At 64.1% G+C, this 57,671-nt stretch carries 48 protein-coding genes (2 of these 48 cut by a window edge); 25 read left to right on the top strand and 23 right to left on the bottom strand.

What is annotated here, in order from left to right; translation table 11 throughout:
- The 5 genes from A9995_RS08490 to A9995_RS08470 form a co-directional block, all read left to right on the top strand.
- Nucleotides 1–1,172, top strand: the 3' portion of a protein-coding gene (locus A9995_RS08490) for a glycosyl transferase family protein (protein ID WP_067611471.1). The gene continues 235 nt to the left of window position 1, outside the view; the window shows 1,172 of its 1,407 coding nt (coding positions 236–1,407); its start codon lies off the left edge, out of view; the stop codon is at nucleotides 1,170–1,172.
- Nucleotides 1,173–1,195: 23 nt separating this feature from the next.
- On the top strand, nucleotides 1,196–2,308 hold the full coding sequence (locus A9995_RS17050; protein ID WP_168157364.1) for a hypothetical protein: 1,113 nt from the start codon (nucleotides 1,196–1,198) through the stop codon (nucleotides 2,306–2,308).
- A gap of 46 nt (nucleotides 2,309–2,354) precedes the next feature.
- Nucleotides 2,355–3,263, top strand: a complete 909-nt coding sequence (locus A9995_RS08480) for a sulfite exporter TauE/SafE family protein (RefSeq protein ID WP_067611460.1) — start codon at nucleotides 2,355–2,357, stop codon at nucleotides 3,261–3,263.
- A gap of 26 nt (nucleotides 3,264–3,289) precedes the next feature.
- A complete protein-coding gene (locus A9995_RS08475; protein WP_067611820.1) occupies nucleotides 3,290–4,012 on the top strand; it encodes a TIGR02186 family protein in 723 nt (240 codons plus the stop codon).
- Between the two features lie 106 nt (nucleotides 4,013–4,118).
- Nucleotides 4,119–6,167: an ATP-binding protein gene (locus A9995_RS08470; protein ID WP_067611457.1), complete on the top strand. Its 2,049-nt coding sequence runs from the start codon at nucleotides 4,119–4,121 to the stop codon at nucleotides 6,165–6,167.
- Nucleotides 6,168–6,177: 10 nt separating this feature from the next.
- Here the strand turns inward: A9995_RS08470 and A9995_RS08465 are convergent, their stop codons facing one another.
- Nucleotides 6,178–6,912 (bottom strand): 7-carboxy-7-deazaguanine synthase QueE, encoded by a 735-nt coding sequence (locus A9995_RS08465; RefSeq protein ID WP_067611454.1) that lies wholly within the window; start codon nucleotides 6,910–6,912, stop codon nucleotides 6,178–6,180.
- A 256-nt stretch (nucleotides 6,913–7,168) separates the two neighbouring features.
- Nucleotides 7,169–10,033 (bottom strand): valine--tRNA ligase, encoded by a 2,865-nt coding sequence (locus A9995_RS08460; RefSeq protein WP_067611451.1) that lies wholly within the window; start codon nucleotides 10,031–10,033, stop codon nucleotides 7,169–7,171.
- 124 nt (nucleotides 10,034–10,157) lie between these two features.
- Between A9995_RS08460 and A9995_RS08455 the strand changes: the two genes are divergently transcribed.
- The 4 genes from A9995_RS08455 to A9995_RS08440 are packed head-to-tail and all read left to right on the top strand — an operon-like array spanning nucleotide 10,158 to nucleotide 13,718.
- Nucleotides 10,158–11,270: an ABC transporter permease gene (locus A9995_RS08455; protein ID WP_067611448.1), complete on the top strand. Its 1,113-nt coding sequence runs from the start codon at nucleotides 10,158–10,160 to the stop codon at nucleotides 11,268–11,270.
- Complete coding sequence (locus tag A9995_RS08450) at nucleotides 11,270–12,169, top strand: ABC transporter ATP-binding protein (RefSeq protein ID WP_067611445.1); 900 nt, start codon at nucleotides 11,270–11,272, stop codon at nucleotides 12,167–12,169. The genes A9995_RS08455 and A9995_RS08450 overlap by 1 nt, the downstream gene beginning before the upstream one ends.
- Before the next feature lie 8 nt (nucleotides 12,170–12,177).
- On the top strand, nucleotides 12,178–13,125 hold the full coding sequence (locus tag A9995_RS08445) for an MlaD family protein (RefSeq protein WP_067611443.1): 948 nt from the start codon (nucleotides 12,178–12,180) through the stop codon (nucleotides 13,123–13,125).
- Nucleotides 13,126–13,133: 8 nt separating this feature from the next.
- Nucleotides 13,134–13,718, top strand: a complete 585-nt coding sequence (locus A9995_RS08440; protein ID WP_168157363.1) for an ABC-type transport auxiliary lipoprotein family protein — start codon at nucleotides 13,134–13,136, stop codon at nucleotides 13,716–13,718.
- 1 nt (nucleotide 13,719) lies between these two features.
- On the opposite strand, the gene A9995_RS08435 is transcribed toward A9995_RS08440, so the two are convergent.
- Genes A9995_RS08435 through crcB form a run of 5 tightly spaced genes read right to left on the bottom strand, consistent with a single transcriptional unit; the run spans nucleotide 13,720 to nucleotide 17,062 of the window.
- The gene (locus tag A9995_RS08435) at nucleotides 13,720–14,418 is read right to left on the bottom strand and encodes an ATP12 family chaperone protein (RefSeq protein WP_067611433.1); all 699 of its coding nucleotides are present in this window, start codon (nucleotides 14,416–14,418) and stop codon (nucleotides 13,720–13,722) included.
- The gene (locus tag A9995_RS08430) at nucleotides 14,415–14,699 is read right to left on the bottom strand and encodes a hypothetical protein (protein ID WP_067611429.1); all 285 of its coding nucleotides are present in this window, start codon (nucleotides 14,697–14,699) and stop codon (nucleotides 14,415–14,417) included. Before A9995_RS08430 ends, A9995_RS08435 begins: the two co-directional genes overlap by 4 nt.
- Nucleotides 14,692–15,357 carry an HAD-IA family hydrolase gene (locus A9995_RS08425; protein WP_067611427.1) on the bottom strand — a complete coding sequence of 222 codons (666 nt, stop codon included), beginning with the start codon at nucleotides 15,355–15,357 and terminating at the stop codon, nucleotides 14,692–14,694. The genes A9995_RS08430 and A9995_RS08425 overlap by 8 nt, the downstream gene beginning before the upstream one ends.
- A complete protein-coding gene (locus A9995_RS08420) occupies nucleotides 15,354–16,658 on the bottom strand; it encodes an RluA family pseudouridine synthase (RefSeq protein ID WP_082992584.1) in 1,305 nt (434 codons plus the stop codon). Before A9995_RS08420 ends, A9995_RS08425 begins: the two co-directional genes overlap by 4 nt.
- Complete coding sequence (gene crcB, locus A9995_RS08415) at nucleotides 16,655–17,062, bottom strand: fluoride efflux transporter CrcB (protein ID WP_067611424.1); 408 nt, start codon at nucleotides 17,060–17,062, stop codon at nucleotides 16,655–16,657. The genes A9995_RS08420 and crcB overlap by 4 nt, the downstream gene beginning before the upstream one ends.
- Before the next feature lie 252 nt (nucleotides 17,063–17,314).
- Here crcB and rpsU point away from each other — a divergent pair, with 252 nt between their 5' ends.
- From rpsU to A9995_RS08380, 8 genes are all read left to right on the top strand, one after another.
- On the top strand, nucleotides 17,315–17,515 hold the full coding sequence (gene rpsU / locus A9995_RS08410) for a 30S ribosomal protein S21 (RefSeq protein WP_067611817.1): 201 nt from the start codon (nucleotides 17,315–17,317) through the stop codon (nucleotides 17,513–17,515).
- A gap of 157 nt (nucleotides 17,516–17,672) precedes the next feature.
- The gene (locus A9995_RS08405; RefSeq protein ID WP_067611421.1) at nucleotides 17,673–18,296 is read left to right on the top strand and encodes an FKBP-type peptidyl-prolyl cis-trans isomerase; all 624 of its coding nucleotides are present in this window, start codon (nucleotides 17,673–17,675) and stop codon (nucleotides 18,294–18,296) included.
- A gap of 55 nt (nucleotides 18,297–18,351) precedes the next feature.
- Complete coding sequence (gene gatC / locus A9995_RS08400; protein WP_067611418.1) at nucleotides 18,352–18,654, top strand: Asp-tRNA(Asn)/Glu-tRNA(Gln) amidotransferase subunit GatC; 303 nt, start codon at nucleotides 18,352–18,354, stop codon at nucleotides 18,652–18,654.
- A complete protein-coding gene (gatA, locus tag A9995_RS08395) occupies nucleotides 18,651–20,135 on the top strand; it encodes an Asp-tRNA(Asn)/Glu-tRNA(Gln) amidotransferase subunit GatA (RefSeq protein WP_067611415.1) in 1,485 nt (494 codons plus the stop codon). The genes gatC and gatA overlap by 4 nt, the downstream gene beginning before the upstream one ends.
- Nucleotides 20,132–20,272 (top strand): hypothetical protein, encoded by a 141-nt coding sequence (locus A9995_RS17045; RefSeq protein WP_168157362.1) that lies wholly within the window; start codon nucleotides 20,132–20,134, stop codon nucleotides 20,270–20,272. The genes gatA and A9995_RS17045 overlap by 4 nt, the downstream gene beginning before the upstream one ends.
- Nucleotides 20,265–21,764 carry an Asp-tRNA(Asn)/Glu-tRNA(Gln) amidotransferase subunit GatB gene (gene gatB / locus A9995_RS08390; protein ID WP_067611412.1) on the top strand — a complete coding sequence of 500 codons (1,500 nt, stop codon included), beginning with the start codon at nucleotides 20,265–20,267 and terminating at the stop codon, nucleotides 21,762–21,764. The genes A9995_RS17045 and gatB overlap by 8 nt, the downstream gene beginning before the upstream one ends.
- Nucleotides 21,761–22,924, top strand: a complete 1,164-nt coding sequence (locus tag A9995_RS08385; RefSeq protein ID WP_067611401.1) for a hypothetical protein — start codon at nucleotides 21,761–21,763, stop codon at nucleotides 22,922–22,924. Before gatB ends, A9995_RS08385 begins: the two co-directional genes overlap by 4 nt.
- Nucleotides 22,925–23,061: 137 nt before the next feature.
- The gene (locus A9995_RS08380; RefSeq protein ID WP_067611400.1) at nucleotides 23,062–25,242 is read left to right on the top strand and encodes a S46 family peptidase; all 2,181 of its coding nucleotides are present in this window, start codon (nucleotides 23,062–23,064) and stop codon (nucleotides 25,240–25,242) included.
- 83 nt (nucleotides 25,243–25,325) lie between these two features.
- Here the strand turns inward: A9995_RS08380 and A9995_RS08375 are convergent, their stop codons facing one another.
- The 3 genes from A9995_RS08375 to A9995_RS08365 form a co-directional block, all read right to left on the bottom strand.
- Complete coding sequence (locus tag A9995_RS08375; RefSeq protein WP_067611399.1) at nucleotides 25,326–25,631, bottom strand: hypothetical protein; 306 nt, start codon at nucleotides 25,629–25,631, stop codon at nucleotides 25,326–25,328.
- A gap of 95 nt (nucleotides 25,632–25,726) precedes the next feature.
- Nucleotides 25,727–28,660: a pitrilysin family protein gene (locus A9995_RS08370; protein ID WP_067611397.1), complete on the bottom strand. Its 2,934-nt coding sequence runs from the start codon at nucleotides 28,658–28,660 to the stop codon at nucleotides 25,727–25,729.
- Nucleotides 28,661–28,698: 38 nt separating this feature from the next.
- Nucleotides 28,699–30,924 (bottom strand): penicillin acylase family protein, encoded by a 2,226-nt coding sequence (locus tag A9995_RS08365; protein ID WP_199797236.1) that lies wholly within the window; start codon nucleotides 30,922–30,924, stop codon nucleotides 28,699–28,701.
- A 212-nt stretch (nucleotides 30,925–31,136) separates the two neighbouring features.
- Between A9995_RS08365 and clpB the strand changes: the two genes are divergently transcribed.
- A complete protein-coding gene (gene clpB, locus A9995_RS08360) occupies nucleotides 31,137–33,716 on the top strand; it encodes an ATP-dependent chaperone ClpB (protein ID WP_067611395.1) in 2,580 nt (859 codons plus the stop codon).
- 88 nt (nucleotides 33,717–33,804) lie between these two features.
- Here clpB and A9995_RS08355 read toward each other — a convergent pair whose 3' ends face one another.
- The 3 genes from A9995_RS08355 to A9995_RS08345 all read right to left on the bottom strand — a co-directional run bounded on the left by A9995_RS08355 (nucleotide 33,805) and on the right by A9995_RS08345 (nucleotide 41,049).
- A complete protein-coding gene (locus A9995_RS08355; RefSeq protein WP_082992583.1) occupies nucleotides 33,805–37,020 on the bottom strand; it encodes a TonB-dependent receptor domain-containing protein in 3,216 nt (1,071 codons plus the stop codon).
- A gap of 257 nt (nucleotides 37,021–37,277) precedes the next feature.
- On the bottom strand, nucleotides 37,278–38,033 hold the full coding sequence (locus tag A9995_RS08350; protein ID WP_233998140.1) for a hypothetical protein: 756 nt from the start codon (nucleotides 38,031–38,033) through the stop codon (nucleotides 37,278–37,280).
- Nucleotides 38,023–41,049 carry a TonB-dependent receptor domain-containing protein gene (locus A9995_RS08345; RefSeq protein ID WP_067611391.1) on the bottom strand — a complete coding sequence of 1,009 codons (3,027 nt, stop codon included), beginning with the start codon at nucleotides 41,047–41,049 and terminating at the stop codon, nucleotides 38,023–38,025. The genes A9995_RS08350 and A9995_RS08345 overlap by 11 nt, the downstream gene beginning before the upstream one ends.
- A 458-nt stretch (nucleotides 41,050–41,507) precedes the next feature.
- Between A9995_RS08345 and A9995_RS08340 the strand changes: the two genes are divergently transcribed.
- From A9995_RS08340 to A9995_RS08325, 4 genes are all read left to right on the top strand, one after another.
- Nucleotides 41,508–42,680, top strand: a complete 1,173-nt coding sequence (locus tag A9995_RS08340) for an acetyl-CoA C-acetyltransferase (RefSeq protein ID WP_067611388.1) — start codon at nucleotides 41,508–41,510, stop codon at nucleotides 42,678–42,680.
- A 111-nt stretch (nucleotides 42,681–42,791) separates the two neighbouring features.
- Nucleotides 42,792–43,577 (top strand): SDR family NAD(P)-dependent oxidoreductase, encoded by a 786-nt coding sequence (locus A9995_RS08335; protein ID WP_067611383.1) that lies wholly within the window; start codon nucleotides 42,792–42,794, stop codon nucleotides 43,575–43,577.
- Nucleotides 43,578–43,661: 84 nt separating this feature from the next.
- Nucleotides 43,662–44,534, top strand: coding sequence for a crotonase/enoyl-CoA hydratase family protein (locus tag A9995_RS08330; protein ID WP_067611380.1), 873 nt, complete (start codon nucleotides 43,662–43,664; stop codon nucleotides 44,532–44,534).
- A 52-nt stretch (nucleotides 44,535–44,586) separates the two neighbouring features.
- Complete coding sequence (locus A9995_RS08325) at nucleotides 44,587–45,069, top strand: MarR family winged helix-turn-helix transcriptional regulator (protein ID WP_067611377.1); 483 nt, start codon at nucleotides 44,587–44,589, stop codon at nucleotides 45,067–45,069.
- Nucleotides 45,070–45,105: 36 nt separating this feature from the next.
- On the opposite strand, the gene A9995_RS08320 is transcribed toward A9995_RS08325, so the two are convergent.
- The 7 genes from A9995_RS08320 to A9995_RS08290 form a co-directional block, all read right to left on the bottom strand.
- Nucleotides 45,106–46,107 carry a type II secretion system F family protein gene (locus A9995_RS08320; protein WP_067611374.1) on the bottom strand — a complete coding sequence of 334 codons (1,002 nt, stop codon included), beginning with the start codon at nucleotides 46,105–46,107 and terminating at the stop codon, nucleotides 45,106–45,108.
- A 17-nt stretch (nucleotides 46,108–46,124) separates the two neighbouring features.
- Complete coding sequence (locus A9995_RS08315) at nucleotides 46,125–47,096, bottom strand: type II secretion system F family protein (RefSeq protein WP_067611371.1); 972 nt, start codon at nucleotides 47,094–47,096, stop codon at nucleotides 46,125–46,127.
- A gap of 79 nt (nucleotides 47,097–47,175) precedes the next feature.
- Entirely contained in the window at nucleotides 47,176–48,471 is a 1,296-nt protein-coding gene (locus A9995_RS08310) for a pilus assembly protein CpaE (RefSeq protein ID WP_067611368.1), read from the bottom strand.
- A 3-nt stretch (nucleotides 48,472–48,474) separates the two neighbouring features.
- On the bottom strand, nucleotides 48,475–49,119 hold the full coding sequence (locus A9995_RS08305) for a CpaD family pilus assembly protein (RefSeq protein WP_067611365.1): 645 nt from the start codon (nucleotides 49,117–49,119) through the stop codon (nucleotides 48,475–48,477).
- Between the two features lie 14 nt (nucleotides 49,120–49,133).
- Complete coding sequence (locus tag A9995_RS08300) at nucleotides 49,134–50,663, bottom strand: type II and III secretion system protein family protein (protein WP_067611364.1); 1,530 nt, start codon at nucleotides 50,661–50,663, stop codon at nucleotides 49,134–49,136.
- An 89-nt stretch (nucleotides 50,664–50,752) separates the two neighbouring features.
- Entirely contained in the window at nucleotides 50,753–51,787 is a 1,035-nt protein-coding gene (gene cpaB / locus A9995_RS08295; RefSeq protein WP_067611361.1) for a Flp pilus assembly protein CpaB, read from the bottom strand.
- A 91-nt stretch (nucleotides 51,788–51,878) separates the two neighbouring features.
- Nucleotides 51,879–52,895 (bottom strand): prepilin peptidase, encoded by a 1,017-nt coding sequence (locus tag A9995_RS08290; protein WP_369815821.1) that lies wholly within the window; start codon nucleotides 52,893–52,895, stop codon nucleotides 51,879–51,881.
- On the opposite strand from A9995_RS08290, the gene A9995_RS08285 reads away from it, so the two are divergent.
- Nucleotides 52,788–53,666 (top strand): alpha/beta fold hydrolase, encoded by an 879-nt coding sequence (locus tag A9995_RS08285; protein WP_369815825.1) that lies wholly within the window; start codon nucleotides 52,788–52,790, stop codon nucleotides 53,664–53,666. The genes A9995_RS08290 and A9995_RS08285 overlap by 108 nt on opposite strands.
- Nucleotides 53,663–54,757: an FAD-binding oxidoreductase gene (locus A9995_RS08280; protein WP_067611352.1), complete on the top strand. Its 1,095-nt coding sequence runs from the start codon at nucleotides 53,663–53,665 to the stop codon at nucleotides 54,755–54,757. The genes A9995_RS08285 and A9995_RS08280 overlap by 4 nt, the downstream gene beginning before the upstream one ends.
- A 19-nt stretch (nucleotides 54,758–54,776) precedes the next feature.
- On the opposite strand, the gene rnhA is transcribed toward A9995_RS08280, so the two are convergent.
- From rnhA to ispH, 3 genes are read right to left on the bottom strand one after another with little or no spacing between them, the layout of a single operon-like run.
- Entirely contained in the window at nucleotides 54,777–55,220 is a 444-nt protein-coding gene (gene rnhA, locus A9995_RS08275) for a ribonuclease HI (protein WP_067611350.1), read from the bottom strand.
- Between the two features lie 28 nt (nucleotides 55,221–55,248).
- Nucleotides 55,249–56,235 (bottom strand): homoserine kinase, encoded by a 987-nt coding sequence (locus tag A9995_RS08270; RefSeq protein ID WP_067611347.1) that lies wholly within the window; start codon nucleotides 56,233–56,235, stop codon nucleotides 55,249–55,251.
- A 9-nt stretch (nucleotides 56,236–56,244) separates the two neighbouring features.
- Complete coding sequence (ispH, locus tag A9995_RS08265) at nucleotides 56,245–57,216, bottom strand: 4-hydroxy-3-methylbut-2-enyl diphosphate reductase (protein ID WP_067611341.1); 972 nt, start codon at nucleotides 57,214–57,216, stop codon at nucleotides 56,245–56,247.
- A 74-nt stretch (nucleotides 57,217–57,290) separates the two neighbouring features.
- Here ispH and A9995_RS08260 point away from each other — a divergent pair, with 74 nt between their 5' ends.
- Nucleotides 57,291–57,671 carry the 5' portion of a hypothetical protein gene (locus tag A9995_RS08260; RefSeq protein ID WP_067611336.1) on the top strand. The gene runs 270 nt beyond the window's last position, so 381 of the gene's 651 nt are visible here — the first part of the coding sequence; the start codon lies at nucleotides 57,291–57,293; its stop codon lies beyond the right edge, outside the window.

Genomic DNA, 57,671 nt, shown 5'->3' with positions numbered 1-57,671 from the left:
AGGCCCAGGTCATCCGTCCGATGCTGACCCACGCTCTGCTGGCATGGCCGCAGGCCGAGGCGCATTTCTACATCGGCTGCTATCGCAACGATCCCGCGACCTTGGCCGAAGCGTCGATCGTCGCGCGGGCGGATTCTCGCGTTCATCTGGTGCTCCACGATCGCGATGGTCCTACCAGCAAGGCCGACTGCCTGAACGCGCTTTTTGCAGCGCTGGTGGCGGAGGAAGCGCGCATCGGTCAGCGGGCGCGGATGGTCGTGCTTCACGACGCGGAAGACATGGTCGATCCGGCGGCGCTTGCTGCGCTCGACATCGCACTCGATCATGCCGAATTCATCCAGCTCCCGGTGCTTGCTTTGCCGCAACCCGGCTCGCGGTTTGTCGGGAGCCATTATTGCGACGAGTTCGCCGAAGCGCATGGCAAGGTGATGGTGGTGCGCAGCGCGCTGGGTGCCGGCATTCCCGGTGCGGGAGTGGGAAGCGCTGTCGAGCGCGACACGCTCGCGCGGCTGGCCGAGCTTGCGGGCGGTGGCGGCCCCTTCGCGGCGAATTCTCTGACCGAGGATTACGAGTTCGGGCTCAATGTCGCGGCCATCGGCGGACGCGACCGGTTCCTGCGCCTGCGGACCCGAGAAGGGAGGCTGATCGCAACGCGGGCCTATTTCCCCTCGCGGATCGACACTGCCGTGCGCCAGAAAACGCGCTGGATTCATGGCATCGCCCTGCAAGGGTGGGATCGGCTGGGCTGGAGCGGCGGGATGCTGCGCGGATGGATGAAGCTGCGGGATCGGCAGGGTCCATTCGCGGCGCTCCTCCTGGCGATCGCCTATATGCTTTTGCTGGGGTCCGGGCTGATCGCGATTGCCGGATGGTTCGGCCTTTTCTTTCCCGTCAAGGCATCGCCGCTGCTCACCACGATGCTGATTATCTGTAGCATTGCCTTTGTCTGGCGCGCGTTGGTCCGCGCGGCCTTTACCAGCCGCGAGTTTGGCTGGCGCGAGGGTTTGCTGGCGATCCTGCGGATACCGGTATCCAATGGCATCGCGATCATGGCGGGGCGCCGTGCGATTGTCGCTTATGTCGCGACGCTGCGGGGTGCGGAAGCGAAGTGGGACAAGACCGATCATGACGACCATCCCGCTTCCCTGCTGCACGAGCCCGGCGCGGCATGATCGTTCGGCCGACCCTCGGGTCCTTGCCGAACTCACGCTCCTTCCGCGGCCAACCACTGGCGATCATCCTGCTGGTGTTCGCGCTCTGGATCGGCTTGCGAGCCAGCTACTGGTCACCGCTGATCGAGATCGACGGCGCTCTGGTGCCCTTTGCAGCTCCAAGTGCCAGAGCTCGTGCAACAGGGGTGGACGATTCGCCTGGGCGAGAGAGCCTGCCTCCCTCGTTTGGTGAGGGCGTTGCATCTTTCGACACCCTCGCGCTCGTAGGAAGGCGCCTTGCCAGCATCGTTACCATGCCCACGGTGCCATCTCGCCCTGCTTCACTTGCGGCCTTGTCCGGCGGGTCGCAACCTGGAGCTTTTCCGGTAGACCGCTCGCCTGCCCTGGCCGGCGAGGCTCAAACCTCGCCATGGAAACTTGAGCAATTCCGTCCCGCCGCTGCGCCTTTCTCGCTGCCACCCGGAAGGAGCCGCTCCAGCGAACCGCGCCGGCTCTCGATCGATGGCTGGCTGTTTCTGCGCGCAGGCGGGGTGGCAGATGCGGGCGCCGGGCCGCTCGCCCCGACCTATGGCCGGAGCCAGTTCGGGGCCGTGCTCCGCTATGATTTCGGGACGCGCAGCGCGTATCTGCCGCAGGCCTATCTGCGCGCTGCGGGCTCCATCGAATCGCGCGAAGCGGAACTTGCGGCGGGAATCAGCATCCGGCCCGTGTCGGGGCTCCCGCTTCGCGCGCATGGCGAGGTCCGCCTTTCCCGGCTCGGCGACAGGGTCGAACTGCGCCCATCCGCCTTCATAACCGCTGGGATCGAAGAGCGCTTGAAGCCGCTCGACGCCCGGGTCCGGGGCTATGCGCAAGCCGGTTATGTCGGGGGTGAATTCGCCACCGCCTTTGCCGATGGCAGCCTTGTGATCGAGCGCGATGCGGCGCGGTTCGAGCGGGGCGCGCTCAGCGTGGGAGCAGGCGCATGGGGCGGGGCGCAGCAAGGGACCTCGCGGCTGGACCTCGGCCCGACCGCAAGCGTGGACCTGAGCCTCGGGCAGGGCAGAATACGGGTGGCCGCAGATTATCGCCTGCGGGTCGCCGGCAGGGCGGAACCCTCGTCGGGAGCCGCGCTGACCCTGTCGACCAGTTTCTGACGCCTCGCCGCTTTCACCGGGGGGCGTGCTGGGATAGGGGCTGAGGATGGACGTATACCTGCCCATTGCGAACCTGTCCGTGAACGGGCTCTGGATCGTCGCGCTCGGCGGCGTGACGGGCCTGCTCTCCGGCTTGTTCGGGGTCGGCGGCGGTTTCCTGACCACGCCCTTGCTGATCTTCTACGGTGTCCCTCCCACGGTTGCCGCCGCCTCGGCTTCGACCCAGGTCACCGGTGCCAGCGTGTCGGGTGTGTTGGCCCATTCCAAACGCGCCGGGGTGGATTATCGCATGGGCGGCGTGATGGTCGTCGGCGGGATGATCGGCGCAGGCATTGGCTCGTTGCTGTTCCGCTGGCTGCGCGCGATGGGCCAGATCGACGTCGTTATCAGCGCGCTCTATGTCATCCTGCTGGGATCGATCGGAATGATGATGGCGCGCGAGGCATTCCAGGCGCTGCGCGGCAAGTCCTCCGGTGCAGTCGCGAAGCGGCGGCGGCACCATCCGCTGGTCGCCTCGCTGCCGATGCGCTGGCGCTTCTATCGGTCCGGGCTTTACATCTCGCCGCTGGCACCGCTCATCCTCGGCGTGCTGGTCGGGATACTAACCATGCTGATGGGTGTGGGCGGTGGCTTCATCCTCGTCCCCGCCATGCTTTATATTCTCGGGATGAGCGCGAATGTCGTGGTCGGCACCAGCCTGTTCAACATCCTCTTCGTCACCATCGCCACCACCATGATGCACTCGCTGACCACCGAGGCGGTCGATATCGTGCTGGTCGGATTGCTGCTGATCGGTTCGGTCACCGGGGCGCAGATGGGGACGCAGGTTGCTTCACGGGTGAAACCGGAAGTTCTGCGGCTGATACTGGCATCGATCGTGCTCGCGATCGCGTTGCGGATGTTCTTCGGCCTCCTTGTACAGCCCGATGAAATCTACACGATTGCGCCGCTGTGAGGGTGCTGCTGATCCTGCTGTTCGCAATGATGCTCTCGGGCCAGCGCGATCCGATCCTGGTGCCCGAAGTCTCGCAGCACGAAGTCCAGGTGCGGCAGGGATTTACCGGCACGGAATTGCTGCTGTTCGGGGCGATCATCGATCCCGCCGGGCGAGGGGGAGGCGGGCAGTACGACATCGTTGTCGTGCTCAAGGGGCCGCCGGAACCGATCCGGTTGCGGGAAAAGGCGCGCTTCGCGGGCGTCTGGATCAATGCTGAAAACACCGACTTTCGCTCGGTCCCCTCGTTCTTTGCGGTAGCCTCCTCGAGGCCGGTCGAGGAAATCGTCGATCAGAAGACCGCTGCCATCTACGAATTCGGGACCGACTATATCCAGCTTTCGCCGACGGGGATCATCGATCCGGCAGAGCAGGCGCGGTTCGCCGCCGGGCTGGTCGACCTCAAGACGCGGCAGAATCTCTATCAGGAGCTGGTGGGCGGCGTCGAACTGCGCGAGCAGGTGCTCTATCAGGCGCGGATTTCGCTGCCATCCAACGTCAGCACCGGTGTCTACACCGCCGAAACCTTTGCCGTTACCGATGGCCGCGTGATCGCCTCGGCGATGGCCGAAGTGGCGGTACGCAAGGTCGGGTTCGAGCGCTTCATCGAAAACTCCGCCAATGACTGGGGCCTTTATTATGGCCTCGCCGCGGTGCTGCTCTCGATCGGAATGGGATGGGCTGCAGGGCGCTTCTACGCGATGATCTAGCAGTTTTTTCCGCGGCTTGTGTGCCGGTACGCAATTCGCTCGTTACGACATTTTAACCGTCAGCGCTTAGGCCATTTTATACAACAGCCGAGCGAGCGGAAGCTTCATGACCGATATGACCCATCAGAATTTCCGCACTCCCGACCTTCCTGACGAAGGCGGAGCGGAACTGCCGCAGTGCAATGCGCTGCGCGACCGGATCCGTCGTGGAGGCGCCGCTCCTTCGGATGCCCGCCCAGCATTGCCACCCACCGCCTCGGCATCGGTGCCGCAGCGTCCAGCGCAGCACGACGCCCCACGTTCGGCGGCGCTTCGGCAGGCGGCACCGCCTCAGCCGATTGCGCGGGACCGGGTCCGCGCTCCCGAGCCGGAGCCGGCAAGTGCGGCGCCGCTGCGGCCGACGGCAGAGCAGCTCCGCGGGACCACCGCGCATGGCGAAGCGCCGCGACCGCGTTCGGTAGCCACTCAGCCCCGCCAGGCCGAGCACAGGGAAGTCGCTCATGCAGAGCGCCGTGGCGGCGGCGGCGGTGGCGGCGCCGGGGGTGGCGAAATCGACAATGCAGTGCTGCCGATCGGTCAGGTGCTCGAGATCGCAGGTTCGGGATCGCGCATCGCGATCGACCTCAAGCGGCTCAACGAATGCATGCAGGACGAGGACCCGGCGATCGCCATGGCGGGCCAGGTCGGCAGCCAGATCAAGATCCGCGTCGGGGACGGCTGGCTGCTCGCCAATGTCCGCAACCAGAAGCAGGACCGCAAGGTCAGCGGTTCGGTCGTCGCCAATATCGATTTTCTCGGTGAGGGCGCCGAAGAACGCCTCACCGGCAAGCTCCACAGCTTCAAGCGCGGGGTCACCCGCTACCCCGTCCCCGGCGCCAAGATCTATCCGGCCACGACCCAGGATCTCAGGCAGGTCTACGCCGGCGACGGTCGTAGTTCGGTGACGATCGGCAAGGTCTATCCGACCAAGGATATCCGTGCCGGGCTCTATATCGACGCGATGCTGGGCAAGCATTTCGCGCTGCTGGGATCGACCGGCACCGGCAAGTCGACCAGCGCCGCATTGATCCTCCACCGGATCTGCGAAGCGGCGCCTGAAGGTCATATCGTCATGATCGATCCGCATGGCGAATATTCGGCGGCCTTCCGGCATACCGGTGTTATTCTCGACGTCTCGAACCTGCAGATGCCCTATTGGCTGATGAATTTCGAGGAGCATTGCGAAGTGCTGCTCACCAGTGCGGGCAACGAGCGGCAGGTCGACGCCGATATCCTTGCCCGCTGCCTGCTCCATGCGCGCGGCAAAAGCCGATTGGCCGAACAGATGGGCAAGATCACGGTGGATTCGCCGATCCCCTATCTGCTGTCCGACCTCTCGACCGCCTTGCAGGATGCGATGGGCCGGCTCGACAAGGCGACCAATTCGGCCCCCTACATGCGGATCAAGAACAAGCTGGACGAGATCAAATCGGATCCGCGCTACCAGTTCATGTTCTCCGGCATGCTGGTGGCCGACACGATGGCGGACTTCATCTGCAAGATTTTCCGCATGCCCGGTGGCGGCAAGCCGATCTCGATCATCGATGTCTCGGGCGTACCGTCCGACATCACCGCCACCGTGGTCGCGGTGCTCAGCCGGCTGGTATTCGACTTCGCGATCTGGGGGCGCGAGGAGAAGACCCGACCGGTGCTGCTGGTTTGCGAGGAAGCGCATCGCTACGTCCCCAACGAGAAGAACGCCGACGGTTCGAGCGTGGGCCGGGTGCTCAGCCGGATCGCGAAGGAGGGCCGCAAATACGGTATCAGCCTGGGCCTGATCACCCAGCGCCCCTCCGACCTTGCCGAAGGCGTGCTGTCGCAATGCGGCACGATCATTTCGATGCGGCTCAACAACGAACGCGACCAGGCCTTCGTCAAGGCCGCCATGCCCGAGGGCGCGCGCGGCTTTCTCGATGCGATCCCGGCACTGCGCAATCGCGAATGCATCATCTGCGGCGAAGGCGTCGCGATCCCGATCCGGGTGCGTTTCGACAATCTCGAGGAATCCAAGCGCCCGGCCTCCGACGATCCCAGCTTCGTCGAATTGTGGAGCAGCAGCGGCGGCGAGGAAGAGGCGGTCGAGCGGGTGGTCCAGCGCTGGCGCTCGCAAGGCTGAGCTCCGGGGCCTAGGTCCCGCGGGTATCGCCGAACAGATGGATATGCAGCCGGTCGCTCATCCGGAAGCCATGATCGAGGCATAGCGGCACCAGCCAGCGTTCGCGCGTCCGCAGGGTCGCGCTGTCGGTGCCTTCGGGCATCAGGAAAACGCGGGCGGGCGGAATTGCATGGGTGCGGACCAGCGCTGTGGCCTCGGCCACGTCCTCAGGGCTCGCCACCACGAATTTGAACCAGGCACGCGGATCGCCGGCATAGGCGTGGAGCCGCTCGGCGATCAGCGCGAGCTCGGGCGGATTGCCGCTGTGCGAAAGCTTGGGGCTGACGTTGTACTGGTCGATCCGGATATCGAGCCGCGGCGGCGCCTTGGTGGTGCCATTGGTCTCGATCTCTACTGCCATGTCGGGCAGCAGTTCGAGCAGTTCGGCCAGCGCTGCGGGCTGAAGCAGGGGCTCGCCGCCGGTGATTACCAGCCGCTTCTGGCCGAGCCCGGCGATAAGCTCGGCCACCTCGCCGACCGGCAGCTTTACCTGATTGGGCTCGCGCTCGAAGGTCGTATCGGAGCGGTGCGGGCGCTCGTCGCCGGTGAAATGCCAGGTGTACGCGGTGTCGCACCAGACGCAGGCGAGATTGCAGCGCGACAGTCGCAGGAACGCGACCGGCATGCCGACAGACGGCCCTTCGCCCTGCACCGAAGAGAAAATCTCTGGTCCTCCCGTATCATCCGTGGCGAGCGTAAGTTTCACACAGCTTTCCAAAAATTACTCTCAACGGTGACACTGGGTTACACGCATGTCACCCTGATCTTCATAACAACCCTTTGTCTAAGATATATATTTTCCTAACAGGGTGACACATCTTACTGTTTCACGACCAGTCCAACCCTCGGCCCCGCCAATCAGACCGCCCGCAAACACAATGTCCGCAATCACATGGCCCGCGAGCCTCACAGCCATGTCATGGCAGACAAAACCGCTGTAGGAAAACTGTCCGCCAACCGGCTTAGCCCAGCCGCGCCAGCGCCGCCTCGAGCCGTTCGACCTCGGCGCTGTGATGCGCCAGATCGGCGCGCGCTTTCTCGACCGCTTCGGGCTTGGCGCGTTCGACGAAGCTGGCGTTGCCCAGCCGCCCCTTGAGCGATCCCGCTTCCTTGCGGCTGACCACCAGCGCCTTCTCGAGCCGTGCCTTTTCGGCGGCGATATCGATCACGCCTTTCAATTCGATTGTGGCTGCAAAGCCCTCCTTTTCAATAAGAATTGCACCCTTCTGGGCACGACGGGTTTGAAGTCGGTTATTCGTATCTGGTTCAAGTCGATCAGAAATTAGGAATAGTTCGACCCGAGCTAGGCGTTTGAAAGCAGTTTGATTATCATAGAGCCATTGATCGCGTTTTTGATCGGTATGAAAAATGGTCATCGCAGGCTTGGATCCGGATGGCACGCCAACTTCATTTTTCGCGGAGCGAATTTCTCTGACCGTTTCGATCAACCAGTCGATCTCTTCTTTCGAGTCAGTATCGACCACTACCGCTGGATTGGGCCACTCCGCTGTTATAAGTGGATAATTGGCGCGTTCGCCTTGTTTTGACCAAAGTTCTTCGGTGATGAATGGCATAAACGGATGAAGTAATACGAATATTTGGTCCAAGACCCATCCCGCTACGGCCCTGGTTTCGTTCGCTTGCCTGTGGCGCTCTTGGCGCGCAGCAGGTTCGACAATTTCGTCGGCTTCTAGCGCGAAAACGCCCTTGATCAGTTCCAGATACCAGTCGCAAAAGCGGTCCCAGACGAAATGGTAGATCGTGTTCGCCGCCGCGTCGAAGCGCAGCTCGGCGAGCGCGCGGTCGAGCGCGGTTTGCGTCTCCACCACCTCGCCGATGATCCATTTGTTGACCGCCAGCGTGGCCTCAGGCGCGGCGATCTGCGTGCTCGCGCCGATGCCGTTTGACTGGCAGAACCGCGTCGCATTCCACAGCTTGGTTGCGAAATTGCGATAGCCCTCGACCCGGCGGTCATCCATCTTGATGTCGCGGCCCTGGCTTTCCATCGCCGCCATGAAGAAGCGCAGGGCGTCGGCGCCATAGCGGTCGATCAGCCCCAGCGGATCGACCACATTGCCCTTGGATTTGGACATCTTCTGACCATCGGCCGCGCGCACCAGACCGTGGAGATAGAGCTTGGGCCAAGGATTCTGGCCGGTCAGATGGCGCCCCATCATCATCATCCGCGCATCCCAGAAGAACAGGATGTCGAAGCCGGAGATCAGCAGGTTATTCGGGTAGTGTTTATCGACGAGATCGGTCTGTTCCGGCCAGCCGAGCGTGGCGAAGGGCCACAGCGCGCTGGAGAACCAGGTGTCGAGCACGTCCTCGTCGCGGGTCAGTTCGACGCCTTCGCCCGCCTGCTCGCGGGCCTCGGCCTCGGTCAGCGCGACATAGGCCTTTCCGGTCTCGTCGTACCAAGCCGGGATCCGGTGCCCCCACCACAGCTGGCGACTGACGCACCACGGCTGGATGTTCTCCATCCAGTTGAAGAAGGTCTTTTCCCAGCTTTTGGGTACGATCTCGACGTCGCCGCTCTTCACCGCCGCGATCGGTGCCTTGGCGAGTTCGCCGGCGTTCACATACCACTGGTCGGTCAGCATCGGTTCGATCACCACCCCGCCGCGATCGCCGTAGGGTTGCATGATGACCTTGTCTTCGACGCCGATCATCAGACCTTCGGCATCGATATCGGCGACCACCCGCTTGCGCGCCTCGTAGCGATCAAGACCGCGGTACTCCTCTGGCACGAGGTTCATGGCGTCGATGTCGGCCGCGCTCGCCGCCTGACCGCGAGCGAGGGCACGGGCCCGCTGCGATGTTTCGGCGTATGCCTCACCATCGCTGCGCATGGCGGCGACTTCGTCCATCAGGCGATACATCGGGATGCCATTGCGCTGCGCGACGCCATAGTCGTTCTCGTCGTGCGCGCCGGTGATCTTGACCGCGCCCGATCCGAAATCGGGATCGGGATATTCGTCGGTGATGATCGGGATCTGGCGGCGGTGCTCTTTGGGCCCCACCGGGATCTCGCACAATTTACCAACCAGCGAGGCGTAGCGCGCGTCGCTTGGATGCACCGCCACCGCGCCATCGCCGAGCATGGTTTCCGGGCGCGTGGTGGCGATGGAAATGTAGTCGCGCTCTTCCTCGAACACGATCGCGCCATCCTCGTCGCGCTCGACATAGGTGTAGGTCGCATTGTCGGCGAGCGGGTATTTGAAATGCCACATCTGGCCGTTCGTCTCGCGGTTCTCGACCTCGAGATCGGAGATCGCGGTCTTGAGCTTGGGGTCCCAATTGACCAGCCGCTTGTCGCGATAGATCAACCCGTCGCGGTGGAGGTCGACGAAGGTCTTGAGCACGCTTTTCGAGAAATGCTCGTCCATCGTGAACTGTTCGCGCGACCAGTCCATCGAGCAGCCAAGCCGGCGCAGCTGGCGGGTGATCGTGCCGCCGCTTTCTTCCTTCCATTCCCACACCTTGGCGATGAAATCCTCGCGCGAATGATTGGTGCGTTTGTCCTGCGCTGCCTCGAGCTGACGCTCGACCACCATCTGCGTGGCGATCCCGGCGTGGTCGGTGCCGACCACCCACAGCGCATCCTTGCCGCGCAGCCGCTGGTAGCGGATCATGATGTCCTGCAGGGTGTTGTCGAGCGCATGGCCGATATGCAGCGAGCCGGTCACGTTGGGCGGCGGATTGACGATGGTGTAGGGCTCGGCGCCGGGGCGGGCCGGGCGGAACAGCCCGTTGTCTTCCCAATGGGAATACCAGCGTGCCTCGATATCGGCGGGGTCGAAAGTCGTCGGAAGATCGGTGCTCATGGCTGGGCCTTTGCCAGCGGGTCTGCCCCCGCGCAACAACTGCCCGCAACAAGCGCTCGCGATAGCCCCCGCGCGCAGAGTGCGCCTTGTAGCGCGCGCGATTTACCCGCATAGGCTTTTGCCAATGGACAGCGAAGCCGGATTCACGATCTCCGAAGAAGGGGAAGGGCACGGCACACTGGCGCTTTCGGGCCCGTGGCTGGTGTCCTCGATCGGCGCGCTCGAGCGCGATCTGCACGACATCGAAGGCCCGTTGGCGCGGATCGATCTGAGCGACGTCAGCGAGATCGACACCGTCGGCGCATGGGTCGCCTGCGACCTTGCCGAACGGCTCGATGCCGAGGTGGTCGGCGCAAGCGACCGCGCAACGCGTCTGATGGAAGCGGTCTGCGATCTGGGAGGCGGGCTGAAGCTGGCCGCGCCGCGCGAAGCGGTGTGGAAACGCATCACCGCGAACACCGGCGAAAAAGTCTACAGCGCGCGCGCGGGCATCTATGGCGTGGTCGGTTTTCTCGGCGCGATCCTGTCGGCTTCGGGCACGCTGATTCGCCATCCCAGTCGCTTTCGCGGCAAGGCGCTGGTGCGCCAGATGGAACTGGTCGGCGTCGCCGCTCTGCCCATTGTCGGGTTGATGAGCTTCCTGATCGGCATCGTCATCGCCCAGCAGGGCGCGGTACAGCTGTCGCAATTCGGCGCCGAGACGCTGACGGTCAATCTGGTCGGCCGGATCACCTTGCGTGAACTGGGTGTGCTGATGACCGCGATCATGGTTGCGGGCCGCTCGGGCTCCGCCTTCGCCGCGCAGATCGGCACGATGAAGCTGACCGAGGAAGTCGATGCCATGCGCACGATCGGCATTGCGCCGATCGAGGCGCTGGTGATCCCGCGTATTCTCGCCGCCACGCTGATGATGCCGCTGCTGGGCTTCTACGCTTCGGTGATGGCGATTGTCGGCGGCGCGACGATCTCGAATTTCGCGCTCGGTATCCCGTTCCTCAACTTCCTCGAACGGATCCAGGATGTCGTCCCGATCTACGATCTGTGGGTCGGGCTGATCAAGGCCCCGGTGTTTGGGCTGATCGTCGGGCTGGCGGGCTGTTATCACGGCATGCAGGTCAAGGGCGATTCCGAACAGGTGGGCCTGCGCACCACGCTCGCGGTGGTCTCGGCGATCTTTGCGGTGATCGTGATCGACGCCTTTTTCGCGGTGTTCTTCACCAAGCTGGGGTGGGCCTGATGGCCGAGGAAACCGACAGCCGTCCCGGTCGCCACGAGCGCTATCGCGGCGAGCACCCCGTGGTGGTCAAGGGGCTGGTCAATCGCTTTGGCGATCATGTCGTCCACGAGAACCTCGATCTCGAGGTGCGGCGCGGCGAGATTCTCGGTGTGGTCGGCGGTTCGGGTTCGGGGAAATCGGTGCTGATGCGCTCGATCATCGGCTTGCAGCCTCCGAGCGAGGGCAAGGTCGAGGTGTTCGGTCGTTCGCTCACCGATGCGCAGCCCGACGAGGTGATGGGCGTTCGCGACCGCTGGGGCGTGTTGTTCCAGGGCGGCGCGCTCTTCTCGACGCTGACCGTGGGCGAGAACGTCGAGGTGCCGCTCAAGCAGTTCTATCCCGAGCTGTCGGACAAATTGCGCAAGGATATCGCCAGCTTCAAGGTGCTGCTTTCGGGTCTGCCCGAGGAAGCGGTCAACCAGTACCCATCCGAACTGTCGGGCGGGATGCGCAAGCGCGCCGGTCTGGCGCGGGCGCTGGCGCTCGATCCCGAGCTGCTGTTCCTCGACGAGCCGACCGCCGGTCTCGACCCGATCGGCGCCGCGGCCTTCGACCGGCTGACGCTGGAGTTGAAGGAAACGCTGGGGCTGACCGTGTTCCTGATCACCCACGATCTCGACACGCTGCACGCGATCTGCGACCGGGTGGCGGTGCTCGCCGACAAGAAGGTGGTCGCGGTCGACACCGTGCCAAATCTGATGGCGCTCGATCACGAGTGGATCCAGGAATATTTCAACGGCCCGCGCGGACGCGCGGCGCTCAGCGCGCAGGCGCTCGAGGAATTGCGCAAGCATATGGACAAGCCCATCGACGCGCAGACCCTCAAAGCGTTGGACAATGCGCCGGATAGGAAGGCATAGGCGAGGCAATGGAAACGCGGGCCAATCATGTATGGGTAGGGGCGGTGACGCTGCTGCTGCTCGCTGCGCTGGCGCTGGCTATCGTGTGGATCGCGCGGCTGGGGCAGGGCGACCAGGACGAATACGACATCTTCTTCAAGACCTCGGTCGCGGGTCTCGCCACCGGGTCGCAGGTATCCTTCGCCGGTGTCCCCGTGGGTCAGGTCAGCGAGATCGTGTTGTGGGACAAGGATCCCGAATTCGTCCGGGTGCGGATCAAGGTCAAGAACGAGGTGCCGATCCTCGTCGGCACCACCGCGACCATCCAGTCCAGCTTCACCGGTGTCTCGACCATCATGCTCGACGGCGCGCGCAGCGGCCAGCCGGCGATCACTTGCGAGACCACCGCCTGCACCGAAGGTGTGCCCATCATTCCTCCCAAGGCGGGCGGGTTCGGCGAGATCCTTGCCAACGCACCGCTGCTGCTGGAGCGGCTGGCGACGCTTACCGAACGTTTGACCGGGCTGCTCTCGGACGACAATCAGGGCGAGATTGCGGGCATTCTCGCCAATACCAATACAATGACCGCGGACCTCGCCAGTGCGACCCCGCAGATCGAACGCACCATGCTCGAGCTGCAGGTGACCTTGCGCGAATCGAGCGAGGCGCTCGACCAGTTCGAGAAGGTTACCGCCACCACCGACCGCCTGCTCAACCAGGAAGGCCTGGCGATCTCGGAGCAATTGCGCGATACGCTCAACTCCGCCAGCGGCGCAGCCGCCGCGCTTGAGCAGACGCTCGAGGAAGCGCGCCCGGTCACCCGCCAGCTGACCGAAAGCACGCTGCCCGCCGCCGAAGCGACGCTGCGCGACCTGCGCGCCACCAGCAAGTCGCTGCGCGATATCACCGAGACCATCGAACAAGACGGCGCCGGCGCGCTGGTGGGTGGGCCGCCCCTGCCCGATTACGAACCATGAGACATGCCATGACCCGTGCCAAGATTTTCGCCTGCCTGGCCCCTGCGCTCGTGCTTACTGGCTGCATCAGCTTCGGTGCCGACGCACCGCCGAGCCTGCTGACGCTGACGGCAACCGCGACGGCACCTGCCGGTGCGGGCGCAAGCGGCAATGCGAACTCCGCGCTGGTGCTGAGCGAATTCGAAGCGCCCGCGCGGCTCGACGTCACCCGCGTGCCCGTGCAGGTAACGGACAGCGAGATCGCCTATCTCGTGGATGCAGTGTGGGTCGAGAAGCCCGCCCGGCTGTTCCGCCGCCTGCTGGCCGAGACGATCCGCACCCGCAGCGATCGCGTCGTTATCGATGGTGACGATCCCGGCGTGCTGGCGGATGCCCGACTGAGCGGCGTGTTGCGCGAATTCGGCTACGATGTCGCGACCGGTTCGGTGGTCGTCAGCTTCGACGCGGTCCGCAGAGGCGAGGGCACTTCGGTGACCACGCGGCGCTTCGAAGCGGTGGTGCCCGGAGTTCCCGCCGAGGCAGGCCCCGTGGGCGTCGCGCTCAATCAGGCGGCCAATGATGTCGCCGGTCAGGTCGCGGCGTGGATCGGCTGAGCTAGTCGATCGCGGCGGCGCGGGCAAAGTCCAGCGCTGCGAGGAATTGCCCGGTGCGCAGAACGCGCCGCTCCTGCGCTTCTTCGTCGGCACCCCAGTTCTCGATCTGCCAGTCCTCTTCGAGGTTGGCGGCATCCCACAACGCCTGCGCATCGGCCTCGGCGTCGAGCACCGACAGGCCGACGCAGAGCGAAGCAGCGAGCGAGGTCAGCGTCTCGAGCGCGGCCAGTTCGAAGGGCGTGAATCTGCCGAGACGTTCGCGCAAAGCGGCCAGAGTTTCGGGCCGTTGCGGACGGTGGATCACACCGCTGACCCGTTCCAGCACCACCTGTTCGCGCGCCTCGAACCCGGCGACCAGCGGTTCCCATTGCTGCTGCTGGCGGCGCCAGAACGGCTCGTCGGGATCGGCGCGATAACACAGCGTATCGGTCTCGACATAGGCGAGCAGATTGTCGCGCACGGGATCGGGATCGCGCGCCACCATATCGATCGCATAATCCGCCAGATCGCGATGAACGAAGCGCTTGGGATCGAGTGTCTCGCCCTGGTCGCGCCATTCGGCGGCGAGCAGTTCGGCAATCGCGGGGGTCGGCAAGAGCTGGGGCTGTCCGCCTTGCGTCTTGATCGCACGACCATCGAGCCGGACGGTCCAGCCGTCGGTCTCGCCGGTGATGGAAACCTCGGAATAAAAGCGCTTCATTCGTCGCGACTTTTCCAGCGCTTGGCGAGCGCGCGCGGCCCGAAGAAGAACCCCAGCGCGCCGCCGACCAGCAGCACACCACCGAGCAGCGCGGGCCCCTCGATCCGGTTCTCCTGGATCAGCAGGCCGAACATCACCAGAAAGATGCAGCCCAGCCGCACGAGCTGGAGCGCCATATAGGGCCCCATTGCGGGATCGCGGCCAGGACCGGGGTCACCGCCGGGCCCGGAGACGGGCCCGAAGACGGGATCGGGGCCGGAAACGGGGTCGCGTTCAGCCATGCGCCGGGTCCCCGAGCAGCGCTTCGAGCGCCAGCATGTCGCTTGCCACTCCGATTGCGCCGGTCGCAATCAGTTCGTCGGGCGCATGATAGCCCCAGTCGACCCCGATTGCGCGCACCCCGGCTGCGCTGGCCATTTCCATATCGAAACTGGTGTCGCCGATCATCACCGCCGCGCCCGCCTCGACACCCGCCTCGAACAGCGCGGCTTCGAGCATCGCGGGATGCGGTTTGGAAGGATGGCGATCGGCGGTCTGGAGCGTGACGAAAAGTTCGGAAATTTCATGTCCGGCGAGGCAGGAGGTAAGGCCGCGGTCGCTCTTGCCGGTCGCAACGCCAAGCAGCCAGCCGGCCGCGTGGAGCCGGTGGAGCAATTCGCGCATTCCCTCGAACAGCGGCTCGCTCAGCCGCCCTTCGGTGCGCGCGTTGAAGAAGGCGCTCTTGTAGCCACTGACGATCTCGGTGCGCTGGGTTTCGCTCGCCCGGGGGGCGAGCTGGACCAGCGCCTGCGGCAGGCTCAGCCCGACCACGCGGCGCACCTGCGCGCGCGGCGGGCAGGGCAGGTCTGCCCCGGCAAAGGCGGCTTCCATCGCTTCGCAGATCGACGCCTGGCCATCGACCAGCGTTCCGTCGCAATCGAACACCGCCAGCCGCGTCATCCGTCGTTTCTCGGCTTCTTCGGGCTGGGCCTTCTTGCACGGGTCGGCTTGGCGGCTCCGGGTCTGGGACCCTTGCCGGCGGGTTTGCCGGGGCCTTTACCAGCACCCTTGGCCGAACCCTTTGCGGGCCCCTTGGCATCCACCGCTGCGCCGCGACCGCGCCGCTCGCCGCGGCGGTCCTTGCGGATCGACTTGGCGTGCTGGCGCGCGGCCTGCTTCTTTTCTTCGCGCGATTTGGGCGGCGGCTCGTCACGCAGCGGCTCGGCGTTGGTCAGCGTGAGGTCGAACCCCATCTGCTCCATCGTCGCGGCAAAATGCTCGGGCAGTTCGGCCACTGCGTCGATCTTGCCGCCGCCCGGCGAACCGATCACCAGCCGCCGCGCATGGAGATGCATCTTGCGGCTGATGCTGCCGGTGAGGAAGGCGTCCTGCCCGCCGTATTTGCCATCGCCGACGATCGGATTGCCCATCGCTGCGCAATGGACGCGCAGCTGGTGGGTGCGCCCGGTCAGCGGTTCGAGTTCGAGCCACGAGGCGCGGCGCCCGGCGTTCTCGACCACGCGATAGCGGGTCTTGGCGATCTGGCCGTTTTCCTCGTCGACATGCATCTTCTCGCCGCCGGTGCCCGGCTGCTTGGCGAGCGGTGCCTCGATCGTGCCCTCGCGGACATCGGGAACCCCGACCACCAGCGCCCAATAGACTTTCCGCGCGCTGCGCCCGGAAAAACGACGCGAGAAATGCGCCGCGCTGCCCGGGGTGCGCGCGATCAGCAGCACGCCGCTGGTGTCCTTGTCGAGCCGGTGCACCAGCCGCGGGCGCGGCTCGTCGCCTTCGACGAAAGCATCGAGCAGCCCGTCGACATGGCGGGTGGTCTTGGTGCCGCCCTGCGTGGCGAGGCCCGGCGGCTTGTTGAGCACGATCGCCGCCTCGTTCTCGAAAATGACCATGCCCTCGGCCTGCTCGCGATCCGCGTCGCTCAGCTCGGGTTTCTCCCGCAGCTTGCGGGTGTCGCTTTCGCCACCGGGTGGCACGCGCAATTGCTGGCCGGTCTCGAGCCTGTCGTCGGGCTTGGCGCGCTTGCCGTCGACCCGGATCTGCCCGGTGCGCGCCCAGCGGCTGACCGTGTTGAAGCCGATCTGCGGCAGGTGCCGCTTGAACCAGCGGTCGAGGCGGATGCCGTTGTCGTCGGGACCGACGGTGAACTGCCGGACCTCGGACTGCGGGCCATCTGACTGGGGGCCATCGGACTGGGCGCCATCGGACTGGGGTACATCGGATTGGGGGGTATCGGCGGAGCTCATGCGAACAACCTCGTTACGGTCAGGCCGAAGAACAGGCCGGAGACCCCCAGCGCAATGGAAAGGAATGCGTAGAGCGCGGCGATGGTGAACTGGCCGCGCTCGATCAGGACCACCAGTTCGAGGCTGAAGGCGCTGAAGGTGGTGAAGCCGCCGAGCAGGCCAACTCCCACCAGCAGCCGCAGCTGGTCGCCGCCTTGCCCGGATCGCGCCAGCCAGCCGAACAGCAGCCCGATCAGCAGGCTGCCCAGCGCATTCACCGCCAGCGTCGCCCAAGGAAAGACCGACATGGCGGGCGCGCCGAGCCAGCCGGTCATCGCGCGGCCCGCCTGATAGCGGAGCGCGGCACCGAAGGCGCCGCCGAGGGCGACGTTGACGGTAGCGGCGAAAGGGGAGAGGGTGGACATGGCTGCTGCCTTAGCCGCGCATGCGGCAAGTGAAAAGCCGCAGCGGGCCGATGTCGCAGCCCGGCAGCAGCCGGGTGCAGGCACGCTTGCATTCCCACGGGGCCGGGTTTATGAGGCCAGCGTTATTGCCGGTCCGGAACGGATTCGGCTCAGTCGTCGTTGATTCGACGATACGGTCTTCCCGACCTGGTTTTCAAGGAGGCATACCCCGCCGCGGCGGGCTCTGGCCCGCTTAGCAAGGTGTTTGAATTTATGCAGATCATGGTTCGCGATAACAATGTCGATCAAGCCTTGCGCGCGCTCAAGAAGAAGCTGCAGCGCGAAGGCGTCTATCGCGAAATGAAGCTGCGCCGCCATTACGAGAAGCCCAGCGAGAAGCGCGCCCGTGAAAAGGCTGCTGCCGTGCGCCGTGCGCGCAAGATGGATCGCAAGCGGATGGAACGCGACGGCTGATTTTGCTCCGACGCGCCCAGTGCTCGATTTGAGGCGCCGGACTTGAAGCATTTGCCAAGCTAAGCCATGAGGGCGCGGATCGCTATCCGCGCCCTTTCGCATTCCCGGCGCACTCCTGCCGCATTCCTGTTTTCCTCTCGCTTTTCCGGGACACACCATGACCGAAGTCACCCGCGTACCCTTGCAGCCCATCGCCAAGGGTTCGCTCACCAAGCTGTGGATCGGCATCGTCGTGGCGGTTCTGGCTGCCGCTGCACTGGCCTGGTACGCCGCGCCCAGGGGGGTCGATGTCGACACGGTGACCGCGGGCAGCGGCCCGAACCCGGGCGCGACCGACGTGGTGTTCGTGCGCTACACCGGCACGCTGGAAGACGGTTCGGTGTTCGACCAGTCGCAGGACATTCCGCTCCCGATCGAGGGCATTTTTCCCGAGGGCAATCCGCTCCCGCTCGATCGCATGGTCCCCGGCTTCACCGAGGGCGCGCAGCAGATGCAGAAGGGCGGCACCTACCGCATCACCATCCCCGCCAGCCAGGGTTACGGCGCCGAAGGGCGCACCGATCCGCAGGGCAATGTGGTGATCCCGCCCAACGAGACGCTGACCTTCGAGGTCGAACTGGTCGATTTCATGACCATGCCCGATTTCGAGCGCCGCCTCGCCACGCTGCAGCAGGCGATGCAGATGGGCGCGCCCGGCGACATGGGGGGCGATCCGTCCGCTCCCGAGGGCCAGGCGGTTCCGCAGGACGGCATCCAGCCCGCACCGGCGCCGCTGCAGTAATCTTGCGCTCGATCCTCGCTTGAAGCGCCGGGCCCGCGCGGCTAACGCGGCGCTCATGTCCGTCGATAAAGCAACAGTCACCAAGATCGCCTCGCTCGCGCGTATCCGCATGAGCGATGGCGAACTCGAACGCATGGCCCCCGAGCTGAGCCAGATCCTCGACTGGGTCGAGCAGCTTGGCGAGGTAGATACCGCCGGGGTCGAGCCGATGACCGCGGTGATCCCCAACAGCCTGCGGCTGCGCGCCGATGTCGTCGATGCCGATCCGCTCACCGGCGGCGGGCGGCGCGAGGACATCCTCGCCAACGCCCCCGCGGCCGAACATGGCTTTTTCGGCGTGCCCAAGGTGATCGAATGACCGACCTTACCCAGCTTGGCATCAAGCCGCTCCGCGATGGCGTTGCTGCGGGCGAATTCACCGCGCGCGAAGTGGCCGAGGCGTTCAACGCCGCGGTCGCCGATGCGAGCGCGCTCAATGCCTTCATCGTCACCACCCCGGATCATGCGCTGGATGCGGCGAGCAAGGTCGATGCCGACCGCGCCGCAGGCAAAGCACTCGGGCCGATGGCCGGCGTGCCGATCGGGATGAAGGATCTGTTCTGCACCCAAGGCGTGCAGACCACCGCCGCCAGCCACATCCTCGAAGGCTTCGTGCCGCGCTACGAGAGCACCGTTTCGCAGAAGCTGTGGGATGCGGGTGCGGGCATGCTCGGCAAGCTCAATCTCGACCAGTTCGCGATGGGCTCGTCCAACGAGACCAGCCATTTCGGCAATGTCTCCTCGCCCTGGCGCCGCACTGGCACCAATGCGCCGATGAGCCCGGGCGGCTCCTCGGGCGGTTCGTCCGCCGCGGTCGCCGCGCGGATCGCGCCCGCCGCCACCGGGACCGACACCGGCGGTTCGATCCGCCAGCCCGCCGCCTTCACCGGCATCTGCGGGATCAAGCCGACCTATGGCCGCTGCTCGCGCTGGGGCGTGGTCGCCTTTGCCAGCAGCCTCGACCAGGCCGGGCCGATGGCGCGCAGCGTGGAAGATTGCGCCATCATGCTCGGCGCGATGGCGGGGTTCGATCCCAAGGATGCCACCAGCCTCAAGATGGATGTGCCCGACTGGGCCGCCGGGCTGGATGGCAATTTGGCGGGCAAGACGATCGGCATCCCGCGCGAATACCGGATGGAAGGCACCGATGCGGCGATTCTCGACAGCTGGGAGCGCGGCAAGCAATGGCTCCGCGATGCCGGCGCGACCATCGTCGACATCTCGCTGCCGCACACCAAATACGCGCTGCCGGCCTATTACATCATCGCGCCCGCCGAAGCCTCGTCCAATCTCGCGCGCTACGATGGCGTGCGTTACGGCCTGCGCGATCTGCCCGATGGGGCCGGCCTGCAGGACATGTATGCCGAGACCCGCGAGGCGGGCTTCGGCGACGAGGTCAAGCGCCGGATCCTGATCGGCACCTATGTGCTGAGCGCGGGCTTCTACGATGCCTATTACACGCAAGCGCAGAAGGTCCGGGCGCTGGTGGCGCGCGATTTCGAGCAGGCTTTCGCGCAGTGCGACCTGATCCTCGCGCCAACCACCCCCACCGCCAGCTTCCCGCTGGGCGAGAACAGCGAAGACCCGCTGGCGATGTATCTCAACGATGTCTTCGCGGTCCCCGCCAGCCTCGCCGGCTTGCCCGCGATGAGCGTGCCCGCGATGCAGAACGAAGGCGGCCTGCCGCTTGGGCTGCAGCTGGTCGGCAGGCCTTTCGACGAGCAGGGCGTGCTCAACGCGGGTCTGGCGATCGAGCAGCGCGCAGGGTTCAGCGCTCAGCCGGACAAATGGTGGTGTTGAGTTTCGGTCCCCTCGAATGGATTGCTTCGATCGCGGTCGCGATCACGCTGTTCGTCGTCCCGGTATGGGTCGCGAGCCGCGCCAAGACAGGCGAAGCGCGCTTCGACAAAGATGGAAAGTTGATCGAAGATGAGTAGCTACCGCATCCACGGCGCCACCGGCGATTGGGAGGTCGTGATCGGCCTCGAGGTCCATGCGCAGATCACCTCCAACGCCAAGCTGTTTTCGGGCGCCAGCACCGCCTTCGGGGCCGAGCCCAACACGCAGGTCAGCCTCGTCGATGCGGCGATGCCCGGGATGCTGCCGGTGCTCAACGCCGAATGCGTCCGCCAGGCGGTGCGCACCGGGATGGCAATCGAAGCGCAGATCAACAAATACAGCCGGTTCGACCGCAAGAACTACTTCTACGCCGATCTGCCGCAAGGGTACCAGATCAGCCAGCTCTACCATCCGATCGTCGGCGAAGGCTCGCTGACCATCGATGCCGACGACAAGGCCGGCATCCCGGAAGACAAGATCATCGGGATCGAGCGCATCCATATCGAGCAGGATGCGGGCAAGCTGATGCACGATCAGCATCCCACCATGTCCTATGTCGATCTCAACCGCGTCGGCGTGGCGCTGATGGAGATCGTCAGCCGCCCCGACATGACCTCGCCTGCCGAGGCCGGCGCCTATGTCCGCAAGCTGCGCGCGATCCTGCGCTATGTCGGCTCATGCGACGGCAATATGGAAGAAGGCTCGATGCGCGCCGACGTCAACGTCAGCGTGCGTAAGGTCGGCGATCCCGAGCTGGGCACCAGGACCGAAACCAAAAACGTCAATTCTGTACGCTTCGTGATGCAGACGATCGAGTTCGAGGCGCAGCGCCAGGTCGATCTCATCGAGGATGGCGGCACGGTGGTGCAGGAAACGCGGCTGTTCGATCCGGGTACCGGCACCACGCGGACGATGCGCAGCAAGGAAGATGCGCACGACTATCGCTATTTCCCCGATCCCGATCTGCTGCCGCTGGAACTGGGGGAGGATTTCCTCGCCGAATGCCGCGCCAGCCTGCCCGAACTGCCCGACGCCAAGCGCGCGCGTTACGAAAGCGAACTGGGCCTGACGCCCTACAACGCCCGCGAACTGACCGCCGAGGTCGAGACCTTCGCGCGCTACGAAACGCTGCTGGCCGAGACCGCGCGCCGCGCCGGCAAGAGCGAGGCGGAGGTCGCCACCCAGGTCGCCAATTGGGCGCTGTCGGTGGCGCCGGGCGTATTCAAGTCGCTGGGCGATGACGCCGATCCCGCATATGCCACCGCGCAGGCGCAGGCCGCGATCCTCGAATTGCAGGCCGCGGGCGCAATCAGCGGCGGGCAGGCCAAGGAAATCTACGAGATCGTGCTCAAGACGGGGCGCGAACCGGGCGAGATCGCCGAAACCGAAGGCCTCAAGCAGCAGTCCGACACCGGCGCGATCGAGCTCGCGGTCGACGAGGTCATCGCCGCCAACCCCGACAAGGTCGAACAGTATCGCGGCGGCAAGGACAAGCTGTTCGGCTTCTTCGTCGGCCAGACGATGAAGGCGATGCAGGGCAAGGCCAATCCGGCGGTGGTCAATGATCTGCTCAAGGCCAAGCTGGGGTGAATTGGCGGCAGGCGGTTTCGGGAATTGCAATTCTCGCTTCCGCCTGCGCATCCGTTCCGCCGCCGAGCCCTGCGGTCACACTCGAAATCGCAGGGGCGCCGCTAAGCGCCGAGGAAACCGGGCAGGCGTTTTTCTACCGGTTGCCCGGATCCGACGATCCCGCCGGTATTGCGGCGCAGACATGGTCGATGCTGGGCCGCGAGGATCGCGCGGCGATGACTGGCGATGCCGAGTATCTGCCGCGAGCCTGCACTTCGATGCCGACGACGCCCCGGGACCGGGAGAGCGTGGTCGAGGCGATTGCGACGCGGGCGGCGACGAGCCGGATCGTGATTGTCAACGAAAGCCACAAGGTCACGCGTCACCGCGAAACCGTGCGCGAGCTGCTCGAGGCCCTGCGACCGTTTGGCTTCACCGTCTATGCCGCGGAGACTTTCTCGAACGCCGAGGATGGAGCGGACCCCGTCGCTAAACATTCCGATCTTGCCTGGCCGCATGTCCACGACGGTTACTACAGCCGCGAACCGGCCTTCGGGCGGGCCGTCCGTGAGGCCAAGCGCCTTGGATACCAAATGGTCGCCTACGAAGAAACTCCGTCGCAATCCGCACCGGATGGTGCCGACCGGGCAACATCGATTGCAGCCCGTGAGACCGCACAAGCCGCAAATCTCGCGGCAATTCTCGCTGGCATGGGGCCGGACGAGAAGCTGCTGGTCCATGTCGGCTATTCCCATGCCGCAGAAGTCCCTCTCGGCGAGAACGGCGATCTGTGGATGGCCGCCCGGCTGAAAGCGCTCACCGGGATCGATCCCCTGACCGTGTCCCAGACGCTTTGTTCGAGCGAGGGCGGGGAACCCTTTCTGGCCATCCTTCCTGCGGACCGGCCGGCGGGCATGGTCGATATCGTCCTCTCGCATCCGGTAACCCGGTTTCGGGACCAGCGGGCCGCCTGGCGCCGGGACGCAGGCGATATCGCAATTCGGGTTCCAGTCGAATTGCGCCGCGCAAACCAGCCTCTGATCATCGAAGCCTTCGTCGCGGGCGAGCCGTTCGACGCCGTGCCGATGGATCGCGTATATCTTGAACCCGGCGAAGATATCCCGCTGTTGCTTCCCCCCGGAAACTACCGGGTGCGTGCCGTCATCCCGACCTCCCGATGAAGAGGCCGCGCGGGGCGGGGCGGGCTTCGCGCGACGGGCCCTCGGATACGCTCACAAGAGCTTGAACGCGCCTTCCAAGCGTCCTAGCGCAAGCGCGAGGCGCGCCTGGAGTGTGCCGGAGAAAGGATACTTCTACCATGTTGAAATCCGTTTTGACCGCCACGCTGCTGACCGGGGTCTCCGCCGCTGCGCTCTCGTTTGCGCCGCCGCTCGCGGCGAAGGAAGGCATGTTTACCCCGGACCAGCTGCCATTGATCGCGGAGGATCTGCGTGCGACCGGGCTCGAGATCGATCCCGAGGCGCTGTCGGATCTCACCGGCTTCCCGATGGGCGCAATCGTCTCTCTGGGCGGCTGTTCGGCCAGCTTCGTTTCGCCCGAAGGGCTGGTCGTCACCAACCACCACTGCGCGCGCGGGTCGGTGCAGTACAATTCCACCGCCGAGAACAATTATCTGGTCGATGGCTTTCTCGCCGGGGCCAAGGGCGACGAACTTCCCGCCGCGCCCGGCTCGCGGATCTATGTGACCGTGGCCGAGGAAGACGTCACCGCGCGGATGCGCGAAGGCACCCAGAGCCTCGAGCCCGCGGCGCGCTACGACCTGGTCGAGCAGCGCAACAAGGACATCGTCGCCGAGTGCGAGCAGGACGCGGGCTATCGCTGCCTGGTCGCCAGCTTCTTTGGCGGTGCGCAATACAAGCTGATCAAGCGGCTCGAAGTGCGCGACGTGCGGCTGGTCTATGCCCCCGCGGATTCGGTCGGCAAATACGGCGGCGATATCGATAACTGGCAGTGGCCGCGCCACACCGGCGATTTCGCCTTCTACCGCGCCTATGTCGCGCCCGACGGATCGGCGGCGGATTATGCCGAGGAGAACGTCCCCTACCAGCCCGAGCATCACCTCAAGGTCAGCGCCAGCGGGCTCGAGGAAGGCGATTTCGTGATGGCGGCGGGCTATCCCGGTTCGACCTCGCGCTACACCATGCTTGCCGAGGTCGAGAACACCTTCGACTGGCAGTACCCGACCTTCGTGACGCTGCTCAACGAGTGGATCGACACGATCGAGGAAGCCGCGCCTGCGGATTCGGACGCGCGGGTCAAATACGAATCGCGGCTCGCAGGGCTCAACAATTACGAGAAGAACCTGCGCGGCCAGATCGAGGGCGCGCGCCGCGTCGGGCTGGTCGAGCGGCGGCGGATGCGCGAAGCTGCGCTGGCCGAATGGATTGCCGCCGATGACAGCCGCACGCCCTTTGGTGCGGCGATCGCCCAATTGTCGGAACTCGCCGATGAGAGCGCGACTGCGGCGCGGACCAATTTCTGGTACAATTACGCGACCAGCTCGCAGATGCTCTCGGCGGCCGAGCGGATCTATCGTCTGTCGCAGGAACGGCTGAAGCCCGATGCCGAGCGTGAGCCGGGCTATCAGGAACGCGACATGACCTTCTTCCGCCAGGGTCTGCAGGCGCTCGACCGGCGCTACGATGCCGAGGTCGACAAGGCCGAGTGGCTGCTGTTCCTCGACCGCTACACCGCGCAACCCGCACAGGCGCGGGTCGAGGTGCTCGATCGCCAGCTTGGCCTTGGCAATGGGGTCGATATGGCCGCGCTGGAGCGCCGGATCGATGGCTATTACGCCGCCACCAAGCTCGACGAGGCTGAGTATCGCGCCAGCCTGCTCGACGCGACGCCCGAGCAGCTCGAAGCGAGCGAGGATCCCTTCATTGAGCTCGCGGTTGCGCTCTACGATTACGAACGCACGCTCGAGGCCCAGTCCGAGGCGCGAACGGGCCGCAGCCTCGCGCTTCGGCCCGCCTATATGGAGGCGATCACCGGCTGGCAGGCTTCGCAGGGCAAGCTCGCCTATCCCGATGCCAACAGCACGCTGCGGGTGACCTATGGCACCGTGCTCGGCGGTTCGCCGCGCGACGGCATGGCCTACCTGCCGTTCACCACGCTCGAAGGCCTGCTGGCCAAGGACACCGGCGAGGATCCCTTCAACGCTCCCGCCAGCCAGCTTGAGGCGATCCGCGACAAGGATTACGGCCCCTATGCGCTCGACAGCATCGGTTCGGTGCCGGTGAATTTCCTCTCCGACCTCGATTCCACCGGGGGCAACTCCGGATCGGCCACGCTCAATGCGCGCGCCGAGCTGGTCGGGTTATTGTTCGACGGCACTTTCGAGAGCGTCAATTCGGACTGGGATTTCGACCCGCGCACCACAAGGACGATCCATGTCGACACCCGCTACATGCTGTGGGTGATGGACAAGGTCGACGGCGCACAGGCGCTGATCGCCGAGATGGACGTGGTCGACTGACCGCGATCGGCTTGGGCACATGAAAAAGGGGCGCCGGAGTGATCCTCCGGCGCCCCTTTTGTTTGGTCAGACTGGCGGGGCGATCAGCCCTGGCGTTCGCCGGTCAGCGCCATGTCGCCGAACGCGCCGGCGTTGACCTTGCCGGTCAGCTGATCGCCGGTAACATCGGCGGTGCAATCGAGCGTCATCGGCATCGGGACGGTCATGTCCATCTTCCACTTCAGCGTGTCGCCGTCGATGGTGCCATCCTTGACGTCCATCGCACCCATGCCGCCGGCCATCGAGCCGGTGAAGGTCTTGCCATCATCGCCCGGGACCACGGTGAAGGTGCCCTTCTGGTCGCCCATCGGGCTCTTGACTACGGTGTCGTACGTACCGGCTACGGACATGTATGCTCTCCTGTCTGGCGGCGCGCGATTGCGGGCCGGGTTTTAAACGTCATGCGACATCGACGTTGCTTACATCGATGTCAACACGGGGCAAGTTACTCTTCGAGAGCGATCTCCTCGACGTCGAGATCGAGCGCTTCGAGCTGGGGGCGGACCACGCTGGCATCGCCGACCACGACATAGACGATGTCGTCCTCGACGAAGTTCTGGCGCGCGATTGTGTCGAGATCGGCGGCGTTGAGATTGCGATAGGTCTCGGCGAGACCTTCGTAATAATCGTCGTCGCGATTGTAGCGCACGATCGTCACCAGCCCGCTGAGGACATCGCCCGCAGTCTCGAACTGGCCCGGAAGCTCGCGCATATTGCTGTTGATGATGCGCTCCAGTTCGTTGGGCTGGACACCGCGGGTGGCCACGAACTCGTCGATCTCGCGCTGGACCTCGACGATCGAATCTGCAGTCCGGTCGGCCTGGACCGGGGCGCGGACCCCGTAGAAGACGCGGTCGAGCACGGTGCCGACCCCGCCGCCGGCGCCATAGGACCAGCCCTTGGTCTCGCGCAGATTCATGTTGATCCGCGAGAGGAAACCGCCGCTCAGCGCTTCATTGGAGGCGCTGAGCCGGGTCAGATCGTCGGTCTCGCCGCGCGCGTCGAGCACCAGCCCGCCGTAGATGATCGATTGCGGCGAATTGGGACGGTCGAGCAGCACGATGCGCTGGCGCGGTTCGGGGATCGCGGCATCGTACCCCCGCTCGGGCGATCCGCCCGCCGGAGCCTGCCAGTCGCCGAAGCTGGCTTCGAGCAGCCCGGTGGCTTCGGCCAGCGTCGTATCGCCGACGACATAGATCCGCGCATTGTCGGGACGCAGCCAGCGGTCGTGAAAACCCTGCAGATCGGCTGCGGTGAGCGCCTGGAGCCGATCCGCCTTGCCAAGACCGGAGGAGGGCAGGCCATAGGGGTGGTCGCCGTAGAGCGTGCGCCGCAGCGCCCGGTCGGCGATCTGGTTGGGCTCCTTGAGCTCGGCGGTGAGCGCATTGAGCAATTGCGCGCGCTTGCGCTCGATATCGGCGGTGCGGAAGCCGGGCTGGCGGATGAATTCGGCCAGCAGTTCGAGCGATGGAGCCAGGTTCGGCGACAGGCCGCTGAGCGAGAAGGTCGTCCAGTCGGCATTCGCGCCGGCCGAGATATCGGCTGCCAACCGCTCCTGTGCGATGGCGAACTCGGTCGAGTTGAGCCGCTGCGTGCCTTCGTCCATCGTCGCCAGCATCAACCGCTGGGTGCCCAGATCGCTGCGGGTTTCCGCCGCCCGTCCGGCATCGAATTCGACCATCACCGACACCGTCGGCACCGCGTCGCGGCGGGCAAAATAGACCTCCATGCCGTTGGACAGGGTCGCGCGTTCGATGTCGGGGAAATCGAGATCGACCAGCGTGCCGATCTCGGGCAGCGTGGAGCGATCTGCCTGCGCGAAGACGGCCAGCGCCTCGAGGTCGCAGACCTCGGGCTTGCAGTAGTTGGCCTGCGTCAGGTCGGCGAGGCTGGCGGGGCCTTCGGGGTTGCTCCCGGTCACCGCGCCGCCGCGGTTCTCGCCGCCTTCGGTGCGTTCGCCGGGATTGAACACCAGGTTGAACACCGGGCGCGAGAGCCAGGTGCGGGCGAGCGCGTGGACCTCCTCGGGCGTGGCCGCGGCCATTGCCGCGAGCTCCTTCTCGACCTGGCCGGGATCGCCCATGTACAGTTCACCGGCGGCCAGCTGCGGGGCCTTGCCGCCAAAGCCACCGACCGATTCCAGCCCGAGGATCACGCCCGCCATGGTGCTGACCTTGGCGCGCTCGAGCTCGTCGGCGGTCGGGCCGGTGGCGAGGAATTCGGCGATCTGCGCATCGAGCTTGGCGGCGACTTCCGCCGGATCGACCCCCGGCTTCACATCGGCCTGGACGACGAACACGCCGGCGTCCTCGAGCGAGTAATTGAAGGTCGAGACCGACACCGCCACCGGATCCTCGCGCACCAGCGCGTTGTCGAGCCGCGAGCTCGATAGTCCGCCAAGTACCGCCGAAGCGAGGTTGAGCGGCACTGCCGCTGGCGAGTTCGAGCCCGGCACGGTCCACATGCGGAACAGTCGCGTGGTGGAGATATTGTCGGTGGTGACCCTGGTCTTGTCTGCGGGCAGCGTGGGCACCGTCACATCGGGGTGAACCACTTCGGGGCCGGCGGGAATGTCGCCAAACCATTGCTCAACCTTGGCGCGCGCGGTGGCGGTGTCGATATCGCCTGCAAGCACCAGCACCGCGTTGTTCGGCCCGTAATGGTCACGGAACCAGCTCTGGACATCCGCCATCGAGGCATCGTTGAGATCGCCCATCGAGCCGATCGTCGAGTGGTGGTAGCGGTGCCCCTTGGGGAACAGGTTTTCGAAGATTTCGTAACGCAGCAGGCCGAAGGGGCTGTTGTCGCCCTGGCGCTTCTCGTTCTGGACGACGCCGCGCTGGTTATCGAGCTTCTCCTGCGTCACCGCGTCGAGCAAATGGCCCATGCGATCGCTCTCGAGCATGAGGATGCGGTCGAGCGCGCCGGTCGGTACGGTCTGGAAGTAATTGGTGCGATCGGGGCTGGTGGTGCCGTTGACGTCGGTGCCGCCCATCTGCTGGATATATTCGAACCAGTCCGCAGGCGCGTTCTCGGTGCCGTTGAACATCAGGTGCTCGAACAGATGCGCAAAGCCGGTCTTGCCCGCGGGCTCGTGCTTGGAGCCGACATCGTACCACACCGATACGCCGACCAGCGGCGCCTTGCGATCCTCGTGGACAACCACGGTCAGGCCGTTGTCGAGCGTGAACTTCTCGAACGGCAGGTCGACTTCGGCAACCAGATCGGACAGCGGCGCGGGTTCGAACTGCGTTGCGGGGGCAGTCGCGGGATGATCCGCAGCGGCAGTGGCCGAAGCGCTCGCGAGCGGGTCGCTGGCGGTGGTCGAACAGGCGGCAACGCTCAGCGCGATCAGGCTGGTCGATAGAATGCGTATCATGGCGAATCCCCTTGGAAGTACTGCTATTGACTAAATGCTTATCGGCGATTGGTCACGATCTTCCGGCTGGCGGCATTGGCCAGCACATCCTCGCGCCAGAAATGGACCGGTTTCAAGCGGTGCTGGACGAACAGCGCGGACTGATCGGCATAGTGCTTGCTCTCGGGCCTGGTGGTCGCCGCACCGAAGGGCTGGATCGACCGCGACGAGACCCGCTGCCCTTGCGTCCATTCGACCCATTGGATGAAGCTGTCGCCGTGGCGGACCGACAGCCGGCCATCGTCGTCCACGTCCCAGCTGGTCGAGGCGCGCAAGGTGTCGGAACCGCCATCGAGCGGCAGATCGACCTCGCCCTGGCGCAACCGCAGTAGCTCGCCCATCGGCGGATCGATGCGGCCGAAGTGCGTGTTGAGATGATCGACCGTCTCGCGCAGTTCCTCGCGCAGATCCGGCTCGGGCTCGTTCTGGTATTCGGCCGACATGAAATCGCGGATCAGCAGCAGCGCGATCGCATCGGCCGCGCCGATGTTGTCGGCGGTGAAATCCCAATCGAGCAGCAGGTTGCGGGCGCGGTCGAGTTCGCTGTCGTCCGACAGGTCGATCGCCTCGAGCGCGTCCCACAGCCGGGCGACATAGCCCGAGCGCTCATAGGTCTTGTCGTATTTGATTGCCTCGAGCCGGGCGCGGTCGAGCAGCCCGCCTTCGCTCATCAGGCTCCAGGCGCGGCGCGAACGGTTGGTCTGCTTGAGTTCGACCCCGAGTTCGGGGGCGAAATCTTCCGGCGACAGATCGCTTCCTTCGCCCGCCGCGGTAAAGGGTGTGTTGTTGGCGTTGTAGAGCCAGCCGCTCGCCGGGTTCACATAGCGCGGCAATTGTTCGTAATCGACCGAGCGGTTCCAGATCAGCGAGGGATCGTCGCCCGGCAGGATACCGCGCCAGTTCACCCCCGGCTTCCGATCGGGCAGCGCGGCGTTGTAGATATAGGCGATATTGCCTTCCTGGTCGCCGTAGATGAAATTGGTGCTGGGGATGTCCATCCGCGCGAGGATGGTCTCGAACTGCCCCAGCGTTTCGGCCTTGTTGAGCCGGTAATAGGCATCGAGCTGGCCGAGATCGTCGATCCCGCCATAGCGAATGGCGAAGGCGCCGCTGTCGTTGACGATCACCGGGCCATGGACGCTGCGGTGCACCGTGCGACGGATCGGCAGCGTGATGGGACCTATCCGCACGGGCAGGGTGACCGTCTGCTCTTCCAGCTCGAGCCAGCGATCGCCGAGCTTGTAGCGGGTTCCGCTGTCGTCGAGCACGAGCTTGTAGACATCGACCATGTCGGGTCGGTTGACCGTGTTGGTCCAGCCCAGATTCTCGTTATGGCCAAGGAAAGGGAACGGGCTGCCGGGGAAATTGGCCCCGGCAAAGTGCCAGCCTTCGCCGCTTTCGACGACCAGCTCGTACCAGGCGACGCCGCCGCGCCACGGCTGGTGGGCGTTGGAGATGAGCACGGTCGGGCCGCCGGATTTTTCCGGGGTGACCGCGAAGGCATTGGAGCCGGACAGCGCGCCGTCCTCGCCCATGGGAAGCGGGAATGCGCGGGCGGTCGTCTCGGGCTCGTCACCGGCGCGGATGACGCGTGCCGGCGGGATGCCATCGTCAGCCGCGCCCGGATCGGGAGTGATCGCCGGGCCGAATTCGGGCCGCATCGGCTCGTTCGCCACCAGCGGTTCGATGATGTTGTTCAACCCGAAGAAGAACGGCTGGCGCAGCGCGAAGCCGGCGGCGATATCCATCCCGTCGAGCGGGAACAGGTTGGCGAGCTTGACCTCGCCGGGATGCTCGCGCGCGTATTGGTTGAGACCGCTGGCATAGGCCTCGAACAGCGCGCGGGTGTCGGCGGGAAGGGTGGGGTAGTGCCGCTCGGCGGTGTCGCGCGCGCCGAGCAGATGGTAGACGTAATCCACCGCCGCGCCATCCTCGCCGGCGATCGCGCCATAGCGCCCGACGCTCATTGCGGCGACATCCTGCAGGGTGAAGAAATCATCCTCCGCATGGGCGATGGCGACGCCATAGGCGACATCGGCATCGGTTTCGCCATAGATATGCGGGACGCCGAAATCGTCGCGGATGATCTCAGCGGTGTAATTCTGCGATGGCGGCGCGGTGCCATCGCGCTTGGCCCAGAACGGCTCCCAACTCGCCAGCGCGACAAACGCGAGCAGCACGACAAGAAGCAGGGCGAAGCCCATGCGCGACAGCCATTTGGTCATGAAATTCCTCTCTTGCGGCAAATGAGTAGCCGCCTCGCGTCCGCGTACAAGCCCGCGCGCGAAGAATTTTTCTCAGCGGCCCCTGTCGGCGGTGCGAGGCAACCCTATATCCGGGTAATACACCGGGAAATTCGCGAGCCTGGCCGCAGAAGGCCTTGTGTTGCGAAAGGGCAACACCATATCTGGCGGGTCATCCATAGAGGGGTTGTTCAATGAATCTGGAAAAATTCACCGATCGCGCGAAGGGCTTTCTCCAGGCCGCGCAGACCGTTGCGATCCGCATGAACCACCAGCGGATTTCGCCCGCTCACTTGCTCAAGGCGATGATCGAGGACGCAGAAGGCATGGCCTCGGGGCTGATTGCGCGCGCCGGCGGCAATCCGCGCATGGCCGAGGACGAGATCGACGCCGCGCTGGCCAAGGTCCCCGCGGTCTCGGGCAGCGGTGCGCAGGCGCCCCCCGGGCTCGACAACGACGCGGTGCGGGTGCTCGATCAGGCGGAGCAGATCGCCGAGAAATCGGGCGATGCCTATGTCACCGTCGAGCGCCTGCTGGTCGCGCTCTCGCTCGCCACCACCACCTCCGCCGGACAGGCGCTCAAATCGGCGGATATCGATCCGGTCAAGCTCGAGTCCGCAATCTCCGAATTGCGCGGCGGGCGGCGGGCCACTTCGGCCAGCGCCGAGGAAACCTACGACGCGATGGAGAAATACGCCCGCGATCTCACCCAGGCCGCGCGCGACGGCAAGCTCGATCCCGTCATCGGCCGCGACGAGGAAATCCGCCGCACCGTCCAGATTCTCGCCCGCCGGACCAAGAACAACCCCGCGCTGATCGGCGAGCCCGGCACCGGCAAGACCGCGATCGCCGAAGGCCTCGCGCTGCGGATCGCCAATGGCGATGTCCCCGACAGCCTCAAGGGCCGCACGCTGATGAGCCTCGACATGGGCTCGCTGATCGCGGGCGCCAAATACCGCGGCGAGTTCGAGGAGCGGCTCAAATCGGTGCTCGACGAGGTCAAGCGCGCCGACGGCCAGATCATCCTGTTCATCGACGAAATGCACACGCTGATCGGGGCGGGCGCGAGCGAGGGCTCGATGGACGCCTCCAACCTGCTCAAGCCCGCGCTCAGCCGCGGCGAGCTGCATTGCATCGGCGCGACCACGCTCGATGAATATCAGAAATATGTCGAGAAGGACCCGGCGCTGCAACGCCGCTTCCAGTCGGTCTATATCGACGAGCCCAGCGTCGAGGACACGATCTCGATCCTGCGCGGGATCAAGGACAAATACGAGCTGCACCACGGCGTGCGGATCACCGATGGCGCGATCGTCGCGGCGGCGCAGCTGTCGAACCGCTATATCCAGAACCGCTTCCTGCCCGACAAGGCGATCGATCTGATGGACGAGGCCGCAAGCCGGATCCGCATGGAAATGGAGAGCAAACCCGAGGAAATCGAGGGTCTCGACCGGCGCATCATCCAACTCAAGATCGAGGAGCAGGCGCTCCAGAAGGAAAGCGATCGCGCCTCGAAGGACCGGCTCGAGGCCTTGCGCAAGGAGCTCGCCGAGCTCGAGCAGCAATCGAGCGAGCTGACCACGCGGTGGCAGAACGAGCGCGACAAGATCCACGCCGAGAGCCACCTCAAGGAACAGCTCGACGCAGCGCGGATCGAGCTCGAACAGGCGCAGCGCGGTGGCGATCTCGCGAAGGCGGGCGAGCTGTCCTACGGGCGGATTCCCGAGCTGGAGAAGCAGATCGAAGAAGCCTCGGGCCACACCGAAAATGCCCTGCTGCGCGAGGAAGTGACCGAGAACGACATCGCCGCCGTCGTCAGCCGCTCGACCGGCATTCCGGTCGACCGGATGCTCGAGGGCGAGCGCGAGAAGCTGCTGCAGATGGAGGAAATCCTCGGCAAGCGGGTGATCGGCCAGCGCCAGGCGATCGACGCGGTGTCGAAGGCGGTGCGGCGTGCGCGGGCGGGCCTGCAGGATCCCAACCGCCCGCTCGGCAGCTTCCTGTTCCTCGGCCCCACGGGCGTGGGCAAGACCGAGCTGACCAAGGCGCTCGCGACCTTCCTGTTCGACGACGACGACGCGATGGTCCGCATCGACATGAGCGAGTTCATGGAGAAGCACGCGGTCGCGCGGCTGATCGGCGCGCCTCCCGGCTATGTCGGCTACGAGGAGGGCGGGGTGCTGACCGAGGCGGTGCGGCGCCGGCCCTATCAGGTCGTGCTGTTCGACGAGGTCGAGAAGGCGCACCCCGATGTGTTCAACGTGCTGCTGCAGGTGCTCGACGACGGGCGGTTGACCGACGGGCAGGGCCGCCGGGTCGATTTTGCCAACACGCTGATCATCCTGACCTCGAACCTGGGCAGCCAGTTTCTCGCCAATATGGATGACGACCAGAAGGTCGAGGATGTCGAGCCGCAGGTGATGGATGTGGTGCGCGGCCATTTCCGCCCCGAGTTCCTCAACCGGCTGGACGAGATCATTCTGTTCCACCGGTTGGAGATGGAACACATGGCGCCGATCGTCGCAATCCAGGTCGCCCGGGTGCAGAAACTGCTCGCCGACCGCAAGATCACGCTCGACCTCACCGATGCCGCACTGCGCTGGCTGGGGCGGGTCGGCTACGATCCGGTCTATGGCGCGAGGCCGCTGAAACGCGCGGTGCAGCGCTATGTCCAGGATCCGCTGGCGGACCGGATACTCAAGGGCGAGGTGCCCGATGGCTCGACGGTGGAGATCGACGAGGGGGATGGGAAGCTGCAGATTGACGTGCGCTAGGCGGGTTTGCGCGCTCCATGTGAATTGCCGAACGAAAAAGGCCCCGGTTACCCGGGGCCTTTTCTTTTATCCATTCGTGCAGAAACGATTAGAAGAGAGCGCGCACACCGGCGAAGTACTTTCTTCCGAATGTCTCATAAATTGCACTTCCGTCACCAAGTCCCGTGAGGCCCAGCGGGGGATTGGTGTCGAGGAGATTTTCGACGCCGGCATAGAATTCAAACGAGTTCTCGTTCTCTGCGTTCTCGACTTGGAAGGCGAAGCGAAGGTCGTGGTACAGTGTTTCCGGATATTCCAGCGGGAAGGCGGCGTCCGGATTCTGCGCGGGACCATCATTGAGCGGGAATTGAGCTTCGTACGACGTCGTCAATTGCGGGCCAATATACCGTGCCCCATATCCGACAGTGAACTGACCGAACGTCAAATCGAGGTCGAACACGAACTGGTCCTTCGGGTCGCCGAGTTCACTGAGGATCCGGTTTTCGAAGTCAGGGTTGGTTGGATCCTGGAAGTTGCTCGACGTCAGAACGTGCGTGTAGATTACCCTCGCATTTACGAAAGTGTCCTCGGCAATGGATTTGCGATAAGAAACGTCGAAGTCGATGCCTTCGCGGACGCGATTTGCAAAGTTCAAGGGCGACTGGAGGATCGATCCCTGAAGCACCTGGCCCGGTTCCTCACCCTGCGGGCCCGTGCCCGCCCCATTGCGTTGGAAGTTGGCGCAGAACGGATTGTCGAGCGTGGGGAGATCATAACAGGTGGCGATGATGGTGTTACCAGCAACCGCCGCAATCACGTCTTCCACTTCGATGTTGTAGTAGTCGACAGTGATAGCAAAGCCAGGAAGAAAGCTTGGCTGGTAAACGCCGCCGATGGTGTACGAAATCGACGTTTCTTCGAACAAGTTGGGGTTCGAACCGTTGAGGCCTTCCGTTGAAACGGCCGCATTGGCGATCGACTGGAAACCCGGATCGTTCAGAATTGCACCAAGGTCTGCCCGACAATTGGCGGCGCGGAACTGAGAACCCTGGTTGATACGGACTGATCCGCACGGATCTGTAACCGTAATGAAGGTTACATTCGGCTCGCCAGCCGTGTCCGTGTAGTTAGGAGCGCGGACGGCCTGACCGTAATTGGCACGGAACAAAAGGTCCGAAACGGGAGACCAACGGACACCCAGATTGTACGCATAGGTTGTGCCGATCGGGCCTGTGTAGTCCGAAACGCGACCAGCAGCGCTGACCGAAAGCTCATTAAAGAACGGAACTTCGGATAGCAGCGGGAAGTCGACTTCTGCAAAAGCCTCTTTAACCTCGAAGGGTTCTTCCGGGTTGAACTGCGTCAGAGGGTTGGTGAACGTCAGGTTCTGCTCGATCGCGTCGTCCGCCCGGAAGAAAGCATCTTCGCGACGATATTCCCCACCCACGACGAAACCGACAGGGCCTCCAGGCAATTCAAAGAAGCTCGCCGTCGTGCCCGAGAGGAACGCGAGCGCATTGTACTGCTCGAGCTTACCGAAATTGCCGGCGTCGGCGGTGATGTAGTCGGCGGCAGCACGGTTATCCGGGGCACCGAAAGCGTTGTAAGGTACGCAGGCGGCGATGTCGCCGGCAAGCGTGGAAGCAGGAATACCTGCCTGACCGAAGGCTGCGGTGGGGTCGAACTGCGAGCGACACTTGATCCGACCGTCGGCAGGATCGCGGCCCGCATCGAGCGCAAGCAACAGGCGTTGCGTGAACACGTTGCCAAGCACGTCGATGGATTGTTCGGTCCGACCGTAGTTCCCGGCAATTTCGTAGCTCAGGTTCGGGGTGATTTCACCGCGTGCGCCGAGAACGAGACGATAGGTTTCCCGAACGGTATCCTCGTCACGAAGGCCAAGATCGATCAGGCTTCTGTTGACCGTGAAGCGCTGGCTTCCGTCGGCAACTGCAGCCTGGCTGATCGGACCACCCGCGATCAGGTCGTTGACGCGACCGTCACGGAGCAATTCGGTGGTGATAAGCTGACGAGCCTGGGGGTTCAGGAAGGGATTGTCGAGACGGAAACGAACGCGCGGATCCGAAAAGGTGAAGCGACCCTGGAAGAAGGCAGGGCCGGAGTTCGAGCCCTGAGTGGCGGCGCGCACGTATTTGGCTTCCATGAAGGTCTCGAATGCAGGCGAGAATTCGTAGGTAGCGAACAGGTTCGTTGCGATACGCTCGTTCTGCGGACGAACGGATGTGCGACGACCTTCCCGACCGGTGTCACCATTGCCGCCGAAAAAGCCGCCGAACTGCGACGTGCTCACGCGGCCGTCAAAGGTTTGCGGGACGAGTCTACCGTCGGGCAGGAACAGGAAGTTGCAGTTGAAAGCACCGCCGGTCAGCGTAGCTCCGCCGCATTCGTTCCGCGCAGTACGCTGCGGGAATGCTACGAGACCGAACTGGGAGATCGTGCCCGAGCGCGAGTCACGAACAAAGACCGAGTCCGGGATGCCGTCCGAGCTGCTGCCGGCGGGATCGAGGCTGGTCTGGAACAGGCCATCATTCGACCGGAGATGCGGCAGCTGGGAGGCGAATACGCGCTCCTGCTCGGTGTACTCGGCTGCGAACGTGATGTTGCCGCGACCGTCGGCGAAATTCCTGCCGATGACGCCCGAGAGGGAGTAGTTCAGGCCCGCACCCACTTCGGTGATCCCGGCATTGGCGCGCAGATCGATGCCGTCGTACTTGTCGCGCAGTACGAAGTTCACCACGCCGGCGATGGCATCAGAACCGTAAACGGCGGAATTACCGCCGGTGACGATATCGATCCGCTCGATGAGTGCAGAGGGAATCGAGTTGATATCAACCGCAGATGCGGTCGAAGAGATGTCGGCCGCGACATGACGCCGACCGTTGACGAGAACGAGCGTCCGCGAAGTACCAAGGCCGCGAAGGTCAAGCAGGTTGAGACCCGCGATGCCGATGCTGAGGCCCGGGTTCGACTGCGAAACCGTCTGCCGAAGGGCAGGAAGATCGTTCAAAAGCTCGCCGACGTTGTTTTCGGCCTGGCGATAAATCTGGTCACCACCGAAAGTGGTCAGCGGGACCGGCGACGAGAGTTCGGGCCTCCGGATACGCGATCCGGTAACGACGATCGGGCCGCCTGGCAGCACCGCATCTCCGGGCTGCAGGACTTCGGTTTCCTGGGCAGTTTCGTCCTCATCGGCATCCTGCGCGAAGGCAGGAGCGGAATATCCGGCGATGCCGAGCGCGAGAACACCGGCGGTCGCAAACAGGCGACCCTTGCCGCGACCCGCAAAAACACGTGATGCATTCATGATTGATACTTCCCCAAGAGATGCCGGTGCGACCCGGCCGGAATTAACGCTGCAGAGCCACGCTGCGAGTCCGCGGACCCATGCCCTCTGCTTTCGTGCATGACGGTTTAATCTCTAGCAGTGAGGTCGCAATTGAATTCCGGCAGGCGATGGTGCTTCGATCGCGAATGTCACGTTAATGCAACAGTCGCTCGCCAGGAAATCTCGCGGTTCTTGGCCTTGGAGCGCGGGGGTAGCGACGGGAATACGCGGGCGCTTCATTCAATACGCCGTCCCTTAACCCCGATCTGCCCGTCGATGCGGATCAAGAACGAGCCAAGCGAGGCTTTCTTGAGAACGATCGAATTCCCGACCTCTGGTGGACGCAGGCGCAGCGGGGCATTGTTCACCTGCCATTTGCTGCCCTCGGCGATGGTGATGATGTAAGTGTCGCGGGGAAGTCGGCGGACGCCGGTAATCGAGGATGTCAGCATCGAGATGTCTTCCTCGTCGTCGACGCTGCCGAAGATGCCGAGCCTGGGCAAGGCGAAGCCGAACAGGCTGCGGCGCGTTTCGCGGACGTCTTCGCGGTCGACGACTTTGACTTCGCCGCTGTCGGCGGCAGCGATTATCGCGCCGACGGATCTATCGAAACAGGCGAGCCGCTGAGCCTCCACGGCGATGCCGCGGCAGGCCTTGAGCTCTGCGATATGGTCGGAAGAAGAGACCTGGCTGGCCGGGGAATCGTGCGCGACCGCCACGGACGCTGCGGACACCATTGCGATGCCCAATGAGAAGCGCAGGCTGTGACTGAACCTGCGGCCCTTAGGATGTGCGCGCCCGCGAGGACGGGCGGCGGGGTGGGTTTTGAACATGCTGGAGCCTCCGTGAACAGACAGTTCCCCAGCTATGGGCAGCTTCGCGGCGCCTGGGAACCCCTTTGCGACGCACAAGAGAAAGGGCGACACGCAAAAGAAAGGCGGGCCGAAGCCCGCCTTTCCTGATCGATGTTGAAATCCGGTTTTAGAAATCAAGCGTCGCGTTGACGAAGAGGTAACGGCCGACCGGATCGTAGGTTTCGACGTAGGTGTTGCCGTTGCTTCCGCCGTAGCCGGAAGCGATAATCGGGGGTTCCTTGTCGAATACGTTGTTCACGCCAAGCCGCAGAGTGAACGGCTCGACCGCGAAGGACGTCGTCAGATCGATGTAGCTCTGTGCGCCGATATCGCCAACCGAGGCAGCGGCACCAGTACCGAGATCGATGTCGCTGCTGCGCTGATCCCAATCGACAGAACCGTAATAGCGCCAGCGGACGGAAAAGCCGACGCCGCTGTCCAATTCGTAACCAGCCCGGAACTGGTGACGCCAATCCGGCCGTGGCGTCAGGCAGCTGCTGCCATGGAAGCCGGCACAGTCATAGACACCGTCTGAACCCGCAGCGGGGATACCCGTGTCGAACAAGAACTCGTTCAGCCAGGAGCCGTTGAAGCTCAGGGAAACCCGGCCCGAACCGACCGGACGAATGTAGCTGGCCGAGACATCGATCCCGCTCGTCGACACGCCGCCGATATTCTGCGTCGTGTTGGTGACGAAGCTGCCCAGAGTCCAGAGAGTGAGACTTCCCGGTGCGCGATTGACGAGGTCGCAGAATTGAGCCTCGCCGGTCTGGCCGCACTGGTTGATCGAGACCTGGGCGCCCAACGTCGAAATCGCATTGGCGACAGAGATATCGAAATAGTCGACCGAAGCGACCAGTCCAGGGATCAGGTTGTCGAAGACCACGCCAGCCGTATACGTGTCCGCGATTTCAGGCTCGGCGTTCGGATTACCACCGATGACCTGGTTGTACTGCGCGGCCGGGCTGGCAACAATCGATCCATAGCGATTTGCCGGAACACCCAAATTCGCACACTGCGCCGCAGTAAAGTCCGGAGTGGTCCCGGCACAAGGATCGCTACCATCGAACAGGGCAATGCGCTGCGGAGAGAACAGGTTGAGAATGTTCGGAGCGCGAACAGCGCGGTTGTAGCCGCCACGGAACTTGATTTCCGGGATCGGGGCGAATTCGACCAGAGCCTTGTAGGTATCGGTCGTGGCACCGGTGCTGTAGTCGGAGTAACGATAGCCAAGCTCGAATGCGAGCAGATCGACAAAACCGTTCTGGATCACGGGAATACGGAGTTCGCCGAACACTTCCTTGACATCGAAGGAGCCGTCAACGTCGAGCTGGGGACTACCCTGGCCCGCGCCATCCTGCGTCTGGAACGCCAGATCGTTGGTCGTGCTCAGCTGTTCCTTGCGGTATTCGGCACCGACTGCGAAGCCGATCGGATCCGCATCGAACATGCGCACAAGGTCGCCGGCGATGTAGGCGTTGACGATCGTTTCCTTGACTTCACCCTGCGAAAGCAGCGGGATGTTGACATAATCGATCGCGGCCTGAGTGATGCCCTGACGCGGGTCGGTGCCTGCGATGATACCCGCTCCCTGGAACGGATTGTAAACCGCACAATTCGGGTCTGTGCCGTCGACGACGGACTGACAGACAACGTTTCCATCGGCATCCACGGTTGCGTTGAATGCATTGCGCAGGCGCGATCTCGAAAAGTCGTTGTTGTAGACCTGACTGAAGATGGTCGTCCCGAACTGGCCCGAAACATCGTAGCGGATCGTAGGAGTGATCTGCCCACGCAGGCCGCCGACAATGCGGTAGGCGGTGTGACGCAAATCGTCGAAGCGCGGTCCACCCTCGACGTTGCGCTTGCCGATGAGGATCGGCACGACGCCCGCCCCGGTCGGATCGGTGTCAGCGACGCCATCGTCGTTCGTGTCGATGAAGTCGCCTCTTGCCTCTTGCCCGTCGATTGCCGCGCACAGGGTGGCGCCTTGGGTGGCGGTAAAGAGCGGACTGTCGCAAGCCAGATTGTACTGATCGGCGAAGAACGTACCCGACTGTGCAATCTGCGCCTTTGAGCGATCGTCCATGAACATGAATTCAGAGTAGACAGTCACTTCAGGCGAGATTTCGTAATCGGCGAAATAGCCTGCAGTATAGCGGGTGTCGGGACGCTGGAAGTGATTTATGGGATTGTAGTTATAAGGCTGATAAGGGGAGCTGAAGTCTTCCGCCCCGTCGGCCACGAGCGTGCCAAAAAGATCGAAGAACGGATCGGTAATCGTTGCGTTGGGCGCAGTCGACGAACCGCCGCAGCCGACCCCACTGCCCGATCCCGTCAATGCACAGAACGAATAGTCGCGCGAGCCGAGCAACAAGGCGTCAACCTGACGATATCCGGCATAGGCGGTCACGTGACCACGGCCGTCGTCAAAACCAGCACCCACAGTCAATTCGGCGCTGAATTGTGCGCCGCCTACGGAGTTGCCCCTGGGTGGATTGAAGCCACGCGCATCGTTCAGATCGAGAATGGTCTCGTCATCGGCGCTTACGACCTGGCTGGTGCCATTGTCATGCTGGTAAACACCATATTGCGTGTTGAGACTGACCCCTTCGAAGTCAGTGTTCATCACGAAGTTGACAACGCCGGCCACGGCGTCCGCACCGTAGGTCGCTGAGGCACCGCCGGTCAGTACCTCGACACGCTCAATCAGACTTGCAGGAATCTGGTTAAGATCGGCGACCGGCAAAGCGGGATCGCCCGGCTGCAGGCGGCGACCATTGATCAGGACAAGCGTACGTTCCGGGTCAAGCCCGCGAACATCCACTGTCGCTGTTCCACTGGCGCCATTGGCGATGAATGCGTTCTGGCCACCCAGGACCTGGGGCAAGGAGTTCAGGAGATCTTCGACGCGCACCGCACCAGATTTGGCGATCTCTTCCTGACCGACGACGGTAACTGGACTGGCGCTTTCCACCTCGGGGCGCGCGATGCGCGAACCCGTGACGATGATCGCGCCGGTCTCGGCGACCTGTTCTCCATCGATGCTCTCTTCTGCGACAGGCGCAACTTGAGCAATCGCCGGTTGCGCTGCAAGCGCAAGGCCCAGCGCGATCGGCGCTGCGCTAGCCTTGAGAAGGTTGAGTTTTTTCATGAATTCTGTCCCCTTTAAATTTTACCACAAATGCGGTTCCGGTTTCGTACGTTATGCCCCAACACGATATACGACTGGATGCGTGCCTAGCTGCAGCCAGAGATGCTCTAGTCGCTCCGTGGCCGCAAATCCGTTTCCCAGCGGCCGTGAAGATTGGCAGCACGTGTCGCCATTTTGCAACATTCAAGGAATGACATAAACCCTTCGCTTTTCCCGACCGGCTTACGGGATCGTGGCTTTCGTGTTGGAGGCATAACTAAGTTTGACAGAGCGGTAAATTTGGGGGGACAGGTCGCGGCATCCGTCCGCGCCATTGCAGCAGATGCAGGCTGAAGCTCACCGCAGACCATACAGTTGACCTGCTGCCGAATTGCCGCGGTTCACCGGCTTGACCCATTGCGACCCGCGCCTTAGGCAATAGAAAAACAAGTAGCAAAACAAAACCGGAGAGAGCCGCAATGCCAGAAGCCTATATCGTCGAAGCCGTCCGCACCGCCGGGGGAAAGCGGGGGGGGCGACTTGCGGGTGTTCATCCTGTCGATCTTGCTGCCCGAGCGCTCGACGCGATCATCGAGCGCAGCGGGATCGATCCCAAGGCGATCGACGATGTGATCATGGGCTGCGTCAGTCAGGGCGGCGAGCAGGCGATGCAGGTCGGGCGCAACGCGGTGCTGGCAACCAAGCATCTGGGCGAGGGCACGCCTGCTGTCACCATCGACCGCCAGTGCGGATCGAGCCAGCAGGCGATCCAGTTCGCCGCGCAGGCGGTGATGAGCGGAACGCAGGATTGCGTCATCGCCGCTGGCGTGGAGAGCATGAGCCGGGTGCCGATGGGCTCGACCGCGATGTTCCATATGAAAGAGGGGCTGGGGAACTACAAATCCCCGGGGCTGGAAGAGAACTATCCCGGCATCCAGTGGTCGCAGTTCGTGGGCGCGGAAATGATCGCCCGCAAGCACGGCCTCTCGAAAGACGATCTCGATAATTTCGCGCTGCAAAGCCACCTCAAGGCGGCGAAAGCCACCGAGGCGGGGGCGTTCGAGAAGGAGATTCTGGCAATCGCGATCGAGACCGCCGACGGCGAAGCCATGCATACGGTCGACGAGGGGATCCGCTTCGACGCCACGCTGGAAGGCATCCAGTCGGTCAAGAAACTGTCCGAGGAGGGCAAGATCACCGCCGCCTCCAGCAGCCAGATCTGCGACGGTTCGAGCGCGGTGCTGGTGGTGTCCGAACGGATGCTCAAGGAGCACGGACTCACCCCGCTGGCGAAAATCCGCAATCTCACCGTGACCGCGGGCGATCCCGTCATCATGCTGGAAGAGCCGCTGTTCGCCACCGACCGGGCGCTGGAGCGCGCCGGGCTCAGGATCGAGGATATCGATCTCTACGAGGTCAACGAGGCCTTCGCTCCCGTACCGCTGGCCTGGCTCAAGCACACCGGCGCCGATCCGGAACGGCTCAACGTGCATGGCGGCGCGATTGCGCTTGGCCATCCGTTGGGGGCGAGCGGGACCAAGCTGATGGCCACGCTGGTCCATGCGCTGCACCGCCATGGCAAGAAATTCGGGTTGCAGACGATGTGTGAAGGCGGCGGCGTCGCCAATGTCACGATCGTCGAACGGATGTAGCCAACAGCGCCATCCCCATAAGAGGCAGGGTCCCTTGCCCAAGGCGCACGGATTTTTCACAACATATCCCGGATTTCACCGGGATGACTTTCGAATATCAGGAGAGAACACATGGAAGTTTCTGCTAATACCCCCGCAGTCGTCACCGGCGGCGCGTCGGGCCTCGGGGCGGCCACCGCCCGCGCGATCGCTGCCAAGGGCGGCAAGGTCGCGATCTTCGACATGAACGAGGAGAAGGGTACCGCTCTCGCCAAGGAACTGGGTGGCGTGTTCTGCAAGGTCAACGTCACCAGCGACGAGGAAGTCGACGCCGGTTTCGCCAAGGCCCGCGAAGCGCACGGTCAGGAGCGGATCCTGGTCAATTGCGCCGGCATCGGCAATGCGATCAAGACCGTCAGCCGCGACAAGCAATCGGGCGAAATCAAGATTTTCCCGATCTCGGCTTTCGACTTCGTGATCCAGGTCAATCTGATCGGCACCTTCCGCTGCATCGCCAAATCGGCTGCGGGGATGATCACGCTCGAGCCGCTGAGCGAGGACGGCGACCGCGGCGCCATCGTCAACACCGCCTCGGTCGCGGCCGAGGACGGCCAGATGGGCCAGGCCGCCTATTCCGCTTCCAAGGGCGGCGTCGTCGGCATGACCCTGCCGATCGCGCGCGACCTGATGCGCGAGGGCATCCGCGTGAACACGATCCTGCCCGGCATCTTCAACACTCCGCTGATGAACGCCGCGCCGCCGCAGGTGAAGGAAGCGCTGGCCGCCAGCGTGCCGTTCCCCAAGCGTCTCGGCAATCCCGAGGAATATGCCAAGGTCGCGATGTGCATGATCGAGACCGGCTATTTCAACGGCGAGGATGTCCGCCTCGACGGTGCGATCCGGATGGCACCGCGCTAAGCACCAAACAGACGAAGGGCGGCTCGCGGGCCGCCCTTTTCATATGGGCCTTTCGAATGGGGCCAGTGAACGGAGAGGACCGACATGACCGGTTACACGCAGATCAAGCTCGACATCGCCGATGGCATCGCCACTCTGACGCTGCATCGCCCCGAGAAGATGAACGCCTTCACGCGGGTGATGATGGAAGAGATCATCCACGCGATCGACACCACCGATGCCGACGACAGCGTGCGCGCGGTCATCTTCACCGGCCATGGCGACCGCGCTTTCTGCGCCGGGGCCGATCTGACGCCCGATGGCGGCGGCCATGTCTTCTCCGATCCCAATCCGGTCGAGGATCTGTCGAACGAACGGGTCCGCGATGGCGGCGGGCGGCTGGTGCTGCGGCTGTTCAATTCGAAGAAGCCGCTGATCTCTGCCTGCAACGGGGTCGCGGTGGGTGTTGGGGCGACCATGCAACTGCCGATGGACATCCGGCTCGCAGCCGACGAAGCGCGGTTCGGTTTCGTGTTCGCACGGCGCGGGATCACCCCGGAGGCCGCATCGAGCTGGTTCCTGCCGCGGCTGGTCGGAATGCAGACCGCGCTCGAATGGTGCATGACCGGGCGGATATTCTCGGCGCAGGAAGCGCTCGAGCGCGGGCTGGTGCGCTCGCTCCACCCGCGCGCCGAACTGCTGGACGCGGCGCGCGCGATCGCGCGCGAGATCGCCGACAACACTTCGGCGGTCTCGGTCGCGATGACCCGCGCCATGCTGTGGCGGCTGTCGGCGACCGAACACCCGATGATGGCGCACCGGATCGACAGCCGGGCGATCTATCGCCTTAGTCGCAGTGCAGATGCCAAGGAAGGCATCGCCAGCTTCCTCGAGAAGCGCCCACCTGCCTATCCCGACACAGTCGGCGATGACATGCCCGACTTCTATCCGTGGTGGGACGAGCCCGCCTATAAGTAGTTGCGGTTGAAACGGTCTTGCCAAGCGGGGAAGGAGGGCTAGTGTCCGTATCATGTCGAAACGCCAGCCTGCCCGCCAGCCTTCTCAGCGCCTTGCCGATTTCCTGCCCTATCAATTGTCGATCGCATCCAATGCGGTTTCGACGCGGATCGCGGAGCAATACCGGCGGCGGTTCGCGCTGCGGACCACCGAATGGCGGATCATGGCGGTGCTGGGCGACAGCGGACCGCTGACCCAGCGCCAGCTCACCCAGCTCACGCTGATGGACAAGGTTCCAGTGAGCCGCGCCTGCAAGGAGCTGGAGCAACGCGGTCTGGCCGAGCGCACGCCCAACGAAGCCGATGGCCGTTCACATCTGTTGCAGCTGACGACCGAGGGCCGCGGGGTCCATGCCGGCATCATGCCGCTGGCCAAGAAGATTGAGGCCGAACTGTTTTCCGTGCTCGACGAGGGCGAACGCGACCAGTTGCGCAATATGCTGGTGCGCCTTCGCGAAGCGGCCGGAGATTTCGACGCCGAAAGCCTGGTGGGCTAGATTCGCCAGACTTTCCTTGCAATCATCGCAAGATGTTTATCCTATTCCGCCGGAGAAAGCGTCGGTGATCGAACAGGCCGCCGGGCCAAGAATGACGATGAACAGCACCGGCAGGATGAACAGGATCAGCGGGATGGTCATGATCGCGGGTAGGCGCGCAGCCTTTTCCTCGGCGCGCATCATCCGCGAATTGCGGAATTCGGCGGACAGCACGCGCAACGCCGAGGCGAGTGGGGTGCCGTATTTCTCGGTCTGAACCAGCGTCGTTACCACGCCCTTGATGTCGTCCAGATCGACGCGATAGGCCAGATTGTTGAAGGCCTTCCGGCGCTCGTTGAGGAAGGATAGTTCGATCGCGGTCAGCGCGAATTCGTCGCCCAGCTCGGGATAGGCGCGGCCCAGTTCCTTGGCCACGCGATTGAAGGCAGCGTCGACGGTCAGACCCGCCTCGGCACAGATCACCAGCAGATCCAGCGCGTCGGGCAGTCCCTTGCGCATGGCATCGGTTCGCTTCTTGGCCTTGTTCTTGAGATAGATCTCCGGCCCCTTGTAGCCGACGCCGACTGCGGCGGTGAGCGCGAAGAGCTTCTTCATGTCGCCCCATTCGGGGAAGCTGTTGAGCAGATAGACGTAAAGGAATACCAGCCCGCCCAGGATGAGCGGCAGCGCCAGCCGGAGCCCGATGATGAGGACCGCCAGTTCCTTGTTGCGATATCCCGCGTGCGCCAGCTTCTGCTGGATTTCCTCGATCTGGCTTTGCTGCAGCACCTTCATGCTGTCGAGCGTACCCTTCACCCGATCGGTGGTGTCGGAATTGCGCAACAGCTTCTGCCGCTTCTTGGCATTGTTGGTGACGATGCCCGCCTTGAGTTCATCGCGGCGCTCGTTAAGCGCTTTGACCCGCCGGGCCATCGGGTCCCTGATCGTCACCGCAGTGTAGATCGCGAAGATCACGGCAACGGCGGCGATCCCGGCAAGGATCGAGCCGATCATGATGACGTCGAAGCCCAGAAGCGTGGGACCGGCGGGCGTATTCATTGTGTGCTCTCCGTCCCTTAGATTTCGAAGCTGACCATCTGGGCCATGATAAAGACCCCGATGCCCATCCAGACCATCCCACCGAGTCCGGCCACGATTAGGCGATCTTCGGTGAAAAACCCGCCGATATATTCGGGGTTGATCCACCAGATCATGCCGAACACGATGAAGGGCAGGGCGCCGACGATATAGGCCGAGGCTTTGGATTCCGAGCTCATCGCGCGGATCTTGAGCTTCATCTGCCCACGCTTGCGAAGAACGTCGGAGAGGTTCGACAATGTTTCAGCCAGATTGCCGCCGGTTTCGCGCTGGATGGCCAGCGTGATGCAAAAGAAGTTGAATTCGGGAATGCCGAGACGGTCGGCAGTCACCTGGAGCGCCTCTTCCATGGTCCGGCCGATCTTGGTGCGCTCGACGATGGATTTAAATTCCTCGCCAACGGGGCCGGCCACTTCTTGCGCGACGACGGCCAGTGTCTCGGTTACCGGAAGGCCGGATCTCAGGCCGCGCACGAGCAATTCGATGGCATCGGGAAATTTGGCATTGAACTGGTTGGTGCGTTTCTTGACGAAATAGCCGACCAACATGTGCGGTATGCCCGCGCCGCAGAGTACGCCGACACCCAGCGAAAGGGGCAGTGCCCCCGAGCGCAGGTATAGAATTACCGTGACCACAAGCATCAGTCCCAGCGAGGCGTAAGCGTATTGCGTCAGGGTCCAGCCCTTGCCGGTCCGGTCCAGCCGGATGGCCAGCGCTTCGATGCGCGAGGTCGAACCTGCGATCTTGTGCAGCTTCGGCTTGCGCGCCGCGATCGCCTTCTTGAACTGCGACTCCACCTTGGTGTCGGTACTCTCCGAATGGCGGAAACGCACTTGCTGCAGCCTGCGCTGGCCGACTTTGGCCGGAGACGGTCCGGAGAGCAGGGCATAGCCGAGCACCAGCATCCCGAGGGTGCCGGCTATGACCAGCAGGAACTGGATCGTGCTCATGTTGCGTCTCCGTCCATCTTCATTCCATCATGCGCCTATGGGCGCCAAGCGAGCGATGCCCGCTCTCCGCAGATCGGGCCTAGTCCGCGGTTGCTGCGACCGGGGAGACGGGCTTTGGCTTCTTTGCCAGCAGCGATTTGAGATCGAAGCTACCGAGCAACGATTTCTTGCTGACGTCGGCATCGTCATCGGGTTGTTGATCGACGCCGCTGATAATGCGCTCACCGAGCGATTTGATCGCCGAGGCAGCCTTGCTCTGGCTGTTCGCTTCGATGAACGGCTGACCAAGCTTGGCCGCTGTGGCGGCACCCTTCTGATCGAAGGGGATGGTGAAATCGATCTTGCGCTCGATCGAGGCTTCGAAATCGGATCTGCTGATCTCGGCGGTACCCGCTTGCACCTTGTTGGCGACAACGATGGGCACGGTGTGACTGGCATTGGTTTTGAGCCATGACAGCAACCGGATCGAATCCCGCGCCGAAGCAAGCGTCATCTCCGTGGCCAGCACCACGATGTTCACGTCGTTCAACAGGTGCGGGAAATTGATCAGCATGTTGCGCGGCAGATCGATGACCGTCATCTCGAAGGCCTGGCGAAACTCTTCCTCGAGCTGGAGGAAGGCCGCCCCATCGGTCATCAACGGAGCATTGATCGGTGCCTCCGCCGACAGGATGGCAAGATTGTCATGGGCGCGGATCATGGCGCGTTCGATGAACAGACCGTCGATCCGGCTGGGATTGTCGATCGCATCGGTCAGGCCGCGGCCCGGCTCCAGATCGAGCGCCAAAGCTCCGGTGCCGAAATGGATATCGAGATCCAGCAGGGCGGTGGAGAGGTGCTTGTTCGAAGCGAAGTACCAGCTGAGCGAAGTCGCCAACGTGGAAGCGCCGACACCTCCTCGGGTTCCCACGATCGCCGTCGAGACATGGCTCTTGACCGTCTCCGCATCGCCGGTGCGCGGCGCGCTGAACACCGTCTGCGCCTGATTGAGCGAATCGCGCAGCGCGGTCGCCGACAGCGGCTTGAGCAGATAGTCGTGGATGCCGCTCGCGAGCAGATCGCGATAAAGCCGCACGTCGTTGACCTGCCCGATCGCGATCACGACCGTACCGGGCTCGCAGACTTCGGCGAGCGAATTGATATCGTTGAGCGGATCCCCGCTTTCCGACAGATCGACCAGCAGAATGTTGGGGCTGGCGCTGACCGAAAGCGACTGGATGGCGTTGCGAAGGCCGCCCTTGTTGCACTTCTCCGGCGCCCAGCCGAGTTCGATGACGACCGGACGCAATACATCGAGCGCATTTTCGTCGCAGATATAGGCCGCGAAGGGATCGCGATTGTTGCCGGGCATGCCGGATTTCCAAGGTGCGTTCATGGCTTATTCCCCTCCGGTGTCGGCTTCGGCGAGCCCACCGACGCCCGTTGGCTCGGCCGCGCGATAGGCGTCGATCGCCTTGATCGATGTGGTGACGACGGTTTCGCCAGTGCCAGCCTGGCCCGCGATCAGATCATCCGGGTTGGCAACCATCGCGGCAAGGTTCGAATTCACGCCGCAACCGAAACCCGGAGAGGTGGCGTTGTTGTAATTCGCCTCGGTCTTCACCGACCAGTCGGGGCAGCCCGGAACCGAAGCTGTGGAACGGGTGATAACGACCCGGGCCTGACCGGGGGCTACATAGCCCTCGGTTACCGGTGAGCCTTCTGCCACCATCAGACCGTAGCGTCCGGCGAGCGAGGAGACCGCTTCGCGCGTCGCCACGGAATTGACCGGATCGTCGATCGAGATGCGGTCGCCATAACGCAGGTCCATCGCTTCGAACCAACCTGCAAGACGCTGCTGCTCGGTGATCGGCAGGCCGCCCTGAGGGGCGGCGATGTCGAGCGTGTAATTGGCGCGCTCGACCACCGGTTGCTTGATGCTGTAAAGCGAGCGGTTGTCCGCCATGCCGCCGCAACCGGCGAGCGCGACGCCGATCGTAAGGGCGACGGCCCCGGCGATCTTGCGATTGAAACTGGTACGCATGGGTCTAGATCCCCTCACTTGAAGCTGAAGCCGGGAGTGGCGACACCATCGGCACCACGCTCCTGGCGGCGCGGAGCCGCTGGCTGGGTTGTAGCCTGCGCATTCGGAGCGCGCAGAACCTGTGGCGCGACGGGAATGGCGTCGGATACTGTGGGGCCCGGACGGCTCGCTCCCGAAACCCCGTCGTTGTCATAATAGCCGAGCAGCGTCTGTGCCGTGTTGGGCGACTGATACCCATCGGTCGGCAGCGCGATGCGATTGCCGTCGATCGGCTTGACCAGATAGGGAGTGACCACGATGACCAGCTCGGTTTCGCCGCGGCGGAAATTGGTCGAGCGGAAAAGGTTGCCCAGGATCGGCACGTCGCCGAGGCCAGGGGCCTTCTCGATCGAGTTCTGCGAATTGGTCGAGAGCAGTCCGGCGATCATGAAGCTCTGCCCCGACCCAAGTTCCACCGTCGTTTCCGCACGACGGGTTATCAGGGCGGGAACCTGGAAGCCGTTGAGGTTGATCGCGCCCTGGGTGGACAATTCGGAGACTTCCGGGCGGACCCGGATCGAGATCCGACCATTCGCCAGCACCGTGGGCGTGTAGGCCAGACTGACCCCATAATTTTTGTATTCGATTGTCGTGGTGCCCAAACCCTGGGCAAGCGGGATCGGGAATTCGCCGCCGGCAAGGAACTCTGCGGTCTCACCGGAGAGGGCGGTCAGATTGGGCTGCGACAAGGTCGTCACCAGACCTTGCGTCTCGGCAAGGTCGAGCGCCGCGCCGATATCGAGACCGAGCAGTTGGCCAGCAAAGCCGAGCGTTGAGCCAATGTCGCTCCCGGTAATGGATGACTGACCCGGTCGAGTCACCCCGACGCCCAGTGCGCTGCCGGGGTTCAGAACAGTGGGCTGGCTGCCGGTAGACACGCCGAATTGAAAGCCGCCGGTGGTGTCGATTGTTGCCAGATTGGCGCCAAGCGAACGCACGAGCGAACGGCTGACTTCGGCAAAGCGGACCTGCAGGTTCACCTGTAGCGGCGTCGCCATACGCAGGCGGGTGATCACGTTGGTACCTTCGCCGACGAAGGCCCCGACCAGCATTTGGGCCTCGGCCGCATCCTCGGGTGCGGCGACGGTGCCGGTCAGAAGTACGGTGTTGGAACCCATCGTGGCGACCGAGATCTTGGCTTCCGGCATCGCGAGGGCGAGCATCTGGTCGATGCTGCCGAGATTGGAACCGACGCGGACGTTGGCCGACCAGATGATGTCGCCCGCCGCATTGCTGGCGTAGATCGTGGTCTCGCCGCCGGCGCGTCCGAAGACGTAAAGTTGGCGTTGCGACTTTACCTGGACGTCGGCGATCGTATCGTCGGCGACAAAGATGTCCGCCATGCTGCCGGGCACGTTGATGAGTTCGCCCTTGCCGATCGATATGACGATGCTCTGCGACGGCCGGACCGAGCTTTGCGCGGTGGCGACGGTCGTCGGAATGCTGGCCAGTGGCGCGAGCGCCAGGCTGGCGAGCAGCATTTTGGCAGTGAGACGGCGTTTCATTGGTCTAAGCCCCCTGATGGCTTGGGTTGTTCGGCCGCGGTCGGTTCCAGCGTCACCGCATGGTTCTCGCGATGTCCGCAGTTTGCTCGTCATCGAGAGTTTCCTACCGGGACTTCGGACGTTTCCTGTCCCCGCGTAACGCGCACCGTCGGTCCGCGCGGAACGACGCGGGTTTCGCCTGCGGGCGCAGGAGCACCGGGTCCCGCCGGCTGCATATTCATGCTCCGGTCCATATTCTGGGAGCTTGTCTGGGGCGGGATCGACGAGCGCTGGAAGCGCGAGACGTCGCCGCCGGTGGAAAAGGAACCGCGCGCGTCGCTCGGTCGGGCCATTGCAGCGCGCAGCAGTCTTTCTTCCTCTTCGGGGGTGGCATCGTCGGGAATGACGATATCGCCGCGGGCGAGGACCTGTTCCAGCTCGCTCTGGCTGTCAGCCAGCGAGCGCAGCGACAGGCTGAGAGTACCGATTTTTTCGGCGACGGCGATTTTTTCGGCGATCTTGGGCGTCACCTCGAGCGTAACGGTCCGCGTTTCCTTGACGACCGTCTGGCCTTCGACCACCTCCTGGGTGGTGGACTGGTCGGTCGCGAGAACGCGAAGGTTACGCAAGATGGTTTCCGATGCGTTCAGCGGCTGGCCCTCGGCCCCGTTGACGGTCTGGGTCAGCACGACATCGACCCGGTCGCCAGGAAAGACGAAACCCGCGACGCCAGTTGTTGAGGAGACGGGCACCGTGATTGCGCGCATGCCCGGGCCCAGCGCGGCGGCGAGGAAGCCGCTGTCGCCAGGGCTCACGAGCGAGCCCTGGGTAAGTGGCTGACCAGCGGTGATCGGATGGCGCACGACCGTTCCAAGCAATTGGGTCATGTCGGATTCGCCTTCGACGAAATAGGCATCGGCGACCATCTCGTTTGGCCACATCTGGAACCCGATGGCGTCGGCGGTGATGATCGTGCCCACGGGCAACGCCCGCTGCGCAACCAGAACCTTGGGACCTTGCGCAACGACCTGCGCCGCCTCGGCCTGTGGTGCCGCAGCACCCGCGAACATGCTCCGTGCAATCAGTGCCGTACCGATCGCAATGACCAGCGCGCCGACCAACAGAACCAGCTTCTTCCTATCCATGGCTTACAAGGCCCCTTGCTTGTCCGCCTGCAAGACGCGACGGACGACTATGGTTTCGGGGCATAGAGCCCGATTGGTTAAGATCGCGTTTTCAACCCAATGCCGCGGTGGGCATGGCGGAGACGAGATCGCCGGTGGCGAGAATCCAGATGCCCCCAGTCGCGATGGCGAGACCGTAGGGCACTCGAATTTGCTCATCCTGGCGGCGCAGTACCCGCAGCGAAGCCAGCGTGACCGCGGCCAGAAGCAGGACCGGCAACATGGCCAGCACGAGCGTCACGGCCAGATCTCCAGAGGCGAACTCGGCAAGGGCGGGCGGCATGGCGACCGTCGGTCCGCCCAGGACAGCGCTGGCGAAGGCAGCCGCAATCAGCGTGCAGCCGATCAGCACTCCGAGATCCCGGCGCGGGGTGACTTCAGCGCTTCCGGATCGCGCGACCTGCCAGATACCCATCACGAGCGTCAGCACCCAGCCGACCAACACCATGATGACCAGGAGATCGAGAAAGGCTGCCGGTGGCATCCACAGCGCCAGCGCGGTCAGCAATTTGACGTCGCCGCCGCCCATTTGCCTGATCGCAAAGAACAGGCAGCATATGGCGAAGGTCAATGCGGCAATACCCAGCTGGATCGCGACGCCGGGCCACAGGGCCAGCTCGCTAGCCCACCAGAACAGCGGCGCGGCCAGCGCGATACCCGCGTTCAGCCGATTGCCGATCGTCCTGCTGCGCAGATCGGTGACGACCGCCACCAGCAGTGCGATTGCCAATGCCCCGAGCAATACGTAGGTGAAAATTGCGTGCATCTCGTCCCCGAGGATCGTCCTTTGGGAGCGTGCTACAGGAACGTGCTTACCAAACGGTAACCATCGGAGGCGACCATCGCGGCGAAGCAACAGGACGAGGCCGAAGCTCGTGGAGACGTTCGAGAGGCCATCGATCGCCGGGAAATTCCGGCCTCGGCACGCGAATCGCACTGGATCGCTGCCGACGGTTATCGGCTGCGGCGCATCGACTGGCCCGGCGACGAAGCCAGTCCGCGCGGATCGATCCTGTTCCTGCCCGGTCGCGGCGATGCCTACGAGAAATACCTCGAAACGCTCGAGCAATGGCACCGCGCCGGCTGGCGGGTAACCGCGGCCGACTGGCGTGGGCAGGCAGGCTCAGGACGGCTCGGCACCGACCCGGTCACCGGCCATATCGACGATTTCGGCACATGGGTGGACGATCTCGCGGGCCTGTGGAGAGCATGGAAGGCCGCGACGCCGGGGCCGCATGTGCTGGCCGGCCATTCGATGGGCGGACATCTGGTCATGCGTGCGCTGGTCGAGCGCCGCGTCGATCCTTCTGCCGCGGTGCTGACCGCGCCGATGCTGGGCATGGCGGGGCCCCCACTGCCGCTGCGTGTGCAGCACTGGGTGGCCAAGCTGATGACCAGAATCGGTGCGCCAACGCGGCCTGCGTGGAAATGGAGCGAGAAGCCCGGCGAGATGCCGTCTTCGCGCCAGTCGCTGCTGACGCATGACGAGGCCCGTTATGATGACGAATTGTGGTGGCGCGAGAAGCGGCCCGAGCTGGTGATGGGGCCGGGTAGCTGGGGCTGGGTCGAGCGCGCCTACGCCTCGCGCCGCGTGCTCGATGCCAAAGGAGCGATGGAGGCGGTAACGGTCCCGGTGCTGCTCGTTTCTACCTCGAACGACAAGCTCGTCAGCCATGATGCGGTCGTCCGCGCGGCAGAACGCCTGCCGCATGGTGAACTGCTCGCCTTTGGCAAGGAAGCGCGCCACGAAATCCTGCGCGAGGCCGATCCGGTTCGCAATCGCGCGCTGGCGGCGATCGGCGATTTCCTCGACAAGGTCGCACCAGCGCTGTCGCAATGACGCGTTACGACTTCGCCATCGTGGGCGCTGGCATGGCCGGGGCCAGTCTGGCTGCAGAACTCGCGCAGGACGCGTCGGTCCTGCTGATCGAGGCGGAGGATCGCCCCGGCTATCATGCCACCGGTCGGTCCGCCGCCTTCTGGGAGGAGTGCTATGGTGGGCCGGAAATCGTCCCGCTCACGCTGGCATCGGGGCCATATCTGCGTGATCACGGGTTTCTGACGCCACGCGGTGCGCTCTATATCGGGCGCGAGCAGGACGCGGGGCTGCTCGACGCCTTCATGGGGCGATTCTCGGGAACGGGGGCGACGATCCACCGGCTCGACCGGGCGGATCTGCTCGAAAGGCTGCCCGACCTGCAAGCGCAATGGAACGCAGCGATAAGCGAACCGGCGTGTTCCGATATCGATGTTGCGGGTCTGCACGCCCATTACCTGGCGCTCGGGCGGAGCCATGGAGTGCGGTTGGAAACCCGCGCGCGTCTGGTCGCCGCGGCGAGGCACCGCGAGGGCTGGGCGCTGCGGACCGAACGCGGCGAGACCTTCACCGCGACCACGCTGGTCAACGCGGCAGGGGCCTGGGCCGACGAGCTTGCCGCGCTCGCGGGCGCGCGTCCGCTGGGCATCCAGCCGCTGCGCCGCACGGTGGTGCAATTGCGCACTGATCCGCCGCCGCGCTCCGATCTGCCGCTGGTGCTGGATATTGCCGGAGGTTTCTATTTCAAACCCGAGGCGGGCAAGCTCTGGCTCAGCCCGCACGACGAGGTGCCCAGCGCGCCCTGCGATGCCGCCCCCGAGGAACTGGATGTGGCCGAAGCGATCGAGCGCTTGGCGCAGGTGATCGACTGGAGGGTCGAGGCCGTGGAGCATCGCTGGGCGGGCTTGCGCAGCTTCGCGCCCGACCGGCGGCCCGTTTATGGCTTCGATCCGCAGGTGAGCGGTTTCGCATGGTTCGCGGGGCAGGGGGGCTTCGGGATCCAGACCGCGCCCGCTGCGGCGCGGTTGACTGCGCAATTGCTGCTCGGGCTCGATCGCGACCCGATGACCAGGGGGCTCGATGCCGCGCTCTATGCACCGGACCGGTTCGGCTAGGCCCGGGAACCGAAGCGGCCTAGCGCGCGGCAGCGATGCGTTCCGCTTCGTCGCTGGCGAGCTGGTCCACGCGGTCGTTCTCTGGGTGCCCCGAGTGCCCCTTGACCCAGTGCCAGGTCACGGTGTGACGCGCGGTCTGCGCGATCAGTTCGTGCCACAGGTCCTCGTTGCGCACCGGCTTCTTGCTGGCATTGATCCAGCCGCGCTTCTGCCAGCCGGCGACCCATTTGGTGATGCCGTCGATCAGATATTTGCTGTCGGAATAGATCTCGACCTCGCAGGGTTCGATCAGCGCGGCGAGGCCCTTGATCGCGGCCATCATTTCCATGCGATTGTTGGTGGTGTCGGGGTCGGCGCCCGAGAGTTCCTTCTCGTGCTGGCCAAGCCGCAGCAGCGCGCCCCAGCCGCCGGGGCCGGGATTGCCCTTGCAGGCTCCATCGGTGAACAGTTCGACGCGTTTCATGGGTGAAATCCCTAGCGCGGGCGCGGGCTTAGGCGAAGGCCCGATTCCCATGCTCGGCGTAATATTTCCAGCGACGGACGAAATCCATCGGATCCTTGCGGGTGACCAGCGCGTCGGCGGGGGTGTCGAGCCAGTCCTGCGCGCGGCTGGCGGTGAAGCGCAGGCAGGCCCCTTGCGCCAGCAGCGGCAATGCCTCGCGCTCGCCGGGCTCGAGCGGGCGCACCGATTCATACCCCGCGACCAGCGCTTGCCCGATCTCGGTCGCGAATTTCGTGCCGTGGCGATCGAAACACCAGGCGGCATGGGTGACCGCAAGATCGTAGGCCATCATGTCGTCGCAGGCGAAATAGAAGTCGATCAGTCCGGTCACTCGTGCGCCGAGCATGAGAACATTGTCGGGGAAGAGATCCGAATGGATGATCGAGCGCGGGAGGTCCTGCGGCCAGCGCGCCACGAGCTTGCGGGCCTCGCCGAGCCATTTCGTCAGCTCGAGATCTATCTCCGCCAGCCGCGATTCGCCGCACCGTTCGAGGATTGCCAAGCAGCCGTGAACATCCAGATCATTGGCGCGCGTACCATCGAAATCCGCCGCCGCGCGATGCACCCGCGCCAGCGCCGCGCCCACTGCATGGGCTTGCTGCGGGCTGGGGGTATCGGGCGAGATGCCGGGTAGATATTCGATCAGCGCAAGCGCCTTGCCGCCGAGACTGCGAAACGCCGCGCCGTCGCGGTCGTGGATCGTCGCGGGGACCGCGCAGCCTTGGGCCGCGAGATGGTCGAGCAGGCCGAGGAAAAACGGCAGTTCGGCAGGATCGGTACGCTTTTCGTACATCGTCAGGATAAAGCGTGCGCCGCCCCCCATTTTACCGGGACCGTCCGTTCCGCTCGTTTCAACCAGCCAGTTGCTGTTGGATACGCCCTCCGCGATGCCCTTGGCCGACACCAGTTCGCCGACATCATAGGCGGCGATCAGCGTGGCCAGATCTTCCGAAGCGAGATGGGTGTAGACCGCCACGGGGGCAGGTCAGTCCGGATCGGTGAGCTGTCGCGGGAGCTTGAAGACCATCTTCTCTTCCGCTGCCTTGATCGTCTGTTCGTGGACGTCGCGCCATTGCGAGATGCGCTCGACGACTTCGCGGACCAGGATTTCGGGTGCGGAGGCGCCCGCGGTCAGCCCGAGCGTGCCCACGCCGTCGAGCCATTCGGGCTCGATCTCGTCGGCGCGCTGGATCAGCCGCGCATTGGCGCCCAGCCGCTCGGCGACCTCGACCAGCCGGAGCGAGTTCGACGAATTGGGCGAGCCGATCACCAGCACCAGATCGCTGGCCGGGGCGATCCGCTTGACCGCCGCCTGACGGTTGCTGGTGGCGTAGCAGATATCTTCGGCCTTGGGCCCCTGGATCTGCGGGAAGCGCGCTTCCAATGCGGCGATGATCTCGGCGGTGTCGTCCACCGACAGCGTGGTCTGCGTCAGATAGGAGAGCTCGTCCTGCGTGGTGAAGGGCAGCCTCTCGATGTCCTCGACCGATTCGACGAGGGTCATCTGGCCTTCGGGCACCTGGCCCATAGTCCCGATGACTTCGGGATGGCCCGAATGCCCGATAAACAGGATATGACGCTTCTTCTCGAGCTGGCGTTCGGCCTGGCGGTGGACCTTGCTGACCAGCGGGCAGGTGGCATCGACATAGAGCAGCTTGCGCCGTTCCGCCTCGGCAGGGACCGATTTGGGTACGCCGTGGGCGCTGAACACCACCGGCATGTCGTCGGGGACCTCGTCGAGTTCCTCGACGAAGACCGCGCCCTTGGCCTTCAGTCCCTCGACCACATAGCGGTTGTGGACGATTTCATGCCGCACATAGACCGGAGCGCCGTATTTCTCGAGCGCGCGCTCGACGATCTCGATGGCGCGGTCGACACCGGCGCAGAATCCGCGCGGCGCGGCGATGAGCAGGGTGAGCGTCGGTCTGAGGCTCGCGGGTTGCAAGGGGGCATTCATAAGCCTCCCCCTAGCGCTTTGCGTGCGCCCTCGCTAGGGGATGCGACCATAGGAATTCGAGGGATACGACACGCATGACTTTCCGCTTCCGCCAGCTTCCCGCGATCGCCCTCGGTCTTGGCCTCGCCGCCTGTGCCAGCGAAGGTGATCTCGTGGTCGATCAGGGTGTCGGCATTACCGCCGTGCGAAGCGTCTGCCCTGCGGTCGGCGTGCCCGATTACACCGGCGACGTCACCGTGTTCCGCGATCCGCAATCGCGGCTGGCGAGCGATATCGATGTGACGGCAACGATCACCAATGTCCGTTCCACCTGCAACGAAACGGGCGACCGGATCTATTCCGAGGCCGGTTTCGACGTTCAGGCGCGCCGCAGCGACACGCGCGGTGCACGCCAGGTGACGCTGCCCTATTTCTCCACCGTCCTGCGCGGCGGAAGCTCGGTGGTGACCAAGCGG

This window comes from Erythrobacter sp. QSSC1-22B (assembly GCF_001678665.1).
In the GTDB taxonomy this organism is placed as follows: Bacteria; Pseudomonadota; Alphaproteobacteria; order Sphingomonadales; family Sphingomonadaceae; genus Qipengyuania.
This window is presented reverse-complemented; position numbering and strand designations above follow the sequence as displayed.

Coding starts and splice junctions, on each gene's coding strand:
- A9995_RS08325 (WP_067611377.1), top strand. CDS start 44,587: ATGTCGAAACGCCAGCCTGCCCGCCAGCCTTCTCAGCGCCTTGCCGAT.
- cpaB (WP_067611361.1), bottom strand. CDS start 51,787: ATGGATAGGAAGAAGCTGGTTCTGTTGGTCGGCGCGCTGGTCATTGCG.
- A9995_RS08440 (WP_168157363.1), top strand. CDS start 13,134: ATGACCCGTGCCAAGATTTTCGCCTGCCTGGCCCCTGCGCTCGTGCTT.
- A9995_RS08330 (WP_067611380.1), top strand. CDS start 43,662: ATGACCGGTTACACGCAGATCAAGCTCGACATCGCCGATGGCATCGCC.
- gatC (WP_067611418.1), top strand. CDS start 18,352: ATGTCCGTCGATAAAGCAACAGTCACCAAGATCGCCTCGCTCGCGCGT.
- rpsU (WP_067611817.1), top strand. CDS start 17,315: ATGCAGATCATGGTTCGCGATAACAATGTCGATCAAGCCTTGCGCGCG.
- A9995_RS08430 (WP_067611429.1), bottom strand. CDS start 14,699: ATGGCTGAACGCGACCCCGTTTCCGGCCCCGATCCCGTCTTCGGGCCC.
- A9995_RS08300 (WP_067611364.1), bottom strand. CDS start 50,663: ATGAAACGCCGTCTCACTGCCAAAATGCTGCTCGCCAGCCTGGCGCTC.
- A9995_RS08280 (WP_067611352.1), top strand. CDS start 53,663: ATGACGCGTTACGACTTCGCCATCGTGGGCGCTGGCATGGCCGGGGCC.
- A9995_RS08470 (WP_067611457.1), top strand. CDS start 4,119: ATGACCGATATGACCCATCAGAATTTCCGCACTCCCGACCTTCCTGAC.
- A9995_RS08405 (WP_067611421.1), top strand. CDS start 17,673: ATGACCGAAGTCACCCGCGTACCCTTGCAGCCCATCGCCAAGGGTTCG.
- A9995_RS08445 (WP_067611443.1), top strand. CDS start 12,178: ATGGAAACGCGGGCCAATCATGTATGGGTAGGGGCGGTGACGCTGCTG.
- A9995_RS08375 (WP_067611399.1), bottom strand. CDS start 25,631: ATGTCCGTAGCCGGTACGTACGACACCGTAGTCAAGAGCCCGATGGGC.
- A9995_RS08475 (WP_067611820.1), top strand. CDS start 3,290: ATGATGCTCTCGGGCCAGCGCGATCCGATCCTGGTGCCCGAAGTCTCG.
- clpB (WP_067611395.1), top strand. CDS start 31,137: ATGAATCTGGAAAAATTCACCGATCGCGCGAAGGGCTTTCTCCAGGCC.
- A9995_RS08365 (WP_199797236.1), bottom strand. CDS start 30,924: ATGACCAAATGGCTGTCGCGCATGGGCTTCGCCCTGCTTCTTGTCGTG.
- gatB (WP_067611412.1), top strand. CDS start 20,265: ATGAGTAGCTACCGCATCCACGGCGCCACCGGCGATTGGGAGGTCGTG.
- A9995_RS08305 (WP_067611365.1), bottom strand. CDS start 49,119: ATGCGTACCAGTTTCAATCGCAAGATCGCCGGGGCCGTCGCCCTTACG.
- A9995_RS08345 (WP_067611391.1), bottom strand. CDS start 41,049: ATGAAAAAACTCAACCTTCTCAAGGCTAGCGCAGCGCCGATCGCGCTG.
- rnhA (WP_067611350.1), bottom strand. CDS start 55,220: ATGAAACGCGTCGAACTGTTCACCGATGGAGCCTGCAAGGGCAATCCC.
- A9995_RS08380 (WP_067611400.1), top strand. CDS start 23,062: ATGTTGAAATCCGTTTTGACCGCCACGCTGCTGACCGGGGTCTCCGCC.
- A9995_RS08315 (WP_067611371.1), bottom strand. CDS start 47,096: ATGAGCACGATCCAGTTCCTGCTGGTCATAGCCGGCACCCTCGGGATG.
- A9995_RS08370 (WP_067611397.1), bottom strand. CDS start 28,660: ATGATACGCATTCTATCGACCAGCCTGATCGCGCTGAGCGTTGCCGCC.
- A9995_RS08460 (WP_067611451.1), bottom strand. CDS start 10,033: ATGAGCACCGATCTTCCGACGACTTTCGACCCCGCCGATATCGAGGCA.
- A9995_RS08310 (WP_067611368.1), bottom strand. CDS start 48,471: ATGAACGCACCTTGGAAATCCGGCATGCCCGGCAACAATCGCGATCCC.
- A9995_RS08340 (WP_067611388.1), top strand. CDS start 41,508: ATGCCAGAAGCCTATATCGTCGAAGCCGTCCGCACCGCCGGGGGAAAG.
- gatA (WP_067611415.1), top strand. CDS start 18,651: ATGACCGACCTTACCCAGCTTGGCATCAAGCCGCTCCGCGATGGCGTT.
- A9995_RS08435 (WP_067611433.1), bottom strand. CDS start 14,418: ATGAAGCGCTTTTATTCCGAGGTTTCCATCACCGGCGAGACCGACGGC.
- A9995_RS08425 (WP_067611427.1), bottom strand. CDS start 15,357: ATGACGCGGCTGGCGGTGTTCGATTGCGACGGAACGCTGGTCGATGGC.
- A9995_RS08335 (WP_067611383.1), top strand. CDS start 42,792: ATGGAAGTTTCTGCTAATACCCCCGCAGTCGTCACCGGCGGCGCGTCG.
- A9995_RS08320 (WP_067611374.1), bottom strand. CDS start 46,107: ATGAATACGCCCGCCGGTCCCACGCTTCTGGGCTTCGACGTCATCATG.
- A9995_RS08450 (WP_067611445.1), top strand. CDS start 11,270: ATGGCCGAGGAAACCGACAGCCGTCCCGGTCGCCACGAGCGCTATCGC.
- crcB (WP_067611424.1), bottom strand. CDS start 17,062: ATGTCCACCCTCTCCCCTTTCGCCGCTACCGTCAACGTCGCCCTCGGC.
- A9995_RS08420 (WP_082992584.1), bottom strand. CDS start 16,658: ATGAGCTCCGCCGATACCCCCCAATCCGATGTACCCCAGTCCGATGGC.
- A9995_RS08355 (WP_082992583.1), bottom strand. CDS start 37,020: ATGAATGCATCACGTGTTTTTGCGGGTCGCGGCAAGGGTCGCCTGTTT.
- ispH (WP_067611341.1), bottom strand. CDS start 57,216: ATGAATGCCCCCTTGCAACCCGCGAGCCTCAGACCGACGCTCACCCTG.
- A9995_RS08480 (WP_067611460.1), top strand. CDS start 2,355: ATGGACGTATACCTGCCCATTGCGAACCTGTCCGTGAACGGGCTCTGG.
- A9995_RS08455 (WP_067611448.1), top strand. CDS start 10,158: ATGGACAGCGAAGCCGGATTCACGATCTCCGAAGAAGGGGAAGGGCAC.